A 57671-nucleotide genomic window follows, 5' to 3' on the forward strand; every position below is an offset into this window, starting at 1 on the left:
TATATGACGTACTATAACCATTATCGCGGGCAGTGGAACTTGAAAAAGCTGCCGCCTGCAGAATACAGACGACAGCTTCAACAAGCAGCTTAGGCTTTTTTTATAATTGTCCTTTACAAAGGGTACATTTTAAAATAGGGCTGGGGATTTTTTTGTTCGCTCTAGTAGTGTTTTTCTAGAACTTCTCACAAAAGCATCCGCAAATACTTTTCAAAATTCACTCCCGCCTCTAACGGTGTATCGTCTAACGCAGTATCTTCTATAGCGGCGAGCAAAAATTCTTTCGCAAGCGAAATCGACTGTTCCATGTCCATACCACGAAGTCGGCTGCCCATCAGTACCGATGCGAATAAATCACCAGTGCCTGAATAGCTTTTATTATTGTACGGCACTGTGGTGAAAAGAGTGTCCGTGTCGTTAATATACATATTGCCGATCGTAAATTGTCGGCTAGGTGGTTGAATGCCTGTAATGATAATTTCAGCGCCAGTTGCTTGTTGAAGCTGCTTACCCGCATCCTCTACAATCTTCAGGTAATCTTGTTCATCGACGCAGCGGTGCAATGCGTCATAACTATAACCGGTCAGCAAACAACATTCCGTAATGTTCGGCGTAATAATATCCGCTCGCGCAACGAGAACCTTCATTTGTTCAAGAAGTTCTTCGTCAAAATTATCATACGCTTTTCCATTGTCACCGAGTACCGGATCCACGAGTAATAGCGTTCGATCAGTATAAAAACTCTCGAGAAATGTAAGGATATGATGAATTTGCTCTTTGCCCGTAATATAACCGGTATGAATGCCGTCAAACGTGACATGGAGCTTCTCCCACTCCTTTGTATAGAGCGGCATGGCACTCGTCAAATCATTGCAGTAATAGCTCGGATATTCTGTTTGTGCAGTCAACATCGCAGTCGGCAGTGGACATGCCTGCACACCCATCACAGAAAGCACAGGAATCGCGGCAGTGAGTGAGCATTTACCGAATGAAGACAAATCTTGAATAATTGCAACTTTTTTCATGGGAAATCCTCCGTAAATCGCTATGTATTATTCGTATCATAGCATAAACAATGTAGTGAATTGTTGTGTGAGAACTAGTAACGACTAGTACATTACCTATCATTATGTTGAAAAAAGAGAACTATTCATCACATAACTTTTTTATATTATAGGTTACAATACCCAGTATGGAGGGTATACATATGATCAACCGAACGTTTCCAATCGTAGAGGTTACTAAAAAAAGAAAGAATATCTTCTATGTATTGAATAAAAAGATTATGTGAATATAAAATTAAACGTTCACTTTTTTATGGTATCATGGTTTAATAGTAAATAACTTACTAGTTAGAAAGTGAGGAGAGAGAGTCAAAGAATCAATAGGTACTTCAATTAAATGGTGAATTCTTTATGAGATGATTTCTGATAAAAGGGGGGCGATTTAATAAAAGAATTAATCTACCGCTCCAATCAACATAAATTGTAAGCGGTTTCAAAATTAAGGGAAACAGGAATTAGTCTCTAAACAAATCCATAAAACCACTTGAGAAACAGAAAGCACTTTTATTAACTGAAAATTCCATGAAAAAAGGGAGATGGGGAATATGAAAAAAATCAAAATGATGATCCTACTACTAGCTGCATCTGTGCTAGTACTTGCTGCTTGTGGTAATGAAGACGAAAAGACGTCAGAAAATACTGGCGATCAAGGCTATAAACTAGTCAATGAAGGAAAATTCACATTTGCTGCAAGTGGAGTGTACAAACCGTTTAGTTTTGAAGAAGACGGTAAACTTACAGGCTTTGATATAGAAATTGGAAATGCGCTTGCAGAGAAAATGGGACTTGAAGCGAATCCAGTGACCAATCCATTTGAAACGATTTTACAAGGATTAGTTGGGAATAAGTTTGACGCAATTATTGGTTCTATGGCTTATACAAAAGAACGGGCAAAACAAGCGGACTTCACTGAGCCTTATTATTATTCAGGAGGGATGATTTTCGTTGCCAAGGATAACGACGAAATTACATCTCCCGAAGACTTAGATGGAAAGAAAATTGGAGTAGTAGCCCAGTCCACATATGAAGAGCCAGCTAAAGAATTATCGGATGATATCCAGTATTACAGCAGTGATGTAGTTGCATTAAAAGATTTAACAGTGAAAGGTCGCTTAGATGCAGTTATTACAGCGGACATCGTTGGATATGAAGCGATCGACAACGGATTTGAAGTCAAAGAGGTCGACAAGCCGATGTGGGTAGAACAACCTTCCATCGCTGTGAATAAAGAAAATCCAGAATTAACAAAAGCGCTGGATCAAGCATTACAAGAAATGATTGACGATGGGACGTATGAGAAAATCTCAGATAAATGGTTCGGTCGCAACTTACTTGATATTGATTTAGAAGGCGTGGAATTATTGGAATAAAACAAATCTCCACTTATTTTTTAGAAAGTTGGTGTGCCGGTGCCTGAGTTTTTACTAACATTTTATGACGTATTCCAAAATACGTACAAAGGATTTTTACAAGCAGGTCTACTAACAATCGAAATCACGGCCATTGCAATCGTAATCGGAACGGTGTTAGGTGTCATCTTCGCACTGATGAAGATTTCAAACTCAAAAGTATTGCAGATGATTGCCAATATTTATATTACGCTAATTCGAGGAACGCCGTTAATTGTTCAGATTATGTTTCTATACTTCGGTATCACATCGATCATCGTGTTAGATAACTTCTGGGCAGGTGCTATTGCATTAGGAGTCCATAACGGTGCATACATTGCGGAAATTTTCCGTGGATCTATTCAAGGAATTGACAAAGGACAACGTGAGGCAAGTCTTGCACTGGGTATGAATAGTTCATTGACGATGAGAAGAATCGTATTCCCGCAAGCTTTACGCCGTGCGATTCCACCGCTCGGCAATCAATTTATCATCACATTGAAAGATTCATCTTTAGTCTATGTGATTGGTGTATCTGAATTATTTGGTTTGGCCAATCGAGTGGCTGCGTCTAATTTCAAACAATTTGAAACGTTTCTCGTAGTCGGTCTTTATTATCTACTTCTCGTTCTGATTTTCAGCGCTCTATTAAAATGGTATGAGAACAAATTGGATGTGGATAAATAATGGGGGCGAATACGATGATTAAAGCAGAAAATATTCATAAGTCATTTGGAGAGTTAAAAGTGTTAAAAGGGATCGATATGGAAGTGCGCCGTGGAGAAGTAGTCGTTCTCATAGGAGTCAGTGGATCAGGAAAAAGTACCTTTTTACGGTGTTTAAACTTTTTGGAATTGGCGAATGAAGGCGTAATTACAATTGATGGAAAGCAAGTTAATCAGAAGAAAGATAACTTAGCCAAGATCCGAGCGGAAGTGGGAATGGTATTTCAACACTTTAATTTATTCCCACACAAAACCGTATTGGAGAATGTAATGGAAGCGCCTTTGATGGTCAAAAAAATGGACAAAGTACAAGTGAAGAAAATGGCACATGAAATATTAAAAAAGGTAGGGCTATCCGAAAAAGCAGATGTCTATCCGAATAAATTATCTGGTGGTCAAAAACAACGTGTTGCGATCGCTCGAGCGCTTGCTATGGAACCGAAAGTACTATTATTCGACGAACCGACTTCTGCTTTAGACCCCGAACTTGTCGGGGAAGTGCTGCAAGTCATGCAAAACTTAGCGGAGGAAGGAATGACGATGATCGTCGTTACACACGAAATGAAGTTCGCGAAGAACGTTGCAGACCGAGTGATTATGCTAGACGAAGGAGTCATCATCGAGGATTCCGATCCCGATACGTTTTTTAATCGCTCGACAAATGAACGGACACTGCAATTTCTAGAAATGGTAGACGTGTAAGAACAGTTAAAAATCTTAATTCTGAGTTCACAAGAGGTACTAGGTCCCCGAACATGTTTGAAGTGTTCAACGTCCTGGTGCCTCTTTTTTAGATTCGATAGCTTTTCTGCTCTCGTCAAGTTTGTACGTATGAGATTTCCCGGGAAACGTGGAAACTTTCAAAATACGTATACAACCTACTAGTCGGCTCACTGATCATAGGAAGGATACCGATTTCCAACCGAAGTATAGGTGTTTATTTTTCCTAGTTGTGGTCATACTGTCAGTAGATAATGGAAAGCACTTTGTCGAGGAGGAATATTGTGGACAAGAAACAACATAAACAGAAGAAAGCTCAAATGGAAGAGCGCGAAACACTTACGACACGCCAAGGGCACCCTGTGCATGATAATCAAAATATCAAGACCATTGGCGACCGTGGCCCTGCTACGCTTGAGAATTATCACTACATTGAAAAAATCTCTCACTTTGATCGTGAGGAAATACCTGAACGAGTGGTCCATGCACGAGGATCGGGTGCGTTTGGTTATTTTGAAACATACGGGAAAGTTGGTAATGAGCCAGTTGAAAAGTACACGCGTGCTAAAGTCTTTTCGGGTGCTGGAAAAAGAACACCTCTTGTCGTGCGCTTTTCTACTGTAGCAGGAGGTAAAGATTCGCCTGAAACTGCACGAGATCCTCGAGGATTTGCGGTTAAGATGTATACAGAAGATAGCAACTGGGATTTAGTGGGGAATAATTTGAAAATATTTTTCATTCGAGATGCGATGAAGTTTCCAGATATGATTCATGCATTTAAAGCCGATCCTGCTTCCAATATTCCGCATCCACAACGCATGTTTGATTTTGTCTCCCGATCGCCAGAATCCATTCATATGATTACGTTTTTGTTCTCGCCATGGGGAATTCCTGCAACGTATCGTCACATGCAAGGCTCTGGTGTGAATACATACAAGTGGGTCAACGACAAGGGAGAATCGGTTTTAGTAAAGTATCATTGGGAGCCGAAGCAAGGCATACGTAATTTAACTCAAGAAGATGCTGATGCCATTCAGGCAAAAAACGTTGCACATGCGACGCAAGATTTATCCGAAGCTATCGAACGTAGAGAATATCCTGAGTGGGAGCTATTTGTGCAAATTATGGAAGACGGATACCATCCGGAATTGGATTTTGATCCGCTTGATAATACAAAGCTTTGGCCGGAAGAACAGTTTCCTTGGCTAGCTGTAGGTAAAATGGTATTGGATCGTAACCCTGAGGATTTCCATATGGACATTGAGCAAGCGGCTTTCGGAACTGGCGTACTCGTAGATGGAATGGATTTTTCCGATGACAAAATGCTTCAAGGCCGTACATTCTCATATTCTGATACGCAACGTTACCGTATCGGCACGAATTATCTCCAGTTACCTGTAAATGCACCAAAAAAAGAAGTGCGGACAAATCAGCAACGTGGTCAAATGGATCATCGCGCCGCCTGCGAGTCAGGAGAAAATCCACATATCAATTATGAACCATCCATGCTCGGTGGATTTCAGGAAGCAAAAAGGGAAAACTGGCTTCCACATAGACCTACGTACAATGCAGCAGCGATGAGCGCGCCGATTGACCGACCGAATAATTATGGACAGGCAGGCGAGACGTTCCGCCAGTTTGAGAAGTGGGAACGAGAGGAATTAATCAAAAACCTTTCAGAAGCGCTAGCAGTGTGTGATGTACGCATACAAAAAGCGATGATCGAACACTTTACGCTAGCGGATTTTGAATACGGGCGTCTTGTACAAGCGGGTATTGAACAGAAAATGAAAGAACTAACAGGAGTGGCGGCAGAACCTAACGTCCCGGGTCGTGAAGCAGGTCAATCGAAATTCGGACACGGTACGCCTGACTCTAAACAGGCTGTGAAAGATGCGGTGGAAAAAGGTCGTGAAGCAGAGCCTTATTGATGAAAAGGTAAAGTCCTTTTATTCAAATCAAAATGTATTGTGAATGAAGACTGAATAGCATCTGTATAGGAAGTAAATGAGGTTATGCAAGCACCTACATTTATGTCTTATATAGATGTTTTTTCAATTTCATTTTTTATTTTGACGGTTTTATGTTGATTTCAACAAAGTAAATAACAGAGTAGTTAGAAAATTCGGCGGAGAAATGATATACTTTATTTTAAGAAGTGTCTAGAAGAGATTGCGCCACATGATCAACTTGTGCAAGAGATGAAAGAGGAAGTAGGTTAGAATACTAGTTTTCATGATCAAAACATCAGTGACAACCCGCTAAAAAGATTGGGAGGTGAAGTTGTGAATAAGTCCTTTTGGATTCCGTTACTAGTTTCATTTGGAACGATGATATTCCTATATGTAATAGGCTTTATAGCGAATATAGATATTCTTAAATTCACTATTTCACTTTCGCATACTGAAATTTCACTAGTACCGATTGGCGTTGGCATAGTAATGGGGTTTGTTAGTGAACGTATTATCAAATCGAAATCACATACCAATTAGTCTTATAATCTAGCCTCGAACGTAGAGTAGTAGTTAATTATTGAAATATGTAGTGGCTACCCGTTGTACAAGAAACGAAGTAAGGGAAATAATATAATGTGTAAAAAAGGGAGCACAGTGCATGAATAATTCTCACGTAGATGAAATCAATAGTCTTTACCGAAGACTAATAGACGCATGGAACAATCGTGATGCAAAAGGAATGGCTGAACTATTTACAGAACAAGGAACTCAAATTGGTTTTGATGGCAGTAAAATGGTTGGACGACAGGAAATTTTATCGCATCTCGCATCTATCTTTGAAAAACATCCCACTGCACCTTTTGTAACGAAAGTGAAAGAAGTTCGTGCAATAGGAACTGATACCGCAATAGTACAAGCGATTGCTGGGATGATTCCACCAGGGAAAACAGATATTGAGCCCACAGTAAACGCCCTTCAAACTCTCGTCACAGTTAACAAAGACGGCAATTGGAAAGTTGAGCTCTTCCAAAATACACCTGCTCAATTTCATGGCAGACCGGAACTAGTTGAGCAAATGACAGATGAGTTAAGGCAATTAATTAAATAACGATAGTGTCATAACCGCATCATGTAATTTGGCTATGAAGTGGAGAAACTTCACTTCGCCCTAAACATATAAAAGCTTTCTCGTAAAATAAAGGAACCGGGAGATTTACATTTCCTATTCACGGTTCCACTGATGGCTAATCATTATTTTTCTCTACATATTCTTTGAGCGCGAGCAGGTTTTTGTCCCAATATCGTTCAAAGAAACTAAGCCAGCCCTTTAGTTCAATCAGTGGTTCGGAATCAAGCATATAGCGGGTTTCACGTCCGACTTTCTGACGTTTGACAAGGCCCGCGTTGAAAAGAATATGAAGATGCTTATTTATTGCTGTACGGCTTATCGGGTAGAACTCTACAATATCAGTGATGGATAATTCTTTTTCGGCAAGCAATTTTAACAGACTACGACGAGTTGGATCAGAAATCGCTTGGAATACATCTGGCTTAGATGGATTCACCACATGTAAGCCTTTAGAGTAGCCGGAAGTTTCTCTTTTACGGTACGTTCCCAACCACTCTCCATAAATCCACGAACGACTGTGTGAGGTTGTTCAAATTCAGTTACTTTATTTGCATCCCAGCCAGAATGAGTTAATGTAAGCTCTGTTTCCTCATCGCTTAATTTTTTCAATTCAATTAAAATATGCCAATCTTTACCCCAATTAAAGCCTAAACGGGTAGGTGGTTGAAGTTCAGTTACTTTACAAGGAGAGTCTCCGAATTGCTCTGTATGAAGTACAAATTCATGTCCTATAATTGGTTTAAGTGAATTGGGCATCCACCACGCTGCCATGCCCTCTGATGTAGAAACAGCCTCCCATACTTTTTCTAGCGGCGCATTAAGTACAACGGTTTTACGGATTTCTTCTAATTTCTCTTGTGAATTCATCATACATACCTCCGATTCATTTAACACTTTAAGGTGTTATGTATTATTATAACACCTAAAAGTGTTAGGTAAACTGTTTTTCATCGAACTAAATTAGGTTTTGATTATAATTAAATAATAAGCCACCAGTAAGCGTCTACTAGAAGGTGATTGACCAAAAAAGGCGAATGAGTAAAGAAAGGAGGCGAATAGTCATGCAAAATGGACAAGCTCAACCGAACAAGAATGCTGGGAAGAAAGAGTATATTGAAACACCTGTTAAAACGATTTTTAATAAATTTGCCAACCAAAAAGACGTGTCCTTCATATACGGGGAACCGATCGAACTTGGTTTGCAAAAGGTAGTCCCTGTGGCGAAAGTTAAATATGCAGTAGGTGGGGGTGGTGACGGTAGTGGAGGGGAAGGTGGAGGCGGTGCTTTTACTATTAAACCCATTGGCGTATATGTCATCACACCAGACCATGTGAAGTTTGAGTCTACTCTGGATAGGAAGAAATTAACCGCGTTAACTGTGGTTGTTGGTGGCGTTTTAGGATTATGGGCGCTTTGCAAGGGAAAATGAACGATGTTCGAAAAACTTAGAGCTTTTCAATTCATTACAGAAAGCTACTTTATGAAATCAGAACTTTTAGAGCGTATCTTCTAGGTAACTTACTAACCTAGAAGACACGCTCTTTTTATTCCACACCATATTGACTTTGGAAAGAGGAGCTGTCTCATTTCAGGCTTGTACTTTTCCACGAACAGCAAAATCTAACGCTTTTTCCACAAATTAAATCTCTTGCGCTTCTTCACTTTCCTTTTTTCAATCGGAACGCTCGGTTTAGGAGCGGGGTTGTATGATTCTACATAGAGACCTGAATAGGATTTATACCATTTGAAAATATGCTCGACAATGACTTTGATGACAGCATACGCCGGAATCCCTAAAATGACACCTGGCACACCGAATAATTTTCCGGCCGTCAGCAACACGATAATAATCGTCACAGGATGTATTTTCAAATTACTACCCAAAATCAATGGTTGGATCAGTCTGCCTTCAAGTGCTTGTTCCACTGCGAACACAATAATGACTTTAACTAACATGAAAGGTGAAGAAACTAACGCGATGATGACAATCGGAATAATCGCAAGGAATGACCCTAAATAAGGAACCAAGTTGAGTACACCTGCTAATATGGCGAGTAAAACGGCATATTCCAGTCCTGCAATCGCCAACCCAATCCAGAACATCAATCCTACAAAAAATGCGACTAATAATTGTCCACGGATATATTGGCTAATTTGCATATTGATTTCTTTCAATACTTTATACGTGTTGGCGCGCATCTTCGTCGGTAGAAGTTTCATTGTATGATACGGTAAATCACGGCCGTCTTTCAATAAAAAGAATAAAAGAACTGGCATAGTCAGCAACGCGATGACTACATTGGTAACCGTTCCGAGTACGCTACCAATCCCTGAGAAAGCAGAGTCTATGAAGCCATTCGTTTGCTCTGTTATCGACTTGATGATACTTTGATCCATATCGTCCAACTTTCCTTGCAGTTGAGAAAATATAGTACTACTCAACAAGCTATCAAATTGCGCTAATAATCTCGTCCAATATCCTGGCCAGTTTTGAATAAGGCTTGTAGCTTGTTCGCGTATAATCGGAATCAGTATGATAATACCCCACGCGACTAAACCACTAATGACCACGAAGACGAGTGCAATCCCCCAAACACGCTTGATCTTCTTTCTTTCCATCATATCGATTAATGGATTTAATAAGTAAAAGAGAATCCCTGCCATGATGATAGGTAAGGCCACTACGCCGAGAAACTCTTTAACAAAATGAAACATATACATAACTTTTGAAAAAACTAGGAAGTTCAATAAAATTAATAGTGAAATCAATAAGATAGCGACTACTTTATTATCCAAAAACCAGTTTCGGAACCAGGTAGTCATCGTTCGGATTTTATCATTTTCCATATCCTGCACCTCTTCTCTAGATATAAACGATTCTTTACAGTCTCATGCAGGTGAATAAGAGAAATCAAGTCACCACGGATTTGTATCCATAGCTCATGTCTTTTGATGTTCTAATAATGAAAGAATATCAACTTTTCTCACGGTATCTACCTCCAGTAGAAGCTATCTCGTGCTGTAATGTAAGTGTATCATTATCACTAGAACTAGGTAAATTTTTTCGTAATGAAATCACAAAATTATGGATGGTATCAATTCGCTTTCTATAATTAAATCGATAGCTCTATAGTTAATAAAAATGGTAAACTAAGGAGAGTATACTGTACCTAAAATTGATAGAAAACTATACGGGAAAAATGAACTGGGAAGGTGATTCCGATGAAATCAAAGCCGATTTATGTAGAGATTCCCATACATGCTCCGCTACAGCGAGTGTGGGATGCTTCCCAAGATCCAGAGTTACATGCGCAATGGGACTTACGCTTTTCTTCTATTTACTATGTACCTAAGGAAGAAGACCAACCGCAACGGTTTACCTATACAAGAACGGTGGGTCCGTTCATCACAGTAGAAGGATGGGGTGAGAGTAGTGGAACCGCACATTTGGACAGCGGGTCGCGCAGTTCATCGTTACACTTCGGCACGAATCAAAAAATCTCACCGATACGTGAAGGACGCGGTTATTGGAAGTACGAGCCAATGGAAGAGGGAACGAAATTTTTGACGCAATATGATTATCAAACGAATTTTGGCAAAGTGGGACAACTAATGGATACGGTGTTTCGACCGTTAATGGGCTATGCGACTGCAGTAAGTTTTGATGTGCTGAAACGATGGCTCGAGCGGGGAGAAACTCCAATTTCGCAATATCGACGCTATTTCACGATGCAACTTCTGACAGTATTCTTTGCTTTCCTATGGATATATCAAGGGCTTGTCCCTAAACTCCTTGCGATGCATCCGCAGGAAAAAGCGATGGTGGCGAGCGGTCTGTCGCTTTCGGATGCATTAGCTACAAATGCTGTGTATGTGATCGGCTTGGCTGAAGTAGTATTTGGTGTGGTTTGGTTGCTTTATCGCAATAAACGGCATCTTTTGTTGTTGCAGCTACTCGCTTTTCCATTATTGACTATTGCAGCCTTCATAGCAGCTCCAGAAACTGCTGTTCATCCATTTAATCCGATTACGTTCAATGTAGCGTTAATCGTGCTGACAAGTATTGGTTTTCTTCTGAGCAAGGATGTGCCGACAGCGGCGTCTTGTAAAAGAAAGAGGTGACATGTACCGTGTCTATTTATAAGAAAGTATTAGCAGCAGATTTTTCTCGCCTTCATCCAATGCTTCAAAAAAGATATGCCTTTGAAGAACCGGTCTTTCGGGCATCAGGCATGATGAATCGTATAACAGGTGGTCCGAAATGGCTGTTCCCACTTTTCTTATGGGGCGCGAAACGAAAGTTTGTTTTTCCGGAAAGTGGAACGGCTATTTCGTTTACGATTGTTAATTCATCGTTTGTCTCTTTAGCAGGCAATGAAGAAATTCATTGGGAACGCAAATTTAGTTTTCCTAACAAGACACGCTATTTCAATGCTTTAATGAGTTTGGATGAAAAACAAATGGTCGTGAAAGATTATCTTGGTGAACCGCCGTTATTTTATTCTGATTTAGGATTTACTGTCGAGGAAGGTGGCGCATTAAAAATTGAATCATTGGATCAACGGTTGGTACTCGGCAAGATCGAGATTTCATTGCCGAAGTTTCTGCAAGGTTTGGCGACGGTTGTAGAGTCGTATGATGAACGGAGTGAAGTTTTTCGAATTACTGTCGATGTAAAGAACCCGTTAATAGGGACAGTATGTTCATACGAAGGAGAGTTTACCGAAGATGCGTAAATTTGTCGTGCTTCATGTGTTGTTGTTTCTACTGGCTATTGCTTTTAGTGATTCTCCGTGGCCGTATAGTATATTGATGGTTGCGCAACTTGTGTATATCCCTGTTTTGTTACGACTCCTCTGTACGGAGCGTGATTGGTTTTGGAAGTACTATCCGTATGTCGCAATACCTGCTTACACCGCAGTAGTGCTTGAACAGGTAGTTTCTACTAAATGGGATGGGTGGATTGCTTCATTCTATTTATTGTTTACGTTATATATAGCTCTCTACGGAGTGGTTCGGTTTCTGCGTCGCGGCTTTACGAATATAGAAGAGTTTGCGATGGATCTAGGACTTGTCTACTTAGCTATGGGGGGCGGCTGGTATTTCGCTTTTGTAGTAGGGCTGGATCTTGGATTTAGTCCGTTGCTTACATGGTTGACTGCTATCCATTTTCATTATTCAGCTTTCATATTACCCGTTTTCGTTGGATGGATCGGGCGTCTACACAGTTCGCGTGTGTATCAATGGGCCATAGTTGCATTGCTTGCGGCACCGATGATCGTGGCGGTGGGTATTACATTTTCACGATGGATTGAAATATTTTCCGTCTTGCTGTATATATTTGGTTTTGGTGTGATCATTCGAATCGTTTGGCAACTTCCATTTGCATGTCGTTTGCAGAAGTGGCTACTACGATTGGCGTTTAGTGCATTAGCTGTGACGATTTCGTTTTCCATGCTGTATGTACTGAGTACTGGTTTTGAAATCTTTTCCGTAACGATTGATTTCATGCTTCGTTTTCATGGTGTGTTAAATTGTATCATCTTTGCTTTATTCGGCATCATCGGCTGGTCGCTTCATGTACCACCAGCGCGTTTTATACCGCCGACGTTTCCGGTCAGCCAAATTCGCGGAAGACAAGTTGCGGATCAAATTGGTCAGATCGGTCGGCATCGCGGGCTATCCGATGACTTAACCGTTTATGGGCTTTCACCTGCAACGGTATCTCCAGCAATTATACGCTTCTATGAACAGACGATAGACTTCAAGCTGTATGCTTCCATTCGCTGGCATCGTTGGTTTAAGCCGTTTGCCTTTATGTATTCATTCCTCAGTAAACGCATACAGCAAATTAATTTGCCGCTGCATTCTGAAGAAGTCGAAATGACGGGTGCTATTTATACGGTGGACGAAAGTCTGGATGGTCGGGAGCAAGTGCGTGTATGGGAACGGAAAGTTGGTGAGCAAACGATTTTCACTGCTTTTTATTCGCAACATACAACCAATGAGCAGACGTATATGAATATTACGCTACCATTGCCTTATTCTACAATGACGGGAATTTTAGAGTTGCATGCTGTCAATGGCGGGTTACAATTGACCAGCAAACGGAGGAAAACCGCTTCAGACGCAGGAGTGTATTTTTCTTTTAATAGTAAAGGGTTATGTAGATTACCATTGGAAGAAACGTTCTTCATTGAGGAAATGGAAAACGGTACATTAAAAGCGACTCATCAAATGTGGATTTTTTCACTTCCTTTTTTGACGATTGATTATTCTATTGTGGAGCAATGATTTCTCGATACTTTATGGCACGTAATGAACCTATTTTCTTCAGGTAGGATATCCGTTGAATGCTTATGAATGACTACATGAAACGATCAACTTTGCGACGCAACAACTAGAAGAGGTTACGACAACCAAAAACTTGGATGACGTGTCTTCCGTTGTGATTACGACACTCTTTTGAAGAATGATTGAATGGAATGAAGAGGTAAGCGTCTCGAGTATACATGGACTTTCGGGTCCCGCTTTGCTAAGCTTCCGCGGTCTGTTGGAAGCTTACTTGGCTTTTACTTCAATAATTCTTTTATAGTTTCCAATCTAAGCAATCCAGTTCCGCCCAATACAAATACATATTTCATCCTACCTCACTCCTCGTACATAAACCTCTTTACTTTCTACCCAGTTGTAATAAAAGAATCCTTGGTACTGAATAGGAGAAAATGAAAAAAATGTTCTCTAATTCATTCATAGTTCATATCTTCTTGATTTAATGACAAAAGCTTATATGCAATGGATCACGTTTTCGTTCACTTCACTCTTTAAAAAAGCTCATCATGCTGAAGATACAGTGATCCAAAATGAGATCGTTTGCGTTAGCTATAAAATGATAATGAACTAGATGAGGAGGGGACACAATGAAAAAAGGTACATACAATCGTTTTTGGAGATGGCACTTTTTTGGTGCTTTGTTCATGGCTCCACTTCTGATTACACTCACGTTGAGCGGAATTGGGTACTTGTTTTACAATGATGTCGAAAAGGTTGCGTACAAGGATCTTTTCTTTGGGAACAGTGAAGAAACGTCCCAACTAACGATTGACGAAGGAATTTCTCTCGTGAAGCATGAGAATGAGGGATTTGAAGTTTCGAAGATTATGATTATGGACGAGCCGTATAACACGAGACTCACTCTAAAGTCCGATTCAGGCGAAGAGAAATACGTATTTTTAGATGAGCATAACGAAATAGTTGGCTCTCAAAATCCAAAGTATACGTACGCTAATATTATGAGAAATATTCATAGTTCGCTCTTTGTTGGCGGAACTGTCGTCAATTACTTAGTGGAATTAGCTGCATGCTGGGCAATCTTTTTATTGTTTTCCGGACTATATATGACATTCAAAAGTCGTGCGCTAAAGAAACCGAAGAAATCAACACGTCGACTCCAATTTAAACGGATTCATGCTTTAATTGGAACCATCATCACTATTCCCATGATCATTCTTATTTTCACGGGGCTTCCTTGGTCCGTATTCATGGGGAATTTCATCTATACTGCCTCTCAAGAACATCCTTCTATTGGAACGCCGTTGCTACAACAACAGCCACCTACTTCCGATATGAGTGAGATTCCTTGGGCAACTCGTAAAGAAGAAGCCCCTACATCCGAAAAACCAGACCCACACGCGAATCATGGTGGAAATGAGGACATGCCAGGAATGGATATGGTCCATAATGGGATTGCTGTTGAAGAATTGATGGAAAAAGTACAAGGTGAAAAGATTTCAAAACCGTATTCGATCGTCTATCCGTTTTCTGAAGATGGTGTGTTTACAGTATCGAAAGGAAGTAACACCGGTGTAACAGGGTTAGATGTAAATCCTGCTGAAGAAATGACTTCATATTTTGATCAATACAGCGGCAATTTGATTTCCAAAGTAGGCTACGGGGAGTATGGCATCTTAGCGAAATGGTTCACATGGGGAATTCCGTTGCACGAGGGTCATCTGTTTGGCTTACCAAATAAAATTATTAATTTAATCGTGTGTCTGGCATTTTTATTCCTAATTTTCTACGGGTTCAGGATGTGGTTGTTACGCAAGAGAAAAGGAAATATGTCGGCACCGCCTAAGACGACGAGTAAAATTTCGATAGGGTTTATTGTGTTGATGGTATTTTTAGGTGTCATCATGCCACTGTTCGGGATTTCATTGTTGGTCGTACTTGCGATTGAAGGGATTTTGTATTTGGTTCGTCGTGCGAAAGATGCTACGCGGACTGAGTAATAGTGAAAATAGAAGAAGCTACCTAGAAAGTCAGTGCGTTGACATTAGGTAGCTTTTTTATAAAATCTGTTTTATCACAGTCCCAGAACTGCTCATTTTTTTACCAGTCCACTAACTTTTATGAAACATGTACAATTTATTTTTACCTCCTGCCGTATGCTGATATAAATACAGCTACTAACAAAAAATGAAAAAATTTAAAAAAAATATACTCTATTCTAGGGAGTGTGAGGATACCCATGAACAAACGGGCGATGAAACGGATCTATCTACAGAACCTGGTAGATTTGAAAATTGATTTCTTTTTATGAGTAATAGTTGCGTTCAAATCTCTTCCATCAAGACCCAAGTCGCGCATACATCCTAGCCGAAGAAGAAGGAGAAAACCGAACTTGATACTCTTCACTCAATTCTTTCCGCACTTCTAACGTCAACCGTTCGCCCGTTTCATTATGTTCATCTTCCATTTGAATTCCATTAGGGTACAACACGTCTTGCTCCCAATGAATCCATTTCCCGTATTCTTGCATCCACTTATTAAGTTTCGCTTTCAATTCTTCTGAAATAGGAACGTCTTCCATATTAAAGTTACTGTAGCATTCATCACACCAGATGGCCTCTGCACCGACGTCGCCTTCTACCTTTATATAAAACGATTTGTTCTCTTCGCAAAAACATGATATCATCTTCATAACCTCCTACATATCTCTTGGTTTTCCTCTATCATATTGAAGAAATACCTAATGATTTTACCCCAAGTAGAATCTCTAAATCATTTAGATATTAGTGTAGCACTATCACCAGAACTTGGTAAATATCTCTAGCTAATTAAAATCCTAAATATATTCATGCTAGTAGACCACTCATTCATACTAATGATTCCAGTGAACTTCCCTAAGTCACTTGGAACGCAGCAAAACAGTCTAAAACCCCTTTCCATTTCATTGAAGCTATACCGGTTTTCCTCCTCGAACACCTTTCCAGTCGCACCCCAAACCCAATCAATGCTATAATAAACCCATTCTATATAATCACAACCTGTGCAAAGATTGATGGAGGGAACCTGACATGAAAACTGAAGCGAAATTACAAAAAGAAGCAATGAAAGTCCTAAAAGAGACAAGCCGTACATTCTACATACCAATCAAACTACTCGAACCAAACGTTAGAGAAGCTGTTGCGTCTGCGTACTTGTGTATGCGTGCAATCGATGAAATTGAAGACCATGAACAACTAGACGTACAGATTGTCATCGACTTACTGAACAAAGTAAGCGATATACTAGACCGCACGATCGCAACAGGCGAATCGATGGCGTCTGCACTGGACGAGTTATTCGCACCACACCGCGATCAGTTGCCTGAAGTGACATTGCGTTTAGCTGACTGGGTAGAGTTTTGTCCAGAAACGGCGCGTAATAAAGTACTCGAATCGACTGCGATTATGGGTCGTGGCATGGCAAAGTGGGCAGGTAAGGACTGGGTGATTGAGACGCGTGAAGATCTCGATGATTATACGTACTATGTCGCTGGATTAGTTGGCGTGATGCTTGCAGATATTTGGCGCTGGTATGATGGCACCGAGACGGATCGTGACTTAGCTATTGGCTTTGGCCGTGGGTTGCAGTCTGTTAATATTCTTCGCAACTACAAAGAAGATGCGGTGCGTGATGTGAACTTCTTCCCGAATGACTGGAAGTTGCCGGAAATGTTTGCGTATGCTGAAGAGAATTTGGCGCTCGCTGATGCGTATATTGAAGACATCCATACGAAGACGACTTTGAACTTCTGTAATATTCCATTGGCACTTGCGCATAGTACGCTTGACGCGCTGAAAGAAGGACGCGAGAAGATGTCGCGAATCGAAGTCGTAGCGGTCGTCAACAAGGCGATTCAAAAGTAACGTTTATTAATCGAATGAATGGAGGATTGTGATGCTCGATTTACTGATCATTATGTTTGAACGGGTCGGCATGATTGTGGCGGTCGCTTTCCTTCTTACTCGTTTTCGATTTTTCCAACATATGATCCATCAAGATGTATTGGATCGTCGGCAAGAGCTGACGGCGATACTCTTTTTTGGATTGTTTGGGATTTTCGGAACGTATTTCGGCGTGGCGCTAGATATGCAGACGTTTCACTTTGAAAATATGTCATGGCAACTCGCTACAGATGAGGCGATTGCGAATTCTCGTGTAATCGGGGTAGTCGTCGCAGGTTTGCTTGGTGGATATCGACTTGGGATCGGTGCTGGACTCATCGCTGGGATTCACCGAATGTCTTTAGGTGGATTCACGGCTATTTCGTGCGGAGTATCGACTATTATTTCAGGTATTCTTGCGGGTTACTTCTATAAGAAAGGCAAGCGTATTCGTCCGCTTTTGGCATTCACGATTGGAGCAGCTGCGGAAGCGTTACAAATGTTGCTCATTGTCGTGATGGCACAACCCTTTGAGAAAGCGTTTGCATTGGTTCAGACGATTGGCGTGCCGATGATTCTGGCGAACGGCATGGGGACTGCGTTATTTATGCTCATTGCGTATAACGTCATTAGTGATCAGGAAAAAGTGACCGCGTTGCAGGCGCAGAAAACATTGCGTATCGCAGATCAGACGCTTGGCTATTTACGGACAGGTATGCGAAAAGATACGGCCGAGGCGGTATGTGGGATTCTTCTAGATGAGTTGAAGCCAGGTGCTGTCGCGATGACGAATAAAACGGATATTCTCGCGTATGTCGGATCCAAAGGTACGATTAGGCAAGGTTTGATCCAGACTGACATCACACGTCAAGTGATACGAGAAGGTCAGCTCATTGTCACTGATTCTGCCACTCCTGATCATCCGGGTATCTCGGCATCCGAAGCCATCGTCATTGCACCACTTAAAACACGCGGTGAAACGATTGGAACGTTGAAGTTATTTTATCCATCACGTACGGCGATTACCGATGTCACGATCGAATTAATCGCTGGACTCGCTGCACTACTCAGCAATCAGCTTGAAATCGCCGAAGCAGATGATGCCTATCAACTGGCGAAAGAAGCGGAAATTCAGGCGTTGCAAGCGCAAATTAGTCCGCATTTCTTGTTCAATTCGATGAATATTATTCTTTCTTTGATACGGACGAATCCGGATGAAGCGCGTAAACTGCTGTCATCGCTGTCGTTTTTCTTGCGTCAGAATCTTGAAGGTACGACTGCGAAGATGGTCACGTTACAGCAAGAACTGGCGCATGTTGAAGCATATTTGATGATAGAAGAAGCGCGTTTCATTGATAAATTGAAGATTTGTATCGACGTCGATCCGCATGTCATGCAGGAGAAGATTCCGCCATTGACGTTGCAACCGATCGTTGAAAATGCGATGACGCACGGTATTAAAGATTTGGACGCCAATGCGATGGTCCATATTTCGATACATGAACGAGACAATGCCATTCATATTATGGTACAGGATAACGGTGAGGGAATCGTTCCAGCGCGTCTCGCTATGCTTGGGCAGGAACCAGTTCGGTCTGAAAAAGGTACTGGGCTCGGCCTCTATAACGTCAATCGACGCCTGAAGATGACGTTCGATAAAAATTCAGGCCTCACAATAAAAAGTACACCGAATGAAGGAACAAAGATTTCATTCCAGATTCCGAAGTCGGAGGTGAACGAATATGACGGAAACGATTCGCGTATTGGTCGTAGATGATGAAAGGTACGCGCGCGAAGAAATGATTTATTTGCTTGGACGATTTGAATGGGTGAAGGTTGTCGGAGAAGCGGATTCTGGAGAGTCGGCGATTATCAAGGCGATGCAGCTACAGCCGGATGTCGTGTTCCTCGACATTGAGATGCCGAAAGTCGATGGAATGGAAGTGGCAAAGACGTTAGGTGCATTGAAAAAAGTGCCATTGATTGTCTTCGCGACCGCTTATCCGCAATTCGCGGCAGAAGCATTTCGTGTCCATGCGATGGATTATTTACTGAAGCCGTATGATGAAGAACAACTGCGACAGACGATTGCGCGTGTAAAAGAGTTGCTGCATCGAACACAACATGAAACATCACCGAAACCGCTGGATCGATTGCCTGTCGAAACGGAAGGCGAAATCCACTACATCCCGATTCGCGATATTCTTTATGTGCATCGAGAAGAGAAGTGGACGAAAATCGTTACGTCTACGCGTGATTACGAAACGCGCATGACATTAAAAGAACTCGAAAACAAATTGATGTATTCATCATTTTTCCGCATCCATAAAAGTATTCTCGTGAACCTCGTGCACGTCAGTAGTTTGACACCTTGGTTCAACGGAGCGTATCAGTTAGAAGTGGATCAGCGTCCAGAAAAATTATCAGTTAGCCGAAATTATGTCAAAGAATTACGGCAACGTCTCGAAGGATAAAAAATCTCGTAACATGTTAATCTCCCGGAGTGCATCTTACTTCGCGATTCTGACATGTTACGAGATTTTGTCATAGATCGGACATCTTTCTATTATAGTTAATGTAAGCGTTATCAACATGAAGGAGGGAAAGAAGTAATGATTACATTTCTATTTTCTATCGTATTATTAATAGTCGGATACTTTACGTATGGTAAGTACATCGTCAACATGTTCGGCGTCAAGGAAGAGCGAGCTACGCCAGCGTATACGAGCGCGGACGGAGTCGATTACGTGCCGATGAGCACGAACAAGAACTCATTGATTCAATTACTAAATATCGCAGGAGTTGGCCCGATTTTCGGCCCGATTATGGGCGCGTTATACGGCCCGGTCGCATTTATCTGGATTGTCGTCGGTGCGATTTTCGCAGGCGCTGTACACGATTATTTGACAGGCATGATCTCGATCCGAAACCGCGGAGCACACTTGCCTGAACTGGCAGGAAAATTCCTTGGCAAAGCGATGAAACATATCGTCAATGCGTTTGCGTTATTATTACTCATCCTAGTCGGTACGGTATTCGTTTCGGCACCCGCAGGATTGCTGTACAACCTGATGAATGGTTGGATGGCGATGGGAATCATCGTTGCACTTATTTTCCTTTATTATATTTTGGCGACATTATTACCGATCGATAAGATCATCGGTCGTTTCTATCCACTTTTCGGCGCACTACTTGTGATCAGTGCAGTCGGTATCGGCGGCATGATGATTATCAAAGGTGTTCCGATTCCTGAATTGACATTTGCGAATTTGCATCCAGATAATATTCCGATCTTCCCGTTATTATTCTTGACGATCTCATGTGGAGCGCTTTCTGGTTTCCATGCGACACAGTCTCCGATTATTTCCCGGACAACGAAGAATGAAAGCCAAGGTCGCAAAATTTTCTACGGTATGATGATTGCTGAAGCAATTATCGCGATGATTTGGGCAGCGGCTGGTATGGCGTTGTTCAACGGTGTGACACTAAATGAATTGCTTGCAGCTGGTGGACCAGCAGTTATTGTTAGTGAAGTATCCATCACGATGCTAGGTGCTATCGGTGGAACACTTGCCGTGATCGGTGTCATCATTTTACCCATCACATCAGGCGACACAGCATTCCGTAGTGCACGCATGATTGTCGCGGACTATATCAAGTACCCGCAAGCAAAAATCATGAGCCGTCTATGGATCGCGCTTCCGATGTTCGCTATCTCGATTGCACTAACTCAAGTAGATTTCAACATCTTATGGCGCTACTTCTCTTGGGCGAATCAGTCCACTGCCGTCATTGCGTTATTCGTAGGTGCCATGTATCTCTTCATTGCCGGTAAGAACTACTGGGTTGCACTCATACCTGGCACGTTCATGCTGATGGCTACGACGACGTATATACTGAATGCAGCCATTGGATTCGGCTTACCGATGAATGTCTCCTTAATCGGAGCGACTGTCATCTCGATCTTCCTAGTAGCCTTGTTCTTCAACGCTGCAGTGAAAGCTCGAACCGCACAAATCCCGCTAGAAGAAGATATTACAAACTGGGAGTCTACTCGCACGATTTAATACGCTATACACCACCTGTTGAGCTTCGGTTCAACAGGTTTTTTCTATGGAGATGTAACTAGTTATTCTAGTTGTGATACACTGCTTATAGAGATAAAAGTTATTTTACACAAATGAAGATAAAATACACGAAAGATAGTTTTATTACAAATTAAATAACTTTAGTAACTAAATGTGTAAATATACACTTTAAGTGCAAAGGAGGAATAAAGCGTTGAATAAGCAGACAGTCATGGACTTAGTGTCGCCCCGCTTGAAGTTAATTCGAACAGAAATGGATTATACGCAAGATCAAATGGCGGAGATTATAGGCATTTCAAAGAAGACGTTAGTACAGTTAGAGAAAGGTCGTCAAGAAATTGGTTGGGCTACAGCAGTAGTAGTTTGCGCGTTATTTCGCGAAAGTGCTCTGTTGCGCTCGGTCATGGGAGACGATCCGATTGAGTTAGCTGAGAGGCTGTACATGAAGAAATTCATTCAAGAGAAACAGCAGCGAGTGCGTCTATTAATTGGTGGACGGAGGTCGGACAATGGCAGCAATATAAATTGCAACAGCATACGGCGGGTGGACATTATCGTATTATAGGAGCTGATCAAAAGCGTTTATTTAGTACGGGAGACCGCGAAAAAGCTTTGGCTGAATTCAAAAAATATATGGACATGTTGTAATCTTTATATGAAAATAATGCATGAAAAACAGAAAAAACCGGCTGTACTCTTTTTAGGAGTGAGCCGGTTTTTCGATGTGGAAAGAGAATTTTTGAGCCGTTATAAAAGCGCCTTTTTCATATGTGCGCTCTTCAAATTCCACATGATTTTCTTGATCTATTGTCAGTACAGTCGTGCAACGTGTGCCATAGTCTTTTGATGCGATAAATATCGAAGACAGCAAGCTCTCGAGATCTTCACCTACGCCGGTATTAGGTAGCAGTTCAGTCGGAAATCGTTCCGCTCGTTGCATCATGCCAAATAATATATCCCGATCTATCGTCTCTGTTTGTTGCAAGTACTCTGCCAACAAAGCTTTTGTTTTATCCACTTTCGGCCATGGAGTATTAAGTAAGGCGTTACTAAGTCCATGTGTGCCGTTAGGTAGTTGTTGGATGGATTGCTCGATGTTCGAGTAGTAAAACATATCTTCAGCGGATCCTACCAGGACATTGCAACCCGCATAATCTTCTCGATGTGTATGCAGTTGTTCCATAAAATCATGTGCGGATAGACTGGATTGTAGATAGGAAGATACAATATGACCGCGTGAGAATTTGCCTGTTTGCGGTAGCGCGAAGTCGCGATAATTTGTTAATGCAGCGACTTTTCCTTGTGTATTGATGCCGAGCCATGTGCCCATTTGTTCAAGATCACGTCCTGCTAAAATGTCTGGATAATCGCTCCAGAAGTTTGCTGGTGCTGTAGGACGTCCATATGCTTCATCTCGGTTCGCCATCATAACCAGTTGATACTTCGGATGGCTTTGCAATTGAAATGCCAGTAAACACATCATGTCACCCCGTTTGTATAGGTATGAAAATAGTGTATCATGTGCGATTTTATTTGGCGACTGGTTTAAAGGACTTTAATGAACGTGCAAACAAAGCGCTATATTGTTTGCCTTACTATTGAACACGGACGGCATACAGGGTATCATAGAACATATTGAACAAACGAATGGAAGATTTGTTTGTTGTGATTAAAAATGTATTAGGAGTGTGGAATATATGGAGTTTACTGAAACGTTCTGGGATGCTTCGTTAACGGAATTAAAGCAAGGATATATAGAACGATCCACATCATATGATTGTTTGCTGTGCGGTAAACAAATCGAAAAAGGTGTCATTTATCCGTACGAGAATGCATTGTATGAAGCGGAGCGATTTATGCATGTACATATCGAACATTCGCATCAGTCGGTGTTCGCGTATTTGCTTGAACTAGATAAGAAGTGGTCAGGCATTACCGATCATCAAGGTGATTTGCTGCGCTTATTTTATCAAGGGAAAAGCGACAAGGATGTACAGGAAGAATTGGAGATTGGCAGTGCGACGACGGTGCGGCACCATCGCTTTGCGTTAAAAGAAAAAGAACGTCAGGCGAAAGTGTTTCTTGCGATGATGGAGTTATTGAAGGAACGTGAGTCGTACGCGCAGGCCTTTATTCCGCCACATAAAGCGTCTCAATTATTCCACGATGAGTATTCAATGGCGGAGGAAGAACAACAAGCGATCCTGCGCACGTTTTTCCCTGACGGAACCGATGGCCAGCTAAAAGAGATACCCGCGACGGAAAAACAGCGGCGAATTATTGTCCAGGAAATTAGTAAGCGCTTTGACGGAGATATTTCGTACAGTAAGCATGAGATGAATGATCGGCTTTCGGAAGTCCATGAAGATTTCATTACACTTCGAAATTATTTAACTGAATACGGCTATTTCGGTCAGACGCGCAATGGTAGTCAATATTGGCTGAAGTGAGTTGCCTACATGCATCGTTTCAGGTTTAGAAATGACGATGGTGGGAAGACTAAGAGTAATCGCGAAAGGAGCGGAAGTAAATGACTGCAAAAGACACAGTACAGAAAATCTTGAATGAGAGCATGGTAGGAACGATGGCAACGGTGGACAACAATAAACCGTATAGCCGGTATATGACGTTCATGAGTGATGGGTTGACTTTGTATACACCTACGAATAGAAAAACGGAAAAGGTAGATGAGCTCGATGACAATCCGTATACCCATATTCTTCTTGGGTATGAAGGTGAAGGTTTCGGTGACGCATACGTCGAGTATTCTGGCCGTGTGACGATTTCCGATGACGAAAGCTTGAAAGAAAAGGTTTGGAATGATCATATGAAATCATGGTTTACTGGTCCCGAAGATCCAAATCTAGTTATTTTAAAAATTGAGCCTGAAGCGATTCGTTTGATGAATAAATCAGGCCAACCACCCGAAGATATTTCCCTGTAAATAATTACTATACTATAAAAGTATACCTGAATACTATATCCCGAAAGTGAGAGGTCACACTCTGATTTTCGGGATATTTTTGTCTAGTTGGCAAGTCATCCACAAATATGCGCAAAACCCGTGAATTCCCATTGCTTGAGCGCAATAAATGGGGGTATACTACTCATAAGAACACTTGTTCTTTTGGGAGGTGAATGCCAGATGAAACCATTACCGAATAGAAAAATTGCCTGTCTGGATATACGCAGCTTCTACGCGAGCTGTGCCGCGGCCATGGAAGGACTTGACGTAATGGAAGTGCCGATTGCGATTGTCGGCGATATGGAGAGAAAAGGCGGTGTCGTATTGGCTGCCTCACCGCCACTGAAAAAACAGTTTGGAGTTACGACAGGTATGCGTCTGTATGAGATTCCGGACGACCCACGTATTCGTTTAATTGAACCGAAAATGCAATTTTATATCGATGTGTCGATGGAATTGACGAAGTTGTTGAACCGCTATGTGCCGAAAGAAGCGATCCATGTATATAGTATCGATGAAAGTTTTATCGACTTTACGGGCACGGAAAAACTATGGGGACCTCTTGAGGCGTTGATTTTCCGCATTCAGGATGAGTTGTACCGGCAATTCGAGTTGCGTTCGGCGTGCGGAGTCGGACCGAATATGTTGTTGTCAAAACTCGCGCTAGATCTCGAAGCGAAGAAAACGGGGATCGCGCATTGGACGTATGAAGATGTGCCGAAGAAGCTATGGCCTGTTGCTCCGCTTCGTAAAATGTGGGGAATCGGCAAGCAAGTGGAGCGAACGCTTGAAGACATGGGCGTGTATTCAGTCGGTGATCTCGCGCATACGCCGCTTGAAAATTTGGAGAAGAAGTTCGGTGTGATGGGCAATCAACTGTATTATCATGCACATGGCATCGATTATTCCGACCTCGGCTCCGTGTTGATCGAAGGCCAAGTGAGTTATGGCAAAGGGCAGACATTGTTGCGCGATTATACGACGACTGACGAAATATTGGCTGTAATGCTTGAGATGTGTGAAGATACGGCAATGCGCGCGCGGCTTGCGAAAAAGAAAGGGCGTACGATCACCTTGTCGTTCGGTTATTCAAAGCACGTACTCGGTGGCGGGTTCAATCGTCAAAAAACGCTGTCGGAAGCGACGAATGAAACGATGGCGATTTATCGTGTTTGCCTGGGGCTGTTTGAAACGTTCCATGACGGGCGTCCGGTACGCCATATGTCTGTCAACTTGTCGAATCTTGAAGAACAGGACAGCTTCCAGCTCAGCTTATTCGAACCGATGAATGGGAAGCAACAGAAAATCGGTCAGGTGATGGATGAAATTCGCATGAAGTATGGATCAGCTGCTATTCTTCGCGCGGTTTCCGTTACGCCAGGGGGTACGGCGTATAGAAGGAATCAATTGATTGGCGGACATTATAAATGAAAACAAGTCGAATCAAGTCGTACCATCTCGCTATTATAGAGAGGATTTATTTCAAATACTGAAACATCCCAGTTCCGTAACTTTCGATAACCTAAAAGTTTTGCTAAAATCAAATAGCAAGCACTATAAAAAAGACTGCAAGAGAAGTGGTGCAGAACAAAGGAGGAAAGCCAGTGAAAGTATTACTGGATTTGCGCTGGTTTTTTTCTGAGAGAAAAAAACAATACAGCATAGGGATCACGGCTCTGATGATTGTCGCGTTACTGCAACTGGCACCGCCGAAAATTATCGGCTATATTGTCGATGCGGTCGCAAAAGATGAATTAACCGCGGAGATGCTGACGCGCTGGATGATTATTCTGGCAGTGACGGGTGTATTGATGTATGTCTTGCGTTATATTTGGCGCGTAATGATTTTCGGCTCATCGGTGTACCTTGCACGGGTCATGAGAGAGCGTCTGTTTAAGCACTTCACGCGCATGTCACCTTCATTTTATCAGCGACGCCGTGTCGGAGATTTAATGGCACACGCGACAAATGATATCAATGCGGTGCAACAAACGGCGGGATCAGGCATTCTGACACTCTTCGATTCGATTTCGACAGGTGGTTTCGTCATCTTGATGATGGCGTTTTCGATTAGTTGGAAGTTAACGCTGATCGCCCTCGTACCGATTCCGGTGATGATTATCTTGACAAGTTATTATGGACGGTTATTACGTAATCGATTCCGTGTGGCACAGGAAGCATTCTCTGATTTGAACGACAAAGCACAAGAGAGTATTTCGGGGATCAAAGTGCTGAAGACATTTGGTCAGCAAAAAGAAGATGTCGAGTCGTTCACGAAGCGTTCAGAGCAAGTCGTCAAGGAGAATATGCGCGTTGCGAAAGTGGATGCGTTGTTTGATCCGACGATTGCGGGAATTTTTGCGATCTCTTATGTTTTATCCTTTTATTTCGGTACACGCTTTATTTTATCAGGTGAGTTGTCGATCGGGGATTTGGTCGCGTTCACTTCCTATTTAGGACTGTTAACCTGGCCGATGCTGGCCATTGGTTTCCTATTCAATATTGTCGAACGAGGGAATGCATCCTACAGCCGAATCCAAGATTTACTTTCGGTTGAGCCGGGAATTCAAGATCGTCCGAATGCGGTGAGTCAATTGCCGCACGGAGATATCGTCTTTGATATCGATACGTTCAAGTTCCCAGACGACAAGCGGGCATCACTGCGTAATTTACACTTTACGATCAAGCAAGGTGAAACACTTGGCGTGATCGGAAAGACCGGTGCAGGGAAAACAGCGATTCTCAAGCTGTTAATGCGAGAATTCGAAGGGTATACGGGAACGATTACGTATGGCGGCATTCCAATTACGCGCTATAAGAAGGAGTGTTTGCGCCAGGCAATCGGTTATGTGCCGCAAGACCATTTCTTGTTCTCGACGACACTCGGTGAAAATATTGCCTTTACGAACCCGAAGATCGATCCGGAGAAAATTGTGGCGGCTGCGAAATCCGCGCATATTCACGAAGATATTCTGACGTTTGAAAAAGGCTATGAAACGCTGGTTGGAGAACGTGGCGTATCGTTATCTGGTGGACAGCGTCAGCGTGTGTCCATTGCACGTGCGTTGCTCATGGATCCGGAGCTATTGTTGTTGGATGATTCATTATCCGCAGTAGATGCCCGGACGGAAGAAGCGATTCTTCGTTCATTGAAAGAAGAAAGAACGGGTAAGACGACCATTATTACGTCGCACCGCTTAAGTGCCATTCAGCACGCCCATCAGATTATCGTTCTCGATGAAGGGGAAGTCGTTGAAATTGGCGATCATGACAGTTTACTCGCACAAAACGGAATGTATAAAGAAATGTACGATCTGCAACAGCTAGAGTCGATCGTAGAGCAAGGAGGCGGCGCAGATGAATAACAAACAGAAGATGTCCGCCAGAGATCAGTTCAAAACGTTCATGCGGCTAGCGAAATACGTCTTGCCGATGAAGAAAAGCGCACTGATTGCGATTCTATTATTGCTGTTGACGGTAACATCGACGATTCTTGGACCACTAGTGATCCAGCGATTCCTCGATGACTATGTCGTACCACTAAACTTCCCGGCGAAAGAAGTATGGACCATTGCACTAATTTACATCGGACTACAACTCGTCAACATTGTCGGGTCGTATTTCCAAACATTGCGGTTTCAAGAACTTGCACTCGCAATCATCCAGCAAATTCGGATCGATGCGTTCTCGAAAGTCCAAAAACTTGGACTACGGTATTTCGATCAGACACCTGCTGGCGGAATCGTTTCACGTGTAACGAATGATACGGAATCGATTAAAGAAATGTTCGTCAGTGTGGCGGTTACGTTCATGCAGGCGATTTTTGGAATTGTCGGCGTCTACATTGCGCTCTTCACGCTGGACGGGAAACTCGCGCTCTATACATTGATCTTGTTGCCATTATTCCTCATTCTTGTATCGGTCTATCGCTATTACAGTGCAGACTTCTATCAAGATATCCGGGAACGGCTCAGTCAGCTGAACGCGAAAATCTCCGAGTCATTATCTGGTATGGGCATGATTCAGGCTTTCCGCCAAGAGAAACGCTTGTCTGACGAGTTCATTGAAGTCAATGAAGGGCATTACCGTGTTGGGCTACGAAATATTCGTTTCGACAGCTTGATGCTTGGGCCATTTATCGATTTGTTGTATGCCGGATCCATCGTTGCGGTACTTAGCTATTTCGGAACGGCATCGTTTACGTCGGTCGTGGATGTCGGGATTATTTATGCGTTCACTACGCTGCTGAGACGTCTATTCCAACCGATCAATCAAGTGATGCAACGTTTGTCGATGTTCCAGCAAGCGATCGTCTCTGCGTCGCGAGTATTCGCGTTAATCGATAATCCAGAAATTGAACCGAAACAAAAAGCAGTTTCTACTCAGCAAATTAAAGAAGGTACGATTGAATTCCGTGATGTGACGTTTAGTTACGATGGAAAAAATGACGTACTCAAAAATATTTCCTTTACGGCGAATGCAGGCGAAACGGTCGCACTTGTCGGTCATACGGGAAGCGGAAAGAGTTCGATCATCAATCTATTCATGCGTTTCTATGAATACGAGCGTGGCGACATCTTCATTGATGGGGTATCGCTAAAAGAGTATCCAATAGAAGAATTGCGGAAGAAAGTAGGACTCGTCTTGCAAGATCCGTTCATGTTTTACGGGGATATCGCAAGCAACATCCGTCTGCATAACGAAGAGTTGACCGATGAAGATGTGCGGGAAGCGGCAAAGTTCGTCCAAGCCGATCAATTTATTGAAGAGTTGCCGAACGGCTACGAGCAGAAAGTGACAGAACGCGGGTCGACATTATCCAGTGGACAGCGTCAGTTGATCGCTTTCGCCCGGACCATTGCCATGAACCCGAAAGTTCTTGTGCTCGACGAAGCAACGGCGAATATTGATACCGAAACGGAAGTTGCGATTCAGAAAAGTTTGGAGAAGATGCGCGAAGGCCGTACGACGATTGCGATTGCTCACCGTCTGAGCACGATCGCCGATGCCGAATTAATTCTCGTACTCCACCACGGCGAAATCGTCGAACGTGGGACACATGCAGAGTTGCTTGCGCAAAAGGGCTTGTACTACACGATGTATGAATTGCAGAACGGTACGCAAGGGTAAGTTTATATGATTGTCAAAAAGATTTCACAATCAAATGAAGCGTAATCTAGCCTCTTGTTTGTTACGATAGAGTGGGAATGTTGGCGCTTGCCGACATTCTACTTGTCCTATTGTTAAAGGAGGAATTTTGTTGGGGACGGATGTTAATATTTTCTTTGCGTTTGGAGCAGGTTTCCTGAGTTTTATTTCTCCATGCGTATTACCGCTCTACCCGGCCTTTATATCGTATATCACCGGGATGTCATTAGATGAACTCGGAGATAAGAAAAAAGGAATGAACCGCTCAGGCATGTTGCACACGCTGTTCTTCTTACTTGGATTCTCGATTGTATTTATTATTTTAGGATTCAGTACATCGTTTATCGGATCTATCTTCTTGCAATATCAAGATTTGATACGTCAGCTAGGTGCAATATTCATCATCATCTTCGGATTGATGACAATCGGATTATTTAAACCAGAATTTTTAATGCAAGAGAAAAAGCTGCAATTTAAAAATCGTCCCGCGGGTTACTTTGGCACGGCCTTGATCGGTCTAGCGTTTTCCGCTGGATGGCAGCCATGTATGGGCCCAATTATCGGTGCCATTATTTATCTAGCTGCGACGAATCCGGCATCGAGTATGTTGTATATGATGCTTTATGTACTTGGTTTCGCGATTCCGTTCTTCTTCTTGTCATTCTTCATCACAAGAATTGGCTGGATCCGCAAACACAGTATGAAGATTACGAAAGTAGGCGGCTACTTGATGATCGTGTTCGGTATTATTCTATTCTTTAACGGAATGGTCTATTTCACAAGTTGGCTTAGCCCGATCTTTGGCGACTTCCAAGGCTTTTAATGTAAGCTGGTAAGCAGAAAAGAGGTGTAGGATGAAAGAAATTACTTCTTTTGACGAGTGGCAGCATGTATTGAATGAGACACCGCAGTTTCTGTTGTTTGTAAAGACGAATAATTGCTCCGTCTGCGAAGGACTGTATCCGCAAGTGGCGGTACTCGAAAGCGATTATCCGTTTGACTTCTACCGTGTGAACGCAGCGGAAGTTCCGGAACTAGCTGGACAATTGTCACTCTTTACTGCACCGGTCGTCTTATTATTTAACGAACAGAAAGAATGGACGCGTTTTGCACGGATTGTTCCAATGAATGATCTAAAGAAACGCCTCGATGAGCTAGTGCAGTGGGGGAACGTAGATGCATAAGATACAACAACTGATCGATTATGTCTTCACAAGTATTCCTTCCATTTACTTGATCATCGGTTCGACGGTGATCTTCGTCGTGATGACAACATTTGTCTACACGATGCGAGCGAAGGCGTCGAATAAGCCGATTCAGGCGAAGAAGATTATCTTACCGCCATTGTTCATGTCGACAGGGATGTTGATGTTCTTGTTCGACGAGTTCCAAGTGCCTTGGATGCAAGTGGTAGAAGCCAGTTTGGTCGGCTTGATATTTTCCGTGTTTTTGATTTATACAACGAAATTCGAGATCAAGGATGACGGAATTTATTTGAAGAAGTCGAAGGCGTTTTTACTTATCTTGCTCGGGTTGCTGGTGATTCGCATGGTCGGCAAGATCGTGCTGAGTAACACAATTGACATTGGTGAGCTCGGCGGCATGTTCTTCATCCTTGCATTTTCGATGATCTTGCCGTGGCGGATTGGGATGCTGGTGAAGTATAAGATGCTTGAGAAGAGTATAGTAGGGAAGAAGTCGTCCTTGTGACGGCTTCTTTTTTTATGATGAGAAATGAAAGGCAAGGGACTACGTGAGGGGTTTGCGCTCTAGGCGGACGCGTTCTGGAGGGGTCGCGGTGAGCCCCCTAGTCACTGCGTTCCTTTAGTGGTCTCACCTGTCGACCTGATCCTCCCAGAGTCGCCGCTCCTAGTGCAAAGATGTGCTCCCAACGCTTCGCTTATGCTCGCAAAAGCCGTACTTCGCAACGGCTCTCGCTCCAATCCTTTGCAATGCGAGTGAGAGACATTCTTGTTGTGCATTGAAGCTATTATTGTAATCAATCTAGTAGTTACAACTAGAATTGAACTTGAACTTCACTACGTTCAAAGATCACAATCATTCACATACTATCGCTAGTGAATGATCCACCTCATTTCACTTTCTACGTAGGATTTCCACGAAAGCTGGGGGCGACTCTGGGAGGATCAGCGCGAGTTCGAGAACCCGGACAGATGCCTTAATTTCTGCAAAGTACACAGAAATACGGCAAAGCGAACCCTTCGCTGTTCACTTGGCTCGGGCCGCGCCCTCCAGAAAGCGTCTCCCACCTGGAGTGGAAATCTCAAGCCCTAGACCGTGATTCACTGAACTAATGAACTTGAACTTAACAAAGTTCAATGAACACAATGGATCACTTACTCTAGCCAGTGTGTGATCTAATTTCAACCTACTTTTAAGTAAGGATGGAAGCGGAAGCTGGCGGCGAGTGCAAAGATGTGCTCCTAACGCTTCGCTTTTACTCGCAAAAGCCGTTCTTCGTTACGGCTCTTCCTGATGGATCAGCTCGATCAGGTGAGACAACCAAAAGCGAGCAACGCGACCTGGTTGGCTCACCGCGAGCCCATAGGAAAGCGTCCGCCAGCTAGAGCTTCCATCCCATGACGTATCCCCTTAACTCACTGAACTTATGAACTTGAACGAAATACTTAAAACCACACAAAAACAGGATGCCCCATCAATAGGGACATCCTGTTTCTTAGTTACGTAAACAAATGCTCATATGGCTGAATATCAATTTCCATTTGCTTGAGCTTCTTACGCAAGAAGTTATGGTCGCGCTTTGGCGTAGCAAGAATATATCCCTTGATAATATGATCAAATTCAATAGTTTTGGCACGGTCTTCTAACGCAATCTCACCGATCTTGGCACCGATCTTCTGCTTCGCCACGTCGCGGAACAATTCCGGCACGGGCGTAACTAGTTCGTTGAGCATGCTTTTCGCTTCGTCATTCCATAAATGCAACGACTCGTTGACATAATGCTCTTCCCAATCCAGCGTCGATTTTCCGTCTTCTTTCGGCAATACTTTTAGGAACTTCCGGAACATGAAGAATCCACCGATAGCGAATAAGCCGATCATCACAATACCCCAAAATATAATAAACCACATAAATAGGTCTGGCACGGTTTTTTCACCTCTTCCATTCTACCCTTCATTATAAAAGCAATTGAAAAATATTTCACTAACAAAGTATCCTTTTCGCTTTTTTCGTCTATATAGCGGATGAAAGGAGGTGATACACATGGCAGCAACACTAGAATTCAGTCAAGCTACGGCGAAGATCCACTTTAATGCAGGTGTTAACGAGAAAGGTCACTTGATTCGCAAGATTAAAACGTACAAATTCATCAATGACGACGCAACACCCGCAAATATGTACACGGCTTTGACACAACTTGCTTCATTATCGAGCTACCCATTAATTCAGATCGAGAAAGTCGTAACAGAAGATCTTCATAACTAAAATCGTACAGGAGGAGAGCGCATATGGCAAAAGTATTGGAATTAACATTTTTAACGGCGGCGAATAAGCCGGTTACATTAACGGTAGACGAACCGGATGAAGACATTACGCAAGGTCAAGTGGAAGCGGTTATGCAGCAAGTGATCGCAAGTAATATTTTCCGCATCGAAGAATCTCCACTCGCCACGATCAAAAGTGCACGAATCGTTGCGCGGGATACACGAAACATCGTCAGTCGATAAGTTGCAGCCGGTTTTCAGTCACGTACTGGAAGCCGGCTTTTTCATCGAATGCTAGAGGGAGAGGAGGAGTGAACAATGGAACACTGGCTACAGCTCATACAAGATGTCGGATTTCCGATTTTCGTATCGTTTTATCTACTGCATCGTTTGGAAGTGAAGCTTGAAGCGATTCATGGCGTTCTCTCGGACATCAAAAACAGATGACTTCATAGGAACTTCATGATTCCGACAAGATTTAGCCAAAATGGAGGACGCCTTCACCTTGTATGCCTTGTGAACTTTCGTTATGATAAAGTGACTAGTAAAAGGTGGAGGAATCGAATATGTATAAAAAGCTTTTGGTACCATTGACACTTCTATTCGTGCTGATGTTGAGTGCGTGTGGTGGGGAGTTTAAGCCAGATCATAAATATAAAGTGGATTCATTTGAATTTACCAACCAGAACAATGAAACCGTAACCGATGAAGACTTGAAAGGCTCTGTATGGCTGGCACAGTTTGTATTCACGAATTGTACAACCGTTTGTCCACCAATGATGCACAATATGGTCACGTTGCAGGAAAAATTGATTGACAATAACATCGAGGATTACAATATTGTGTCATTCAGTGTAGACCCCGACGTGGATACACCGGAAGAACTCGGGAAGTATCTCGACCTGTTCAGCGCGCCGGACGAAAGCAAATGGCAGATGCTGACAGGTTACGATATGGAGACTATTGAAAAATTAGCCGCTTCATCATTTAAACAATTAGTGAAGCAAATCCCTAACGATGATCAAGTGCTCCATGGTGTTTCATTTGGCTTGGTGAACCAGAACAATGAAGTGGTAAAATTATACGGTGGGAACGAAGATGTGCAATATGATACAATCGTCAAAGACATGAAAGCACTCATCAAAGAAGGCAAGTAATCAACAGAAGGGGTGAGGCAATGAAGAAATTAAAGAAAAAGAGGCTCAGTCGATCGGGACGAGTTATGGTCGCTTTTTTGGTTTTATTAGTACCTGTTGCTGTCACACTCTTTACGATTTCCGCCATTCTTTGGGTGAATTTCGGAAAACACGACACGATCGCAGAAACGGCTACATCGTTATTTCATATTCAAGACCGTAAAACGGGAGAAGCCATCCCACAGGAATTTATTCCAATCTATATTGAAGCAGCAAAAGAATACAATATTCCTTGGACATTGCTTGCAGCGCATCACCGCATTGAGACCAGGTTCTCTACAATGAAAACCGATGTTTCGCCTGTTGGAGCGGAAGGGCCGATGCAGTTCATGCCGTGCACCTTCGTTGGCTGGGATTATCCCGGTTGTAAGGAGTTAGGCAAAGGAGACATTCCTGAGCGCGACAAGATTGACCCTGCAGTGATCAAGCAATACGGTGGTTACGGTGTCGATGCGAACGGTGACGGAATAGCGGATCCATTTGATATGGAAGACGCCATCTTCAGTGCCGCTCATTATCTGTCGGATAGTGGTGCAGCGGACGGGGATATACAAAAGGCCGTTTTCACTTATAATCATAGCGATCAGTATGTAGAAGATGTATTGTGGTACTACAATGAGTTCGAAGAGCAACGCATAGCATCAGAGAAGCAAGTGAAGAAATAAAACGTAGAGTCCACCGAGTTTGGTGGCTCTGCGTTTTTTTAGTTTCTATAAGTTGGTAGGTAGTTCAAAAAGTGGGGCGATAGAGCGGTTGCAAGTCGCGTTAGAGCGCTTTACGTAAAGTAATGAGCGGTTACGAACCATGATAGAGCGGTTACCAACAAGTATAGAGCGCTTCGCGACGGCCATAGAGCGGATACCGATGAACTATGAGCGCTTAGACAAATCAATGAGCGAATTTACTTCATTTACAAAATAAAAAACGTGAAGCGCCTCAAATGGGCAACTTCACGTTTAGATGTTTAGTATTACGCAGCTTTACGCATACTCTTCATAATCAAGCTAACAATAAATACAAGTACAACCGCACCGATTAACGCAGGTAGGAAATAGAAACTAGAGATCTGTGGACCCCATTCTCCTAATAGTGCACCACCGATCCATGCACCTACAATACCTGCAATGATGTTACCGATAATACCGCCGGGAATATCTTTACCTAAAATAAGTCCAGCTAGCCAACCAATGATACCTCCGATAATTAAGAACCATAAAAAGCTCATGTTGCTCATCTCCTTTTCATTATGTTATGTAGCTCTCGCTTAGTATTGGTATTACCATCTTTTTAATACCTCAAACATTTTTCGATAAAAAAAGTTCAGACAGTAATAAAACTGCTGAACTTTCGATTCGTTTTAGTTGGCTATAACGGTTGCGCCCAATGTGTTTTGGAAGTGGGAAAGAGCCCAGTCATGGCCTGCAGCGTTGAAACTTGCGACGCCACTTTCGTGAACGATAATGGAGTAGCCGAGGTTGTACGCGTCGACTGCAGTATGTAAAATGCAAATATCCGTACATACACCCATAAGATGGATTTCTGTAATTCCGCGTGCACGCAATTGGATATCGAGATCTGTTCCGGCGAATGCACTGTAGCGTGTTTTATCCATCCAAATAATTTGCTGTTTATGTTCGGTATAGAAATCGTGCAGTTTCCCATAAAGATTTCTGCCTTCTGTACCGCGAATATTGTGAGCAGGGAATAGCTTGCTTTCCGGATGATACGGATCATTTTTTTCATGCAGGTCGTTGATGACAAACACCGGCAATTGCTGTTTTACAAAATCTGCTGTCTGATCTACAATATACTCCTCAAGCGCGATACCTGGTTCGCCGCAAGTTAATGCACCGTCCCTAGCTACAAAATCTACTGTATAGTCTACAACGAGTAATGCTTTCTTCATAAAGAACCTCTCCTTTTCTTTATTTTCTCATAGTGGCGGCTTAGTGTCTAAACATATGTAAAGACATACCCGAATTCATTCCCCACCATAATTTCACTATAAAATATTTTAAACAACACTGTATATCTTTTTCGAAAAGATATACAGTAAATGTCATAAACGACGTTTTCACGAGAGAAAGTGACGCTATTTGAGAATGTAAACGACTAATTGAGAATTCTTAACGATATTTCGATTAGTCATAAGCTTTTCTTATGTATACCTATAATGTATATGTATTTTACTATTGTTCTTTGCTATACTAAGATGGAGTAGAGGAAAGATGGAATCTTTTCGTCTTTCAGTACATAAAGGGAGGAAACACAAAATGGCAAAAAGCAACTTGCATAATAGCCGTCAGTCTTTCAAAGTAAACGACAAGACGTATAACTACTACCGTTTGAAAGCTTTAGAAGAAGCAGGACTAACAAAAGTATCGAAACTTCCTTATTCCGTAAGAGTATTACTAGAATCAGTACTTCGTCAACATGACGGATACGTGATCAAGGACGACCATGTAGAAGATTTAGCTAAATGGGGCACTGTACAAAACGCAGACGCTGAAGTTCCATTCAAACCTTCACGTGTCATCCTACAAGACTTCACAGGAGTTCCTGTTGTAGTGGACTTGGCTTCATTGCGTTCTGCAATGAACGAACTAGGTGGAGATCCAAACGAGATCAACCCTGAAATTCCAGTGGATCTAGTCATTGACCACTCGGTACAAGTAGATAGCTATGGTACGCCACAAGCGCTACAAAAAAATATGGAACTTGAATTCGAACGCAATGCTGAGCGTTACCAGTTCTTGAGCTGGGCACAAAAAGCATATGATAACTACCGTGCAGTACCACCTGCAACTGGTATCGTTCACCAAGTAAACCTTGAATATCTAGCTAACGTTGTTCACGCGGTTGAAAACGAAGATGGATCATTCGAAACATACCCAGATACATTGGTTGGAACGGACTCCCATACAACTATGATCAACGGTATCGGCGTACTTGGATGGGGCGTTGGTGGTATCGAAGCGGAAGCAGGAATGCTTGGACAACCGTCATACTTCCCAATTCCAGAAGTTATCGGTGTGAAATTAGTTGGAGATCTTCCAGACGGAACAACTGCAACTGACTTAGCGCTTAAAGTAACTCAAATCCTTCGTGCACAAGGTGTTGTAGGTAAATTCGTTGAGTTCTTCGGCCCTGGCGTTTCAAAATTGCCACTAGCTGACCGTGCGACAATCGCAAACATGGCGCCTGAATATGGTGCTACTTGTGGATTCTTCCCGGTTGACGAAGAGTCACTTAACTATATGCGCTTAACAGGCCGCGACGAAGAGCACATTGCAGTAGTTAAGCAATACTTGATCGAAAACGATATGTTCTTCACTCCTGAAAAGGAAGAGCCGACATTCACTAAAGTTGTAGAAATCAACCTTAGCGATATCGCTGCAAACCTATCAGGTCCTAAACGCCCACAAGACTTGATTCCATTGACAGAAATGCAACAGTCGTTCAAAGACGCAGTTGTAGCTCCAGAAGGAACACAAGGCTTTGGCTTAACACCAAAAGAGCTTGAGAAAAAAGGCACAATTAAGTTCGAAGACGGACGCAAAGTGGATCTTAAAACAGGTGACGTTGCCATCGCAGCTATCACTTCTTGTACAAACACATCTAACCCTTACGTTATGTTAGCGGCTGGATTGGTTGCGAAGAAAGCTGTTGAAAAAGGACTTACACCACCTGCGTACGTTAAAACTTCATTGGCACCAGGTTCAAAAGTTGTTACTGGCTACTTGAACGAATCAGGTCTATCTGCTTACATGGATCAAATTGGATTCAACACAGTAGGTTACGGATGTACGACTTGTATCGGTAACTCGGGTCCATTGCTTCCAGAGATCGAAAAAACAATCGGTGATGAAGATCTTCTAGTTACATCTGTCCTTTCAGGTAACCGTAACTTTGAAGGCCGCGTACACCCATTTGTTAAAGCGAACTACTTGGCATCACCTCCACTAGTTGTGGCATACGCACTAGCTGGAACAGTGAACATTGACTTTGCGAAAGATCCAATCGGAACTGACAAAGATGGTAACGACGTATTCTTCAAAGACATCTGGCCTTCTACACAAGAAGTGAACGATGTATTGAATGCTACGGTTACACCTGAATTGTTCCGTAAAGAATATGCGCGCGTATTCACTGAAAACGAAGCATGGAATGCAATTGAAACGACTGACGATTCACTATACGATTTCGATGAGTCTTCAACATATATCCAAAACCCACCGTTCTTCGAAAATCTTTCGAAAGAACCAGCGGATATCGAGCAGCTTAAAGGCTTGCGTGTAATCGGTAAGTTCGGTGATTCAATCACGACTGACCATATTTCACCTGCTGGAGCTATCGGTTTGAACACACCTGCTGGACTCTACTTACGTGAAAATGGCGTAGAGCCACGTAACTTTAACTCGTACGGTTCACGTCGTGGTAACCACGAAGTCATGATGCGCGGAACGTTTGCGAACATTCGTATTCGTAACCAAATCGCAGCGGGCACTGAAGGTGGATTCACTACGTACTGGCCAAACAAAGAAGTTATGCCGATCTATGATGCAGCGATGAAGTATCAAGAAGACGGTACAGGTCTAGCTATCCTTGGTGGTAAAGACTACGGAATGGGTTCTTCACGTGACTGGGCAGCAAAAGGTACAAACTTGCTTGGCATCAAAACAGTTATCGTAGAAAGCTTCGAGCGTATTCACCGTTCTAACCTAGTGATGATGGGTGTACTTCCACTTCAATTCATCAATGGGGAAAACGTTGAATCTCTAGGCTTAACTGGTGAAGAAGAAATCTGTGTGAATATCGCTGAAGGCGTAAAACCACGTTCAATCCTTAAAGTTACAGCGAAAGCTCCAGACGGCAAGGAAACTGAATTTGAAGTACTAGCTCGTTTCGACTCTGAAGTTGAAGTGGACTACTACCGTCACGGCGGAATCCTTCAAATGGTTCTACGTAATAAATTAGCAGCAAAGTAATAGGGAATAAGTAAAGGTGCTCGGCTTAGCCGAGCATCTTTTTTTGCGTTTTACAGATTGAATAGCGAGTATATAGTGAAAACCATCGCGTGGACGCTCATTAATTCGAAGAAGCGCTCATAGTTCATGCGTATCCGCTCTATGGTCGCTGCGAAGCGCTCTATGAGACGAGGCGACCGCTCTATCACAGTCTGTATCCGCTCATACGCAAGCCATAACCGCTCATAGCCGCGCGTCTCCACCTACATTTTCCAGCCCGTCATAATGTCTATCACAAGCAATCCACTTTCTCGTTCGTTATACTAGACATGAGGTGATCACATGTTTACGAGTGAAAAAGAAATTGAAGTACGCTACGCAGAAACCGATCAGATGGGCGTCGTGTACCATGCCAACTACTTAATTTGGATGGAAATCGGCCGTACCGCGTTGATCAAAGACCTCGGATACGAATATGCACAACTCGAGCGCGATGGGTATCTATCGCCTGTAACTGAGCTGTCAGTGAAGTATAAGACGTCGATTACATACGGTGAGACCGTTACAGTCAAAACGTGGGTAGAGTCGCACGGCAAGCTACGTACGGTCTATGGCTATGAGATTCTGCATGCAGACGGCTCGATTGCCGCAACCGCTGTTTCCGAGCACGTAGTAGTGAAAAAAGAGAACTTCCGACCCGTGTCGATGCGCAAAATTCATCCAGAATGGGATGCGACGTACACGAAAATTCAGCGAGGCGAAGGCTGATGGCATTCGGAATTGATCGACAGCAATTAAAAGAATGGAAAAACGCGGTGCAGCGTGAGGAAATTGCATTTTTGACACATTATTGGCTAGATGACCGGTTTCCGACAGTAAATACGGTCACCAAAGCGGGATGCAGTGATATCGAAAAGCTCATACAGTGGGGAAGGAAGTACGGTTTGCAACCAGAATGGATCCACGCACGCGAAGAATACCCACATTTCGATTTGCTTGGGGAACGTCAAGTAGACATTTTGAAGCAAGAAGGGCAAATCCATCAATTAACCCGATTAAAAAATGGTAAGCATAACTCTTTATAGGAGTCATGCTTACCATTTTATTTGTGATTTACGCTACTTCATAGTCAAAGGATAATTCTTCCGTTGACGAATCTGCATCAATATGCAAGTCATGGCCATCGAAGAACCAAAGATCTCGTTCTTCAATGTAATAATGCACGCCGTTCACGACATGTTCGACTGCCAGTTCGTCTGGTACTTCTTTCGTAATACCTATGGAAAAGCCTTCATGTAGCGGACTGGATCCGCCATAACGCGCGAAAAATTTCACATAATCGCCTGTAGTGACTTCCATTTCTTCTTCAAACCAATGAATGGCTTGTTCGGATAGGTGAATATTCATGCTCTATACATCCTTTCCAGTGGAGAAACCTATAGCCATTTTACTTTTGGTTCGGTTCCATTCTTAATTCGAGTAATATTGTCACGATGGCGATAAAAAATGAAGAAGCCCATCAGTGCGACGACTAAAAATAAATACAGATCGCCACCCATAAAGTAATAAATGAGACAGTATAGTGGTCCCATAACGGACACGATGATCGATGTTAACGATACCATCTTCGTTAGTTTTAATGCAATTAAAAACGTAATGACGACCAATAAGAAAATGGGCCAATTATAACCAAGTAATACTCCACCAGAAGTCGCAACGGCTTTTCCGCCTCTTAGATTGGCGAAAATAGGGAAGATGTGTCCAAGTACTGCAACGACTCCAAGAATCAACGGATGAATCGCCGTATCGTGAAAGTACGGCAATAACGGCAAGAGAACAGCTGCTGTTCCTTTGAAGATGTCTAGCAGTGTGACGACGATGCCAGCTTTTTTTCCGAGGACCCGAAATGTATTTGTCGCGCCCATGTTTCCACTGCCATGCTGTCTGACATCGGTTCCATAAAAAAGCTTGCCGATCCAGAGTGCAGAAGGGATCGAGCCGAGCAAATAAGCTGCCAGAATGATAACGTAATTTTCCATAGTGAACCCCTTTATGCATGATAAACTAATTTATTATTAGTGTAGCAGATGCATAAGTTCTGGACAATAATAGAATTCTAGAGGAAGATGAAGAACAGCCGAAAAAAGGAATTTCCGCATAAAACGTTCGGTGTGTTGTCATCGTTTGCTCGTTGCATTCCGTACATTTCTTCTATACAATAGGTTGAGCTGAAACAAAACGTTGATTTGACAAGGTTTATCAGAAGATGTATGATTAAAATAACAGAACATTTGTTTGACGGGGGTTTCATTTTGACGAAACAGAAAATACAAAATACGTATGATGATAGTTCCATTCAAATTTTAGAAGGCTTGGAAGCGGTACGAAAAAGACCGGGAATGTACATCGGTTCGACGGACACGAGAGGTCTGCACCACTTAGTCTACGAAATAGTAGATAACTCGGTGGATGAAGCACTAGCTGGCTTCGGTAATGAAATTGACGTCACGATCCATAAAGACGGCAGTGTCAGTGTGCGAGACTACGGACGTGGGATGCCGACAGGGAAACATGAGTCAGGAAAACCAACTGCTGAAGTCATTATGACCGTGTTGCACGCGGGCGGAAAGTTCGGGCAAGGCGGCTATAAAACAAGTGGCGGCTTACACGGTGTAGGGGCATCCGTTGTCAATGCATTGTCCGAGTGGTTGGAAGTGACGATCTACCGAGACGGCAAGAAATTTCTCCAGCGCTTTGAGCATGGCGGTAAACCGGCCACGACACTTGAAGAAATCGGTAAAACGAAAGAAACAGGCACGACGATTCATTTCAAACCGGATACGACGATCTTCTCTACGATTAAATATCAATATGACACACTGGCAGAAAGATTGCGTGAGTCCGCTTTTCTATTGAAAGGTTTAAAGATTACGCTAAAAGAAGAAAGTACAGATAAGCAAGACATCTTCCACTACGAATCCGGAATTGAAGCGTTTGTTACCTATTTGAATGAAGAAAAAGAAGTGTTGCATGACGTAGCATACCTAGAAGGTGAAGTCGACGGCATTGAAGTCGAATTTGCGTTCCAGTTCAGCGACGGCTATGCCGAAACGATTCTTTCATTCGTTAACAACGTCCGTACGAAAGACGGCGGAACGCACGAAACCGGTGCGAAAGCTGCGATGACACGTGTGGTGAATGAATACGCACGTAAAGCGGGCTTACTGAAGGAAAAAGATAAGAATCTCGATGGCTCAGATATCCGTGAAGGGATTGCGGCGATCGTTTCTGTTCGTATTCCGGAAGAAATTCTGCAATTTGAAGGCCAAACGAAAGGTAAACTCGGCACGAGTGAAGCGCGAACGGTGACAGATGCCGTCATTTCGCAAAAAATGCTGTATTTCCTTGAAGAAAATGCGGAACTTAGCGCAAATCTTGTCCGTAAAGCCATCCGAGCACATCAAGCACGTGAAGCAGCACGAAAAGCGCGTGAAGACGCGCGTTCAGGTAAGAAACGCAAGAAATCCGATACATTGTTGTCCGGTAAATTATCCCCGGCCCAATCACGTAACGCCGCCAAGAATGAATTATATCTCGTGGAGGGTGATTCTGCCGGCGGTTCAGCAAAGCAAGGTCGTGATCGTACGTTCCAAGCGATATTGCCGCTTCGGGGTAAAGTCATCAATACGGAAAAAGCGAAACTTGAAGACATCATGAAAAATGAAGAAATCAACACGATTATCCATGCAGTTGGTGGTGGAGTGGGTGCTGATTTCCAAATTGAAGATGCTGCGTACGACAAAGTCATTATTATGACCGATGCTGATACCGATGGTGCACACATCCAAGTGTTGCTATTGACGTTCTTCTATCGCTATATGAAGCCATTAATTGAAGCAGGCAAAGTGTATATCGCGCTACCGCCTTTATTCAAAGTATTTAAAGGCGCCGGTAAAAGCGAAAAGCTTGCGTATGCGTGGACCGATGATGATTTAGAAGAAGCGATCGAAAAGGTTGGGAAAGGCTATATGCTTCAACGCTATAAAGGTCTTGGTGAGATGAACGCGGATCAATTATGGGAAACGACGATGGATCCATCCACACGAACGTTGATTCGAGTGACGATTGAAGATGGAGCGAAATCCGAGCGTCGCGTCACCACCTTGATGGGTGATAAAGTCGAACCACGTCGTAAATGGATTGAAGAGAACGTCGATTTTGGCTTGATTGAAGAACATAATATTTTAGATAATGCATATATACATGTTGAGGGGGATACGGAATGACACAGTCAGAAACGTTTCAAGATCTGCCCTTGGAAGAAGTAATTGGTGACCGTTTTGGGCGTTATAGTAAGTATATTATCCAAGACCGCGCGATTCCAGATGCGCGGGACGGATTAAAGCCGGTACAACGTCGTATTTTGTATGCGATGTTCCATGAAGGCAACACACATGAAAAAGCGTTCCGTAAATCCGCAAAAACGGTCGGTAACGTTATCGGTAACTATCACCCACATGGTGATACGTCCGTCTACGATGCCATGGTACGGATGAGTCAATCATGGAAGCTGCGTCATGAAATGGTCGACATGCAAGGAAATAACGGTTCGATTGACGGTGACTCCGCAGCCGCAATGCGTTATACCGAAGCGCGACTTTCTGCTATCGCAAGTGAAATGTTACGCGATATTCGTAAAGAAACTGTCGATTTTGCATTTAACTTTGACGATACAGAACTGGAACCCACCGTTTTACCAGGACGTTTTCCGAATTTGCTGGTGAACGGTTCTACGGGTATCTCTGCCGGTTATGCGACCGATATTCCGCCTCACGCACTGCATGAGGTTATTGATGCGGTCTTGATGCGCTTAAAGAAACCGAACGTCAGCGTAGATGAGCTGATGACGGTGATTCCTGGACCGGATTTCCCGACAGGTGCGATTATCCAAGGAACGGACGGAATTCGTACTGCCTATCAGACAGGCAAAGGGCGTTTCATTATCCGCGCATTGTGGGAAATTGAGCAGTTAAAAGCAGGTAAATCCCAAATCGTCATTACGGAAATCCCGTATGATGTCAATAAAGCCAATTTAGTAAAGAAAATGGATGAACTGCGCCACGACCGTCGTTTAGATGGTATTGCAGAAATTCGTGATGAATCCGACCGTACAGGAATGCGTATCGTCGTCGAGCTGAAGAAAGAAATAGACGGTACAGCCATTATGCAGTATTTGTTGAAACATACGGATTTACAGATCACGTACAATTTCAATATGATTGCGATTGCAGGTAGACGCCCGATGTTGATGTCTCTTCCAATGCTTCTGGATGCGTATATTGATCACCAAAAAGACGTGATTACACGACGATCTACCTTTGATATCCGTAAAGCGAAAGAACGATTACATATCGTAGACGGTTTGATAAAAGCTTTATCGATCCTCGATGAAGTCATTAAGACGATTCGCGCGTCAAAAGATAAGAAAGATGCGAAATTAAACTTGGTTAAAGCGTATGAATTTACTGAAGTACAAGCAGAAGCCATTGTTTCATTGCAACTATACCGATTGACGAATACGGATATTACGGAATTAAAACGCGAGGAACAGGAACTACGTGACTTGATCCAAGAGCTAGAAGCGGTTCTTGCAAGCGAGGCTAAATTGGTGTCTGTTTTGGTGAAAGAAATCAAAGCAATCCGTAAGCAATTTTCCGAACCACGTCGTTCTGTAATTGAAGAAAAAATTGAGGAACTGAAAGTGGATCTAGATATCTTGGTCCCTAGCGAAGAAGTCATGGTATCCGTCACAAAAGGTGGCTATGTCAAACGTACCAGCATGCGTTCGTACTCCGCTTCGGGTGGAAAAGGGCAGGAAATGAAAGAACACGATTATAATCTAATCGAATGTGCCATGAATACACAGCATCACTTGCTGTTGTTCACATCTTTCGGTAATTACATCTACCAACCCGTCCACGAGCTGCCAGAGATACGCTGGCGTGATTTAGGGCAGCATTTATCCAGCATTTGCGGACTCGAGCCAGGTGAAGAGCTAGTGGACGTGATCGCCCTTGAGAAATTTGATGAAACTCGCTGTATTTTGACTGCTTCGTCCAATGGTAATGTAAAGATTTCGAAACTGACGGACTTCCAAGTGCAACGTTTTAACCGTTCGTTCAAAGCGATGAACGTTAAGAAAGACGATCGACTAGTTGGTGCACGGGTGATAACGGGAAAAGAAGACGTATTATTGGTAAGTAAACAAGCCTACTCGCTACGATTCGCCTTGTCAGAGCTTGCCACTACCGGTATTCGTACAGGCGGCGTCAAGGGAATCAATCTAAAAGTCGAAGATGAGTTAGTAGCATTTGAAGTGATTACAGAGCAAGTACGCAACGTATTTGTAGCTACACAGCGTGGAACTATTAAAAGAATGAATATTTCAGAGTTCGAGACAAGCTCTAGAGCGCTTAGAGGCGTGACGATCATTAAAGAGTTAAAGTCCAATCCGTATCGAGTAGTAGATATGAAGCTGGTGAAAGACGATGAAGAATTCGTGATTCACACATCTAAGGGACTAAAGATAGAAATTGAACCCATGTCGATAAAAAATTCTAATCGTCAGTCTACAGGAAGTTCTGTAGTGGACGAAGCGAAAGACGGGCAGATTGTGCAAGTGGTGACGGTGAAGAAGGATAGGTAGTAAGCATAATGGGAGCGTCCTATGAAGTGATACAACTTCATAGGACGCTTTTTTCTTTATTTTATAGTGTAATGTACTACAGACTGAGCGAATCAGAAGGATATGTCATAGGATGGAAGCTCCAGTTGGGGACGCTTTCCTAAGAGCCTACTGGTCCGCTCCCTGCGGGGTTTCAAGACGCACGCTAATCCCCACCCCAACAGACATTCAGCCTTACAGTTCCATTAATCTCACCATGGTCAGTGCACAAACCATGCACAATCACTTTAGAATTCCACAAAAACGCGACTATCGCTCTCCGAAGTCGCGGTCACTCAGCACGAAAGTCGGGCTCATCATGACTAGTCAGAAAATAGAAACTAGTTAAATCATATACACAGCAAGCGCTGAGCGTCCGCTCAATTTATAATTCCACTCCTAATTACATTAAATATTTAACACAAAAAAGAAAATATAATGGAAAAGTCTCTTTGTTATGATTCTACTCAAGCAAGTATATAAAAAAGTAGAGTAGAAAGCGTAGAGGTGAAGAGATGATGAAAATGATGAATGAAGTACTACCATCGAATATTGAGCTGGAACCCTTATTCAACCCAAAAAGAGTGGCTGTACTAGGTGCTTCGGAAAACACGAACAAAATTGGTTACTTGCAATTAAAAGCACTACTAGACGCAGGCTTTGAAGGGGAGATCTACCCTATCCATCCCACAGCGAAAGAAATTGGAGAATTGCCTTGTTACACAAGCGTAGGCGATACACCCGAACAAGTCGATTTGGCCATTCTCTGTGTCGGCATGCACCAAGTAGAGAAATGTCTGATCGATTGCGGTGAAAGCGGTGTCAAGGCGGCGATCGTCTTTGCATCCGGCTACTCAGAGATTGGTGAAGAAGGAATTATTGCACAAAACCGCCTGAAAGAAATCGCTGAACAATACCAGATGCGATTGATCGGCCCAAACTGTGTAGGTCTTCTCAATACAACAAACGGCTTGATGGGTACATTCTCTCCAGGACTTACGAATGTACCGCTTGGCAAGAAACGTGAAGTAGGATTCGTTACGCAAAGTGGCGCGTTTGGTGTGTTGACGTATATTGCGGCAGCTCAGCATGGATTGACGTTTAATTACTTCGTCAGTGTCGGCAATGAAGTCGATGTAAGTTTCTCAGACGTCATTGAATACATGTTGCATGACCCCAAAACAAAAGTAGCAAGTGGTTATTTGGAAGGCGAGAAAAACGCAGAGAAGTTACGGAAACTAGCGAAATTCGCCCTTCAAATCAATAAACCGATTGTTATCATGAAGTCTGGACGAAGCAGTGCAGGCAGTCGTGCAGCAGCATCACATACCGGCTCATTGGCAGGTGCTGATAAAGTGTATGACGGATTCTTCAAGCAAGCCGGCATTGTGCGTGCAGACGATTACGATGATATTATTTCATTCTCTAAATTATTCTTAACCAATAAACTTCCGACAGGTAAAAATACAGTGATCGTCACGAGTTCAGGTGGCAGAGGAATCAACGAAGCGGATCGTTGTGAATCGTACGGATTAAACATCCATGCGCTAAGCGATAAAGTGCGAAAAGAAATCGAGAAAAACATTCCCGATTTTGCAAGCGCTTCCAACCCGGTTGATTTAACCGCAGCCGCATCGATCACCAATCCGGAATTGTATCTCGCACCATTAAAAGTACTCGTCAATGATCCCGATACAGACATTATCCTATTTCCGGAGTTCCCTATTCACTGGGATGAAAACACACCACTTCTTCAGGAATTCGTCGAAATTTGCAAGAACTCGGATAAGTTCGTGTTGATATCGAACTTCCCGCTTGAAGGCATGTCGATTCCAAAAGGCGTGCAGTATCTCGAAGACAACGGCATTCCATTCATTCTCGGTAATATGAATCCGATCCGCTCGCTTGCCAAATTAGTGGATTATGCAGAAGCGTATAGAAAAGCGCATAAGATCAGCGATGAGCCTGCAAGAAAAGAACTGGACGTATCGAACATCCAGCACCTATTACCTGCAAACCAAACGTTAAGCGAATCGCAGTCGAGTGAAATCCTCTCTGCATACGGTATCCGCACAGCGAAGCGAATCACTGCCAAGACGGCGGATGATGCAGTACAAGCTGCGAATCACATGGGCTATCCAGTCGTCATGAAAATCGATTCGCCTGATATTCCACATAAGACGGAAGTCAACGGGATCCGGCTGAATGTCCAGAACGGCCAGGAAGTACGCCAGGCGTTCAAGGAAATCTACGACAGTGCGAAAGAACATTGCCCAACAGCGGATCTTCACGGCATATCTATTCAGGAAATGTTGCCTGAAGGCGTGGAAGTCATCGTCGGTGTAACGAGTGATCCGACATTTGGCCCTGTCATCATGTTTGGTCTTGGCGGTGTCTTTGTAGAAGTCTTCAAAGATGTATCTTTCCGTGTCGCACCGATCACAAGACAAGATGCTATCGATAAGATGGAAAGCTTGAAAGGCTATCAAATCCTACAAGGCGTACGCAATAAAAAGCCCGTCGATCAAGAAGCCATTATCGATGTGTTACTGAAAGTTTCAAGATTAATTGAAGACTACTCGGATGTCATCCAAGAAATAGACATTAACCCGTTGATCGTTTACGAAGACGGCATTGTAGCGGCAGATGCATTGATCATCACAAAATAAGAGGAGGATGAAAATGGATTTGGATAAAAGTGTTATAGGCTTAACGAGCGCCGAATACGTGTTTGAAATCGAAAGAAGGCATGTCGGCCAATTCGCCACTGCCATCGGAGACGACAATCCACTCTATACAGACGACAGCTATGCGAAAGAGTCGGCATACGAAGGACTGATTGTCCCGCCGACATTTCCGATTGCGATGAACGATGGCAAAGTAGAAATGCCTTTACAACTTGACCACCGCCGGATGTTGCACGGCGAGCAGGAATTCTTATACTACAAACCGATCCGCGTAGGAGATCAACTACGTTGCCAGATGAAAGTTAGCGATCTGTATGACAAAGAAGGAAAGAGCGGAAAAATGCAATTTTTGAAACTAGATACAGAAATGAAAGACGAAGCGGGCGAATTAGTTTGTATTAGCCGCATGAACATTGTCTATCGTTCAGCAAAATAATGGGAGGTCGTCACATGATCAAGGAATGGGAGTTAAAAGAACTAAAGGTAGACCAGAAACTAGAGCCTATGGTGAAACCACCCATCACGAAAGTGCAGTTGGCTCAGTATGCAGGTGCTTCTGGGGATTTTAATCCATTGCACCTCGACGATGACTTCGCGCAGAAAATCGGCATGGATGGTGTCGTAGCACACGGCATGCTGGTAATGGGTTTCCTTGGGGAGTATGTGATGAAAATTGCTGGCAAGGAAGCACGCGTCGCAAACTTTAAGATGCGTTTCGGCAAAATGACGGTACCGGGCGATGAAATACGTTGCTCGGGTGTAGTAGAACGAACATATGAAGAAGATGGCAAGCGATGGATCGCACTGGATCTGACGGCGGAGAAAGTATCAGGAGAAGTGGTCGGATCAGGTAGCGCCATCTTACAACTGACATAAACAGACGTGAAATAGGAGGAAATCTATCTATGGGAACTATTAAAGACCGCTATGCCATTGTAGGCGTAGGAGAGAGTGAACGCTCAAGAAAATCGGGAACAACGCCTTTGCATTTGGCACTCGACGCGGCCCATGCAGCAATCAAAGATGCAGGCTTGAAACCGACAGACATCGACGGATTCATGAACTATAACGAAGGGGATTCTTGTACGTCTCACCAACTGGCAACGTATCTTGGTGTACGACCGAAATACGTCAAAGATATTCAAGGCGGCGGAGCGAGTACAGAAATGCTGATTGCGGATGCCGTGGCGCTCATTGAAGCAGGCCAGCTAAACACCGTATTGATCTATCGTTCCATGAACGGTAGTTCGGGAACGCGCGTAGGCCGCGGATATGATCCCGATATGCTACAAGGGGCGCTCTCGGGCGGAAGCTTCGTGATTCCGTACGGATCGGCAAGCCCATCTCAATGGTTCGGCATGTATGCGACACGTCATATGCACGAAACAGGCATTACGAAAGAACATCTTGGGCATGTGTGCTTGAGCTTCTATGAACATGCACAACGAAATCCAAAAGCATTCCTACACGGGAAGCCGTTAACGATGGAAAACTATCTCGCTACACCGGATATCAGTTCTCCATTCAATATCCATGATTCGTGCCTCGAACTCGATGAAGGAAATGCGATCATTGTCACGTCTGCTGAAAAAGCGAAAGACTGTGCATCAAAACCGGTCTATATCATGGGGATGGCGGCAAGACAATGTCATCCGCACGCTCACTACTGGAATGATATCGACCAAGTCGCATCTGATTACGTAGCGGAAGAACTCTATGAAAACGCGGGAGTGACACCGGACGATATCGATGTGGCCTCCATCTATGACTGTTTCAGTTGGGTTGTTATGCGCCAGCTCGAAGCATACGGCTTTGCGAAACGCGGAGAAGTGGGAGATTTTGTTGCGGAAGGCAACTTGAAGATCGGCGGTAAACTACCAACCAATACAGCGGGTGGCATGCTATCCGAAGGGTATACACACGGAATGAACAACGCCATTGAAATCGTTAGACAGCTGCGCCATGACTACGAAGGAACCGACCGCCAAGTAGAAGATTGCAAGATCGGTATTTGTACAGGCTGGGCTGGACCGGATATCGCTGGCGCTATGATCTTACGAAACTAGGAGGAATCACTATGACACAAGCAACGACTGCTTACCAAAAACCTATTCCATTGAAAGATATAGATAATGCCCCGTACTGGGATGCAGCGGACCAACATCAACTGGCCCTGCAAAAATGTGATGATTGTCATGCGTACTCACAACCGCCAGGCCCTACATGCGCAAAATGCGGAAGTGGAAATGTCAGCTGGGAACAGTTAGGCGACGATATTAAAGCTACCGTCTATTCGTATGTAGTTTCCTACCGTCCATTTTTACCAGGTTTCCAGGATGAGTTACCGACAATTATCGCTCTCGCACAGCTCGACAACGTGCCGGAAGTGAAAATTATGGGCAATATCTTGAATTGCCAGGAAAAAGATTTGGAAATCGGGATGCCGATCCAAATGACATGGGTGGATATTACGGAAGACCGTGCATTGCCACAGTGGATTCCCGTTACGAATTGATCGATAGGCGATATAGAAAGGATGAGTGAGTATGGATTTCTCTTTCACGAAAAAAGAAGAAAAATTTAGAACCGAATTACGAACATGGCTTGAAGCCAATCTTCCCGAAGGATGGCTAGAAGGCAAGCGCGATTTGCCGGAAGACTTGGATGAATACTCCCGTGTATTACGTGCTTGGCAAAGAAAATTGTATGAAGGTGGATGGGCAGCCATCGCCTGGCCGAAAGAATATGGCGGTCGCAACGCCAGCTTGATGGAGGAAATTATCTACCATCAAGAAATGGTACGCGTCAAAGCACCGCCACTCATCAACTATATCGGGATCCATATGGTAGGTCCTACGTTGATCGACATCGGAACGGATGAACAAAAAGAGAAATACTTGAAAAAAATCCTGACAGGTGAAGAAATATGGTGCCAAGGCTATTCAGAGCCAGGCGCGGGGTCGGATTTAACAGGCCTAAAAACACGTGCGGTAAAAGACGGCGATCGCTGGCTCATCAATGGTCAGAAAGTGTGGACAAGTTTTGGTCACGTGGCGGATAAATGCTTCTTGCTGACGAGAACGAGTACGCACCCGGAAAAGAAGCACCGAGGGATTACGGTGTTCATGATGGATATGCATCAACCGGGAGTCGAAACGCTTCCGATCGTGCAGATGGATGGACATAAAGACTTTAACGAAGTGTATATGACAGACGCTGTCGCAACAGATGCAGATATCGTCGGAAAAGTAGACTCGGGTTGGCATGTATTGATTGCTTTGATGCTCCATGAGCGTACGGGAATCGGTGCAGAACTCTTCACACTCGAAAAGCAATTCAACGATACAGTGGAACTGGCACAGCAGTATAAAGTAAATGGTAAGCCATTGATTGAAAATCCTCTAGTCAGACAAAAATTGGCGAATTTCTATGCCCGCGTGCGTGGATCGCTATTGAATTACTATAAAAACTTGACGACTACGATCAAGAATGGTCAACCGGGAGCGGAAACTTCGATTGATAAATTGGTGGTAACCGAATTGAACCAGGCACTCTCTGCATTTGCCGTAGAAATTCAAGGACACCAAGGTGTGCTATTTGATAAGGATGCCGTAGCGGATCCGAAGTGGCAGCATTTATTCCTCGCCTCATTCGGACAGACAATCGGTGGCGGTACGAGTGAAGTCCAACGCAATACGATTGGCGAGCGCGTACTGGGATTGCCAAAAGACATGGGACGTTAATAGACTTGGAGGGATGAAATATGGACTTTTCACTAACAGAAGAGCAAGAAATGTTCCGTGGACATATCCGTAAAATGTTGGATAAATTCGGCGGTACACAGCTAGCTCGAGAAATGATTGACAATAATCCGGAAAATTTGAAGAAAGTGTACACGACATTAGCTGAACTTGGATGCAGCGGCATCAACATTCCTGAAGAATACGATGGTATGGATCTGGATGCACTCGATCTCGTTCCGACGTTCGAAGAAATGGGACGTTCATTAGTACCTGGCTTGTTCATGGAAACTTCCGCGTTGGTAGTACCGATCTTGAAGAAATACGGAACAGAGCAACAGAAACAACAGTATCTGTCCGCCATCGCTTCGGGAGAAACATGGATTTCATTTGCTGCACTTGAGCCGTTCAATGACTTCTCCCCAGCAGGTATCCAATGTACATTGGTGCAGCAGGATGGACAGTACGTACTAAACGGCACGAAGACGCTTGTACCGGAAGCAGAACTTGCGGATGCATTCCTCGTATTGGTACGCACAAACCAAGAAGACCAAGAAGACGGACTATCGCTTGTGCTGATCGACAAAACAGAAGGATTGAACATCGAGAAACAATCTTCTTTTGACGAATCAACACATGTAGCGAAAATCGAATTCAATCAGCTTGTCATCAAAGAAGATCAAATTATAGGTGAAGTAGACAAGGGATGGACGCAACTTCAAGAAGGTCTGTTGTACTTCAATGCCGCACTGAGTTCATACATCGTCGGCGCAATGGAAAGTGTCGTCAACATGGCGACGGAATATGCGAAGATTCGGGAGCAGTTCGGCCAAGCGATCGGACGTTTCCAGGCGATTAAACATAGTATCGTCAACATGAAAGTGAATTTGGAAATTGCGCGCTCACTGAGCCATTATGCCAACTGGGTAGTGGATACGGACGAATTCGATCGAGAAGCGGCCATTTACAGCGCCCGTACATATGCGACGGAGAAATTCATCGAAGTTTCGGCACATAATATTCAAATCCACGGTGGAATCGGATTCACGGAAGAAATCGATTGCCATCTATTTGTAAAGCGCGCTCGCTATTATGATCAGTATTTAGGTTCCACCCCTTTCTATCAAGAAAAAGTAGTCGCTTCTCTAGGCTGGTAATTTGAAGGAGGAAAACATATGACGAACGTATCCGAGAAATCCAAATTGACGACTTACGGCAATATTATGAACGGCAAGTCGGTACAAGCACAAGACGGGGCTGTATCAAACAGTATCGATCCATCTACAGCGGAAGTATGGGCAACTATTCCTTCCAGTAAAAAAGAAGACGCAGAACTGATCATCCAGGCAGCACGTGCAGCATTCGATGACTGGGCGAATCTACCTGCCCGTACACGCGGCGACTATATGCGTAAGATCGGGGACATGATTCCCGAGTATGCTGCGGAGTTGCTTGAGCTTGAAACGCGTAATAACGGCTGGGTTCTAGATGAGTATGGTTATTTGGCAGAAGTACTAAAGCAGGTCTGGTACGACGCAGCGGGAGCGGCATCTCTCGTAGGTGCACAAGGTCGTACGGTACAGATGGGCACAGGAGATTTTGGTTTCACTTCACGTAAGCCATACGGAGTAGTAGTCGGAATCTTGCCTTGGAACGCTCCTTTATTCACCTTTACGATTAAGGCTGCCTATGCGCTAGCGGCAGGGAATACTGTCATCATTAAACCATCTGAGAGTGCAGCGGTCGGATCATTGCGATATGGCGAGTTGATTTCACAAATCTTACCACCTGGCGTATTGAATGTCATTTCGGGTGCGGGTCGTGAAATCGGGGATTACCTCGTCTCTCACAAAGAAGTGAATAAAGTGAGTTTGACAGGATCCAAAGCAACAGCGGAGCGTATTACAAAAGCGACTGCGCATTCACCAAAGTCATTGATCTTTGAACTCGGCGGAAAATCTCCGAATATCGTCTTTGAAGATGCGGACATTGATCAAGCGGTACACGGATTGATCAACGGCATTTTCACACCGAACTCCGGTCAGATTTGTGTGGCAGGTTCACGCATGCTGATCCAGCGCTCCATTTACGACGAAGTGATTGGGCGTTTAAAGGAGTTGATGACGAATGATGAATTCGTCAAACACGGTGATACGCTGGATACGAACAACACTATGGGGCCTATCGCAAACGAAGCGCAATATCAGTCGGTATGCGGGTTTATCGATGAAGCATCAAAAGAGGAGTACGAAGTGGTATTCGGAGGAAAATATGGCGGAGACGCGGTTCTACCGGGGCGACCAGAATTTGCGAACGGGTATTGGGTGCAACCTACGCTCGTTAAAGTAGCTGATAACAGTTCAAAACTGGCTCGTGAAGAAATTTTCGGTCCTGTGGCGGTCGCTATTCCATTCGATACCGAAGAAGAAGCCATTCAAATTGCGAATGATACCAACTTCGGTCTAGCAGCAGGCGTATGGACGCAAAATCTCAGTGTTGCACACCGTATGATTGATAAGCTTCAAGCAGGTAATGTCTGGGTCAATACGTACGCTAGAGTAGGTGCAGATCTTCCGTTTAGCGGCGTCAAAGAGAGCGGTTACGGTACGGATTCGGTTCTGGATTATACATTGGAAAAAGCGTGTGTCATCAATATCCGGTAAACAGCCAGTAACGTCTGATCTGTGGCGGGAGGGCTTCGGTTCAAGCATACCGGAACCTCCTTCTGCAGATCTTCACTTTAGACCACTTCTAGATTTGACATAATGAATAAAGTTTGTAGAAGCTATTACACTATCGATAAAGGGAGGCCACTAAATGAATGAAGCGGCACTAAAAGATAAATCGATTAATAGAGGTTTTTTATTCATCAGTTTTGGAGCATTCTTTATTATGTTAAGTTTAGCAACCCATCTTCCTGCATACCCGCATATGCTTGCGGAATTTAATTTGACGCCGGGATATGCGGTTTGGATGCAACTGGGTCTGGCTGTTGGGTTGACAGGATTCCAGCCACTACTTGGATGGATTGGTGATTCGTTCGGATTGAAGATCGTCATCTTAATTGGCGGTATTTTCATGGTCGTCGGATCATTGCTCGTAGCTTTCTCGTTTTCTTTCTGGGTGCTCGTTCTCGGTTTATTCTTTAAAGGAATCTCGGGTGCAGCGATTGCACCGTCAGGAATTGCCTACGCCGGTAAATTCATGGTCGGTACGCAACGTGCGAAAGCGATTGGAACGTTTGCTGCGTTCATCACAATCGGTGCGGTATTCGGTCCGGTCATCAGCGGTATGATCGTCGATACGGCGAACTGGCAAGCAAGCTTTATCTTCACTGCTATTCTTGGTGGTTTAGGCATTGCACTCTTTGCTTTTGTTCCACACGTCAAAGTACAAGCGCGTAAGAAGTTGGATGTTCTTGGTTTGATTTTCGTTATCGCTCTATTGCTCGGTTTGTTGACGATTCCAACATTCATCAACAGCTTCGGAATCGAATCAGGCATGTGGATTCCATCATTGCTAGTATTCGTCACTGCGTTGATCATCTTGATCTTTGTGGAGAAAAAACAAAAAGCACCGTTGCTCGATTTGGAGTACGTGGCGAATCGGAACTTCTGGGTACCTACGACGATTGCGGTATTCATCTTCCTTGGTTACTCAGGTGTGATGTACTTATTAACATTCTTTGTACAGAACGTACAAGGAAAAGCCGCTACAACAGTAGGCTTCCTGCAGATGGCTGTATTCCTAGGAACATCGGTCGCAGCTTATTTAAGCGGAAGAATTATGAAGAAACTGTCAGCGCGATTGATTATGGGATCGGGAATTCTCATCTTTGCTTCCGGAATCATCATGTTGAATTTCGTTACACTTACAACATCGTTTGTGTATTTGTTCATTGCTATGAGTCTGGTCGGTCTCGGTGTTGGTTTCCAAACACCTGTAGTCAAAGGGCTTGTCGTGTCTAAAGCTTCAACTGAACGAATGAATGTCGTGACATTTACGAATACGGTAATTGAAAACTTGGCACAGAGAATGGGCGCATCATTGGCACTTGTTGCTTTCTCTATCTTCTCTGCAAGCGGTAATAATGTTGGGGCAGTCGTGAATACATCTTGGGTGATTATGGGCTTCATCGTCATTGCATTGTTATTCCTACCGTTGATTCCTCGAACGATTCCTGGAATTCACACGAGTGAAGCCGACTTGGTCGATACCAATGTAGTGCCGAAAGTGTTACAAACTGAAGAAATCAAATAAATTGTGCGGCAAAGTATAGAGAGGAGTCTTTTATATGAATATTTATGTCTTACTGAAAAAAACATTCGACACGGAGGAATCGATTTCCGTGTCAGGCGGTCGTATTGACGAAAGTGGTGCGGAGTTCATTATTAATCCGTACGACGAATATGCGGTCGAAGAAGCGATTCAGCAACGCGACAAGCACGGCGGAACGGTAACGGTTGTGACGATTGGTGATGAAGACTCAGAGAAGCAATTGCGTACGGCACTTGCGATGGGTGCGGATGACGCGGTACTCATCGATACGAGTGACGATCTGGATGAAGGAGATCAATTCACAACGGCGAAAATCTTGGAAAAATTCTTTGAAGATAAAGAAGTGGATTTGATTCTCGCAGGCAATGTGGCAATCGATGAGGCAAGCGGACAAGTAGGCCCTCGTCTAGCAGAGCGTCTAAATATGCCGTTCATTACGACGATCGTCAAGCTAGATATTGAAGGCGAAGTGGCGAAAATTGAAAAAGACGTCGAAGGAGATCTTGAGAAAATAGAAGTATCTTTGCCTGTGCTCGTAACGTGCCAGCAAGGACTGAATGAGCCGAGATACACGTCACTTCCAGGTATCATGAAGGCGAAGAAAAAGCCGCTTGAACAACTTGAACTCGATGATTTGGATCTCGATGAAGACGACGTGGAAGCGAAGACGGCAACGATTTCTATTTTCTTACCCCCTAAAAAGCAAGCTGGACGTATTTTAGCAGGCGAAACAGGAGAGCAAGTTAAAGAACTGGTCAGCTTATTGTCCAATGAAGCGAAAGTAATCTAAACAATCTACGAAATGAAAGGAGTTTTACTATGAGTGAAAAGATACTAGTAATCGGGGAATTGCAGCAAGGGGTTCTTCGTAAAGTAAGTTATGAAACAATCGCAGCGGCAAAACAAGTAAATGCCGACGCAGAAATTCTGGCATTGGTACTAGGTGATGGAGACTTGCAGCAACCGGCTGAAGAAATGATCCACTATGGTGCAAACCGTGTCATTACCGTCTCACATGCCAACTTGAGCAACTATACATCAGAAGGCTATGGACAAGTCATCATGGAAGTGATGCAGGAGGAAAATCCATCCGGCATTATCATGGGCCACACGTCAGTCGGTAAAGATGTAACACCAAAAATCGCAAGCCGTTTAGAACTTGGACTGATCTCGGATGCGGTGGCAATTGAAAAAGAAGATGATCAAGTCATTTTCACT

General features: G+C 43.5%; 57 protein-coding genes (1 of these 57 running past the window's edge). 46 read left to right on the forward strand and 11 right to left on the reverse strand.

The features are described from left to right. A partial coding sequence (locus tag CSV70_RS16925; RefSeq protein ID WP_369802589.1) for an IS3 family transposase occupies window positions 1–93 on the forward strand: 93 nt, incomplete at its 5' end. A 92-nt stretch (window positions 94–185) separates the two neighbouring features. On the opposite strand, the gene CSV70_RS09315 is transcribed toward CSV70_RS16925, so the two are convergent. Beyond that, window positions 186–1025: a pyridoxamine kinase gene (locus CSV70_RS09315; protein WP_085130606.1), complete on the reverse strand. Its 840-nt coding sequence runs from the start codon at window positions 1023–1025 to the stop codon at window positions 186–188. Window positions 1026–1618: 593 nt separating this feature from the next. Here CSV70_RS09315 and CSV70_RS09320 point away from each other — a divergent pair. From CSV70_RS09320 to CSV70_RS09345, 6 genes are all read left to right on the forward strand, one after another. Further along, a complete protein-coding gene (locus CSV70_RS09320; protein ID WP_369802588.1) occupies window positions 1619–2434 on the forward strand; it encodes a transporter substrate-binding domain-containing protein in 816 nt (271 codons plus the stop codon). A 39-nt stretch (window positions 2435–2473) separates the two neighbouring features. Then, entirely contained in the window at window positions 2474–3139 is a 666-nt protein-coding gene (locus CSV70_RS09325) for an amino acid ABC transporter permease (protein WP_085130610.1), read from the forward strand. A 14-nt stretch (window positions 3140–3153) separates the two neighbouring features. After that, window positions 3154–3879, forward strand: a complete 726-nt coding sequence (locus tag CSV70_RS09330) for an amino acid ABC transporter ATP-binding protein (RefSeq protein WP_085133513.1) — start codon at window positions 3154–3156, stop codon at window positions 3877–3879. Window positions 3880–4217: 338 nt separating this feature from the next. Then, complete coding sequence (locus CSV70_RS09335; protein ID WP_099661016.1) at window positions 4218–5828, forward strand: catalase; 1611 nt, start codon at window positions 4218–4220, stop codon at window positions 5826–5828. 354 nt (window positions 5829–6182) lie between these two features. After that, on the forward strand, window positions 6183–6389 hold the full coding sequence (locus CSV70_RS09340; RefSeq protein ID WP_085130614.1) for an ATPase: 207 nt from the start codon (window positions 6183–6185) through the stop codon (window positions 6387–6389). A gap of 121 nt (window positions 6390–6510) precedes the next feature. Then, on the forward strand, window positions 6511–6960 hold the full coding sequence (locus tag CSV70_RS09345) for an SgcJ/EcaC family oxidoreductase (RefSeq protein ID WP_099627626.1): 450 nt from the start codon (window positions 6511–6513) through the stop codon (window positions 6958–6960). Between the two features lie 136 nt (window positions 6961–7096). Here CSV70_RS09345 and CSV70_RS09350 read toward each other — a convergent pair whose 3' ends face one another. Both CSV70_RS09350 and CSV70_RS09355 read right to left on the reverse strand, forming a co-directional pair. After that, window positions 7097–7420, reverse strand: coding sequence for an ArsR/SmtB family transcription factor (locus CSV70_RS09350; protein WP_099627625.1), 324 nt, complete (start codon window positions 7418–7420; stop codon window positions 7097–7099). After that, complete coding sequence (locus tag CSV70_RS09355; RefSeq protein WP_099627624.1) at window positions 7414–7848, reverse strand: SRPBCC family protein; 435 nt, start codon at window positions 7846–7848, stop codon at window positions 7414–7416. Before CSV70_RS09355 ends, CSV70_RS09350 begins: the two co-directional genes overlap by 7 nt. 194 nt (window positions 7849–8042) lie before the next feature. Here CSV70_RS09355 and CSV70_RS09360 point away from each other — a divergent pair, with 194 nt between their 5' ends. Further along, on the forward strand, window positions 8043–8411 hold the full coding sequence (locus tag CSV70_RS09360) for a spore germination protein GerW family protein (protein ID WP_085130622.1): 369 nt from the start codon (window positions 8043–8045) through the stop codon (window positions 8409–8411). A gap of 191 nt (window positions 8412–8602) precedes the next feature. On the opposite strand, the gene CSV70_RS09365 is transcribed toward CSV70_RS09360, so the two are convergent. After that, a complete protein-coding gene (locus CSV70_RS09365; protein ID WP_099627623.1) occupies window positions 8603–9829 on the reverse strand; it encodes an AI-2E family transporter in 1227 nt (408 codons plus the stop codon). Window positions 9830–10204: 375 nt separating this feature from the next. Between CSV70_RS09365 and CSV70_RS09370 the strand changes: the two genes are divergently transcribed. From CSV70_RS09370 to CSV70_RS09385, 4 genes are all read left to right on the forward strand, one after another. Beyond that, window positions 10205–11104, forward strand: a complete 900-nt coding sequence (locus tag CSV70_RS09370; protein ID WP_099627622.1) for a DoxX-like family protein — start codon at window positions 10205–10207, stop codon at window positions 11102–11104. Window positions 11105–11112: 8 nt separating this feature from the next. After that, window positions 11113–11718 (forward strand): DUF4166 domain-containing protein, encoded by a 606-nt coding sequence (locus CSV70_RS09375; protein WP_233191793.1) that lies wholly within the window; start codon window positions 11113–11115, stop codon window positions 11716–11718. Further along, on the forward strand, window positions 11711–13276 hold the full coding sequence (locus CSV70_RS09380; RefSeq protein ID WP_099627621.1) for a YndJ family protein: 1566 nt from the start codon (window positions 11711–11713) through the stop codon (window positions 13274–13276). Before CSV70_RS09375 ends, CSV70_RS09380 begins: the two co-directional genes overlap by 8 nt. A 626-nt stretch (window positions 13277–13902) precedes the next feature. Further along, the gene (locus CSV70_RS09385; RefSeq protein ID WP_099627620.1) at window positions 13903–15273 is read left to right on the forward strand and encodes a PepSY-associated TM helix domain-containing protein; all 1371 of its coding nucleotides are present in this window, start codon (window positions 13903–13905) and stop codon (window positions 15271–15273) included. Window positions 15274–15611: 338 nt separating this feature from the next. Here CSV70_RS09385 and CSV70_RS09390 read toward each other — a convergent pair whose 3' ends face one another. Next, window positions 15612–15959, reverse strand: coding sequence for a hypothetical protein (locus tag CSV70_RS09390; RefSeq protein ID WP_233191794.1), 348 nt, complete (start codon window positions 15957–15959; stop codon window positions 15612–15614). A 382-nt stretch (window positions 15960–16341) separates the two neighbouring features. Between CSV70_RS09390 and CSV70_RS09395 the strand changes: the two genes are divergently transcribed. From CSV70_RS09395 to CSV70_RS09415, 5 genes are all read left to right on the forward strand, one after another. Further along, window positions 16342–17175, forward strand: a complete 834-nt coding sequence (locus CSV70_RS09395) for a squalene/phytoene synthase family protein (protein WP_099661010.1) — start codon at window positions 16342–16344, stop codon at window positions 17173–17175. Window positions 17176–17206: 31 nt separating this feature from the next. Next, entirely contained in the window at window positions 17207–18970 is a 1764-nt protein-coding gene (locus tag CSV70_RS09400; RefSeq protein WP_099627618.1) for a sensor histidine kinase, read from the forward strand. Then, a complete protein-coding gene (locus CSV70_RS09405) occupies window positions 18936–19667 on the forward strand; it encodes a LytR/AlgR family response regulator transcription factor (RefSeq protein WP_099627617.1) in 732 nt (243 codons plus the stop codon). The genes CSV70_RS09400 and CSV70_RS09405 overlap by 35 nt, the downstream gene beginning before the upstream one ends. A 138-nt stretch (window positions 19668–19805) precedes the next feature. Continuing rightward, window positions 19806–21260 (forward strand): carbon starvation CstA family protein, encoded by a 1455-nt coding sequence (locus CSV70_RS09410; RefSeq protein ID WP_085130638.1) that lies wholly within the window; start codon window positions 19806–19808, stop codon window positions 21258–21260. 214 nt (window positions 21261–21474) lie between these two features. Beyond that, entirely contained in the window at window positions 21475–21846 is a 372-nt protein-coding gene (locus tag CSV70_RS09415; protein ID WP_199171610.1) for a helix-turn-helix transcriptional regulator, read from the forward strand. A 135-nt stretch (window positions 21847–21981) separates the two neighbouring features. On the opposite strand, the gene CSV70_RS09420 is transcribed toward CSV70_RS09415, so the two are convergent. Further along, entirely contained in the window at window positions 21982–22764 is a 783-nt protein-coding gene (locus tag CSV70_RS09420; RefSeq protein ID WP_233191795.1) for an NRDE family protein, read from the reverse strand. A 214-nt stretch (window positions 22765–22978) separates the two neighbouring features. Here CSV70_RS09420 and CSV70_RS09425 point away from each other — a divergent pair, with 214 nt between their 5' ends. The 8 genes from CSV70_RS09425 (at window position 22979) to CSV70_RS09460 (ending at window position 31104) form a co-directional block, all read left to right on the forward strand. After that, a complete protein-coding gene (locus tag CSV70_RS09425; RefSeq protein ID WP_099627614.1) occupies window positions 22979–23731 on the forward strand; it encodes a DUF2087 domain-containing protein in 753 nt (250 codons plus the stop codon). 80 nt (window positions 23732–23811) lie between these two features. Then, window positions 23812–24225: a pyridoxamine 5'-phosphate oxidase family protein gene (locus tag CSV70_RS09430; RefSeq protein WP_099627613.1), complete on the forward strand. Its 414-nt coding sequence runs from the start codon at window positions 23812–23814 to the stop codon at window positions 24223–24225. Between the two features lie 201 nt (window positions 24226–24426). Beyond that, on the forward strand, window positions 24427–25677 hold the full coding sequence (locus CSV70_RS09435) for a Y-family DNA polymerase (RefSeq protein ID WP_099627612.1): 1251 nt from the start codon (window positions 24427–24429) through the stop codon (window positions 25675–25677). Between the two features lie 173 nt (window positions 25678–25850). Beyond that, a complete protein-coding gene (locus CSV70_RS09440; RefSeq protein ID WP_085130650.1) occupies window positions 25851–27611 on the forward strand; it encodes an ABC transporter ATP-binding protein in 1761 nt (586 codons plus the stop codon). Beyond that, on the forward strand, window positions 27604–29376 hold the full coding sequence (locus CSV70_RS09445) for an ABC transporter ATP-binding protein (protein ID WP_099628893.1): 1773 nt from the start codon (window positions 27604–27606) through the stop codon (window positions 29374–29376). The genes CSV70_RS09440 and CSV70_RS09445 overlap by 8 nt, the downstream gene beginning before the upstream one ends. Before the next feature lie 130 nt (window positions 29377–29506). Beyond that, a complete protein-coding gene (locus CSV70_RS09450; protein ID WP_085130654.1) occupies window positions 29507–30217 on the forward strand; it encodes a cytochrome c biogenesis CcdA family protein in 711 nt (236 codons plus the stop codon). A gap of 31 nt (window positions 30218–30248) precedes the next feature. After that, a complete protein-coding gene (locus CSV70_RS09455; RefSeq protein WP_085130656.1) occupies window positions 30249–30578 on the forward strand; it encodes a thioredoxin family protein in 330 nt (109 codons plus the stop codon). Beyond that, complete coding sequence (locus CSV70_RS09460; protein ID WP_085130658.1) at window positions 30571–31104, forward strand: CcdC family protein; 534 nt, start codon at window positions 30571–30573, stop codon at window positions 31102–31104. The genes CSV70_RS09455 and CSV70_RS09460 overlap by 8 nt, the downstream gene beginning before the upstream one ends. Before the next feature lie 992 nt (window positions 31105–32096). Here the strand turns inward: CSV70_RS09460 and CSV70_RS09465 are convergent. Then, complete coding sequence (locus tag CSV70_RS09465) at window positions 32097–32507, reverse strand: DUF2621 domain-containing protein (RefSeq protein WP_085133516.1); 411 nt, start codon at window positions 32505–32507, stop codon at window positions 32097–32099. A 133-nt stretch (window positions 32508–32640) separates the two neighbouring features. Here CSV70_RS09465 and CSV70_RS09470 point away from each other — a divergent pair, with 133 nt between their 5' ends. The 5 genes from CSV70_RS09470 (at window position 32641) to CSV70_RS09490 (ending at window position 34722) form a co-directional block, all read left to right on the forward strand. After that, on the forward strand, window positions 32641–32862 hold the full coding sequence (locus CSV70_RS09470) for a DUF1659 domain-containing protein (protein WP_085130661.1): 222 nt from the start codon (window positions 32641–32643) through the stop codon (window positions 32860–32862). 23 nt (window positions 32863–32885) lie between these two features. After that, window positions 32886–33104 carry a DUF2922 domain-containing protein gene (locus CSV70_RS09475; protein WP_085130663.1) on the forward strand — a complete coding sequence of 73 codons (219 nt, stop codon included), beginning with the start codon at window positions 32886–32888 and terminating at the stop codon, window positions 33102–33104. 75 nt (window positions 33105–33179) lie between these two features. Further along, window positions 33180–33308, forward strand: a complete 129-nt coding sequence (locus CSV70_RS09480) for a YvrJ family protein (protein ID WP_081241957.1) — start codon at window positions 33180–33182, stop codon at window positions 33306–33308. A 119-nt stretch (window positions 33309–33427) separates the two neighbouring features. Further along, complete coding sequence (locus CSV70_RS09485; RefSeq protein WP_085130665.1) at window positions 33428–34018, forward strand: SCO family protein; 591 nt, start codon at window positions 33428–33430, stop codon at window positions 34016–34018. Between the two features lie 20 nt (window positions 34019–34038). Then, window positions 34039–34722, forward strand: a complete 684-nt coding sequence (locus CSV70_RS09490; protein ID WP_085130667.1) for a lytic transglycosylase domain-containing protein — start codon at window positions 34039–34041, stop codon at window positions 34720–34722. Between the two features lie 305 nt (window positions 34723–35027). On the opposite strand, the gene CSV70_RS09495 is transcribed toward CSV70_RS09490, so the two are convergent. Together CSV70_RS09495 and CSV70_RS09500 are read right to left on the reverse strand one after the other, a co-directional pair. Continuing rightward, window positions 35028–35282, reverse strand: coding sequence for a GlsB/YeaQ/YmgE family stress response membrane protein (locus tag CSV70_RS09495; protein WP_085130669.1), 255 nt, complete (start codon window positions 35280–35282; stop codon window positions 35028–35030). Window positions 35283–35414: 132 nt separating this feature from the next. After that, on the reverse strand, window positions 35415–35963 hold the full coding sequence (locus CSV70_RS09500; RefSeq protein ID WP_085130671.1) for a cysteine hydrolase family protein: 549 nt from the start codon (window positions 35961–35963) through the stop codon (window positions 35415–35417). 367 nt (window positions 35964–36330) lie between these two features. Here CSV70_RS09500 and acnA point away from each other — a divergent pair, with 367 nt between their 5' ends. The 3 genes from acnA (at window position 36331) to CSV70_RS09515 (ending at window position 40109) form a co-directional block, all read left to right on the forward strand. Further along, window positions 36331–39045 (forward strand): aconitate hydratase AcnA, encoded by a 2715-nt coding sequence (gene acnA, locus CSV70_RS09505; protein WP_099627608.1) that lies wholly within the window; start codon window positions 36331–36333, stop codon window positions 39043–39045. Window positions 39046–39366: 321 nt separating this feature from the next. Next, window positions 39367–39792 (forward strand): acyl-CoA thioesterase, encoded by a 426-nt coding sequence (locus CSV70_RS09510; protein ID WP_085130675.1) that lies wholly within the window; start codon window positions 39367–39369, stop codon window positions 39790–39792. After that, complete coding sequence (locus tag CSV70_RS09515) at window positions 39792–40109, forward strand: hypothetical protein (RefSeq protein WP_085130677.1); 318 nt, start codon at window positions 39792–39794, stop codon at window positions 40107–40109. The genes CSV70_RS09510 and CSV70_RS09515 overlap by 1 nt, the downstream gene beginning before the upstream one ends. A 28-nt stretch (window positions 40110–40137) precedes the next feature. Here the strand turns inward: CSV70_RS09515 and CSV70_RS09520 are convergent, their stop codons facing one another. Both CSV70_RS09520 and plsY read right to left on the reverse strand, forming a co-directional pair. Further along, entirely contained in the window at window positions 40138–40431 is a 294-nt protein-coding gene (locus CSV70_RS09520; protein WP_085130679.1) for a HesB/YadR/YfhF family protein, read from the reverse strand. Between the two features lie 29 nt (window positions 40432–40460). Further along, window positions 40461–41063, reverse strand: coding sequence for a glycerol-3-phosphate 1-O-acyltransferase PlsY (plsY, locus tag CSV70_RS09525; RefSeq protein ID WP_085130681.1), 603 nt, complete (start codon window positions 41061–41063; stop codon window positions 40461–40463). A gap of 231 nt (window positions 41064–41294) precedes the next feature. On the opposite strand from plsY, the gene parE reads away from it, so the two are divergent. From parE to CSV70_RS09590, 13 genes are all read left to right on the forward strand, one after another. Then, window positions 41295–43310: a DNA topoisomerase IV subunit B gene (gene parE, locus CSV70_RS09530; protein ID WP_232319176.1), complete on the forward strand. Its 2016-nt coding sequence runs from the start codon at window positions 41295–41297 to the stop codon at window positions 43308–43310. Further along, a complete protein-coding gene (gene parC, locus CSV70_RS09535) occupies window positions 43307–45730 on the forward strand; it encodes a DNA topoisomerase IV subunit A (RefSeq protein WP_099628892.1) in 2424 nt (807 codons plus the stop codon). The genes parE and parC overlap by 4 nt, the downstream gene beginning before the upstream one ends. 536 nt (window positions 45731–46266) lie before the next feature. Then, window positions 46267–48417 carry an acetate--CoA ligase family protein gene (locus CSV70_RS09540; protein WP_233191796.1) on the forward strand — a complete coding sequence of 717 codons (2151 nt, stop codon included), beginning with the start codon at window positions 46267–46269 and terminating at the stop codon, window positions 48415–48417. 13 nt (window positions 48418–48430) lie between these two features. Then, window positions 48431–48871 carry a MaoC family dehydratase N-terminal domain-containing protein gene (locus tag CSV70_RS09545; protein ID WP_085130687.1) on the forward strand — a complete coding sequence of 147 codons (441 nt, stop codon included), beginning with the start codon at window positions 48431–48433 and terminating at the stop codon, window positions 48869–48871. Window positions 48872–48885: 14 nt separating this feature from the next. Then, complete coding sequence (locus CSV70_RS09550; RefSeq protein ID WP_085130689.1) at window positions 48886–49311, forward strand: MaoC/PaaZ C-terminal domain-containing protein; 426 nt, start codon at window positions 48886–48888, stop codon at window positions 49309–49311. Between the two features lie 29 nt (window positions 49312–49340). Continuing rightward, entirely contained in the window at window positions 49341–50501 is a 1161-nt protein-coding gene (locus CSV70_RS09555; RefSeq protein WP_099628891.1) for a thiolase C-terminal domain-containing protein, read from the forward strand. Window positions 50502–50512: 11 nt separating this feature from the next. Next, complete coding sequence (locus CSV70_RS09560) at window positions 50513–50950, forward strand: Zn-ribbon domain-containing OB-fold protein (RefSeq protein WP_099627605.1); 438 nt, start codon at window positions 50513–50515, stop codon at window positions 50948–50950. 31 nt (window positions 50951–50981) lie between these two features. Beyond that, window positions 50982–52178, forward strand: a complete 1197-nt coding sequence (locus CSV70_RS09565; protein ID WP_085130695.1) for an acyl-CoA dehydrogenase family protein — start codon at window positions 50982–50984, stop codon at window positions 52176–52178. 20 nt (window positions 52179–52198) lie between these two features. Further along, window positions 52199–53332 (forward strand): acyl-CoA dehydrogenase family protein, encoded by a 1134-nt coding sequence (locus CSV70_RS09570; protein ID WP_099627604.1) that lies wholly within the window; start codon window positions 52199–52201, stop codon window positions 53330–53332. An 18-nt stretch (window positions 53333–53350) separates the two neighbouring features. After that, window positions 53351–54838 carry an aldehyde dehydrogenase family protein gene (locus CSV70_RS09575; protein WP_099628890.1) on the forward strand — a complete coding sequence of 496 codons (1488 nt, stop codon included), beginning with the start codon at window positions 53351–53353 and terminating at the stop codon, window positions 54836–54838. A gap of 154 nt (window positions 54839–54992) precedes the next feature. Then, window positions 54993–56435, forward strand: coding sequence for an MFS transporter (locus tag CSV70_RS09580; protein WP_099628889.1), 1443 nt, complete (start codon window positions 54993–54995; stop codon window positions 56433–56435). A gap of 34 nt (window positions 56436–56469) precedes the next feature. Next, complete coding sequence (locus CSV70_RS09585; protein ID WP_085130703.1) at window positions 56470–57243, forward strand: electron transfer flavoprotein subunit beta/FixA family protein; 774 nt, start codon at window positions 56470–56472, stop codon at window positions 57241–57243. Window positions 57244–57272: 29 nt separating this feature from the next. After that, window positions 57273–57671, forward strand: the 5' end (the start) of a protein-coding gene (locus CSV70_RS09590) for an electron transfer flavoprotein subunit alpha/FixB family protein (RefSeq protein ID WP_099628888.1). The gene runs 588 nt beyond the window's last position; only the first 399 of its 987 coding nucleotides appear in the window; its start codon is at window positions 57273–57275; its stop codon lies beyond the right edge, outside the window.

Origin of the sequence: Sporosarcina sp. P25 (genome assembly GCF_002743235.1) — a bacterium.
Classification (GTDB): Bacteria; Bacillota; Bacilli; order Bacillales_A; family Planococcaceae; genus Sporosarcina; species Sporosarcina ureae_B.

What these genes read in the sequence shown, in the direction of transcription:
- CSV70_RS09390 (WP_233191794.1), bottom strand. Translation starts at nt 15,959, where the DNA reads ATGATATCATGTTTTTGCGAAGAGAACAAATCGTTTTATATAAAGGTA.
- CSV70_RS09315 (WP_085130606.1), bottom strand. Translation starts at nt 1,025, where the DNA reads ATGAAAAAAGTTGCAATTATTCAAGATTTGTCTTCATTCGGTAAATGC.
- CSV70_RS09360 (WP_085130622.1), top strand. Translation starts at nt 8,043, where the DNA reads ATGCAAAATGGACAAGCTCAACCGAACAAGAATGCTGGGAAGAAAGAG.
- CSV70_RS09555 (WP_099628891.1), top strand. Translation starts at nt 49,341, where the DNA reads ATGGGAACTATTAAAGACCGCTATGCCATTGTAGGCGTAGGAGAGAGT.
- parE (WP_232319176.1), top strand. Translation starts at nt 41,295, where the DNA reads ATGATTAAAATAACAGAACATTTGTTTGACGGGGGTTTCATTTTGACG.
- CSV70_RS09550 (WP_085130689.1), top strand. Translation starts at nt 48,886, where the DNA reads ATGATCAAGGAATGGGAGTTAAAAGAACTAAAGGTAGACCAGAAACTA.
- CSV70_RS09500 (WP_085130671.1), bottom strand. Translation starts at nt 35,963, where the DNA reads ATGAAGAAAGCATTACTCGTTGTAGACTATACAGTAGATTTTGTAGCT.
- CSV70_RS09480 (WP_081241957.1), top strand. Translation starts at nt 33,180, where the DNA reads ATGGAACACTGGCTACAGCTCATACAAGATGTCGGATTTCCGATTTTC.
- CSV70_RS09380 (WP_099627621.1), top strand. Translation starts at nt 11,711, where the DNA reads ATGCGTAAATTTGTCGTGCTTCATGTGTTGTTGTTTCTACTGGCTATT.
- CSV70_RS09425 (WP_099627614.1), top strand. Translation starts at nt 22,979, where the DNA reads ATGGAGTTTACTGAAACGTTCTGGGATGCTTCGTTAACGGAATTAAAG.
- CSV70_RS09585 (WP_085130703.1), top strand. Translation starts at nt 56,470, where the DNA reads ATGAATATTTATGTCTTACTGAAAAAAACATTCGACACGGAGGAATCG.
- CSV70_RS09565 (WP_085130695.1), top strand. Translation starts at nt 50,982, where the DNA reads ATGGATTTCTCTTTCACGAAAAAAGAAGAAAAATTTAGAACCGAATTA.
- CSV70_RS09475 (WP_085130663.1), top strand. Translation starts at nt 32,886, where the DNA reads ATGGCAAAAGTATTGGAATTAACATTTTTAACGGCGGCGAATAAGCCG.
- CSV70_RS09330 (WP_085133513.1), top strand. Translation starts at nt 3,154, where the DNA reads ATGATTAAAGCAGAAAATATTCATAAGTCATTTGGAGAGTTAAAAGTG.
- CSV70_RS09485 (WP_085130665.1), top strand. Translation starts at nt 33,428, where the DNA reads ATGTATAAAAAGCTTTTGGTACCATTGACACTTCTATTCGTGCTGATG.
- CSV70_RS09345 (WP_099627626.1), top strand. Translation starts at nt 6,511, where the DNA reads ATGAATAATTCTCACGTAGATGAAATCAATAGTCTTTACCGAAGACTA.
- CSV70_RS09395 (WP_099661010.1), top strand. Translation starts at nt 16,342, where the DNA reads ATGAAAACTGAAGCGAAATTACAAAAAGAAGCAATGAAAGTCCTAAAA.
- CSV70_RS09335 (WP_099661016.1), top strand. Translation starts at nt 4,218, where the DNA reads ATGGAAGAGCGCGAAACACTTACGACACGCCAAGGGCACCCTGTGCAT.
- CSV70_RS09455 (WP_085130656.1), top strand. Translation starts at nt 30,249, where the DNA reads ATGAAAGAAATTACTTCTTTTGACGAGTGGCAGCATGTATTGAATGAG.
- CSV70_RS09520 (WP_085130679.1), bottom strand. Translation starts at nt 40,431, where the DNA reads ATGAATATTCACCTATCCGAACAAGCCATTCATTGGTTTGAAGAAGAA.
- CSV70_RS09385 (WP_099627620.1), top strand. Translation starts at nt 13,903, where the DNA reads ATGAAAAAAGGTACATACAATCGTTTTTGGAGATGGCACTTTTTTGGT.
- CSV70_RS09575 (WP_099628890.1), top strand. Translation starts at nt 53,351, where the DNA reads ATGACGAACGTATCCGAGAAATCCAAATTGACGACTTACGGCAATATT.
- CSV70_RS09430 (WP_099627613.1), top strand. Translation starts at nt 23,812, where the DNA reads ATGACTGCAAAAGACACAGTACAGAAAATCTTGAATGAGAGCATGGTA.
- CSV70_RS09405 (WP_099627617.1), top strand. Translation starts at nt 18,936, where the DNA reads ATGACGGAAACGATTCGCGTATTGGTCGTAGATGATGAAAGGTACGCG.
- CSV70_RS09370 (WP_099627622.1), top strand. Translation starts at nt 10,205, where the DNA reads ATGAAATCAAAGCCGATTTATGTAGAGATTCCCATACATGCTCCGCTA.
- CSV70_RS09580 (WP_099628889.1), top strand. Translation starts at nt 54,993, where the DNA reads ATGAATGAAGCGGCACTAAAAGATAAATCGATTAATAGAGGTTTTTTA.
- CSV70_RS09465 (WP_085133516.1), bottom strand. Translation starts at nt 32,507, where the DNA reads ATGTGGTTTATTATATTTTGGGGTATTGTGATGATCGGCTTATTCGCT.
- CSV70_RS09560 (WP_099627605.1), top strand. Translation starts at nt 50,513, where the DNA reads ATGACACAAGCAACGACTGCTTACCAAAAACCTATTCCATTGAAAGAT.
- CSV70_RS09365 (WP_099627623.1), bottom strand. Translation starts at nt 9,829, where the DNA reads ATGGAAAATGATAAAATCCGAACGATGACTACCTGGTTCCGAAACTGG.
- CSV70_RS09445 (WP_099628893.1), top strand. Translation starts at nt 27,604, where the DNA reads ATGAATAACAAACAGAAGATGTCCGCCAGAGATCAGTTCAAAACGTTC.
- CSV70_RS09515 (WP_085130677.1), top strand. Translation starts at nt 39,792, where the DNA reads ATGGCATTCGGAATTGATCGACAGCAATTAAAAGAATGGAAAAACGCG.
- CSV70_RS09540 (WP_233191796.1), top strand. Translation starts at nt 46,267, where the DNA reads ATGAAAATGATGAATGAAGTACTACCATCGAATATTGAGCTGGAACCC.
- CSV70_RS09355 (WP_099627624.1), bottom strand. Translation starts at nt 7,848, where the DNA reads ATGAATTCACAAGAGAAATTAGAAGAAATCCGTAAAACCGTTGTACTT.
- plsY (WP_085130681.1), bottom strand. Translation starts at nt 41,063, where the DNA reads ATGGAAAATTACGTTATCATTCTGGCAGCTTATTTGCTCGGCTCGATC.
- CSV70_RS09460 (WP_085130658.1), top strand. Translation starts at nt 30,571, where the DNA reads ATGCATAAGATACAACAACTGATCGATTATGTCTTCACAAGTATTCCT.
- CSV70_RS09470 (WP_085130661.1), top strand. Translation starts at nt 32,641, where the DNA reads ATGGCAGCAACACTAGAATTCAGTCAAGCTACGGCGAAGATCCACTTT.
- parC (WP_099628892.1), top strand. Translation starts at nt 43,307, where the DNA reads ATGACACAGTCAGAAACGTTTCAAGATCTGCCCTTGGAAGAAGTAATT.
- CSV70_RS09420 (WP_233191795.1), bottom strand. Translation starts at nt 22,764, where the DNA reads ATGATGTGTTTACTGGCATTTCAATTGCAAAGCCATCCGAAGTATCAA.
- acnA (WP_099627608.1), top strand. Translation starts at nt 36,331, where the DNA reads ATGGCAAAAAGCAACTTGCATAATAGCCGTCAGTCTTTCAAAGTAAAC.
- CSV70_RS09545 (WP_085130687.1), top strand. Translation starts at nt 48,431, where the DNA reads ATGGATTTGGATAAAAGTGTTATAGGCTTAACGAGCGCCGAATACGTG.
- CSV70_RS09495 (WP_085130669.1), bottom strand. Translation starts at nt 35,282, where the DNA reads ATGAGCTTTTTATGGTTCTTAATTATCGGAGGTATCATTGGTTGGCTA.
- CSV70_RS09400 (WP_099627618.1), top strand. Translation starts at nt 17,207, where the DNA reads ATGCTCGATTTACTGATCATTATGTTTGAACGGGTCGGCATGATTGTG.
- CSV70_RS09435 (WP_099627612.1), top strand. Translation starts at nt 24,427, where the DNA reads ATGAAACCATTACCGAATAGAAAAATTGCCTGTCTGGATATACGCAGC.
- CSV70_RS09510 (WP_085130675.1), top strand. Translation starts at nt 39,367, where the DNA reads ATGTTTACGAGTGAAAAAGAAATTGAAGTACGCTACGCAGAAACCGAT.
- CSV70_RS09570 (WP_099627604.1), top strand. Translation starts at nt 52,199, where the DNA reads ATGGACTTTTCACTAACAGAAGAGCAAGAAATGTTCCGTGGACATATC.
- CSV70_RS09410 (WP_085130638.1), top strand. Translation starts at nt 19,806, where the DNA reads ATGATTACATTTCTATTTTCTATCGTATTATTAATAGTCGGATACTTT.
- CSV70_RS09490 (WP_085130667.1), top strand. Translation starts at nt 34,039, where the DNA reads ATGAAGAAATTAAAGAAAAAGAGGCTCAGTCGATCGGGACGAGTTATG.